Genomic DNA, 54796 nt, shown 5'->3' on the forward strand with positions numbered 1-54796 from the left:
TGCTCGGCGATGGACATGAACAGGTTGTTGAACACCTCCAGCATCACCGGATCGGCCTCGGTGCCAATGGCGCGGCGCTGCGGGCGTGCCTCCACGCGCTTGAGCACGAGGTGGTCCAGCGACGTGACTTCGGCCTGCCAGCCGGGTTCCACCACGGTGGTCTGGTTGGGTTCGGAGATGATGGCCGGCCCGGCCATCACGTCGCCCGGGACCAGGTCTTCGCGCACGTACAGGGGCGTGTCGCGCCACGCGCCGCCGCTGTACATCTGCACGGTGCGGCGCGGCGCCAGCGGGCCGCTGCGCGTGCGCGCCACGGGCGCCTCGACCGCCTGCTCGCCGCCGCCGGTGGCCTCCACCGAGATGGTTTCCACCACCAGTTCGCGGCCCGGCATCAGGAAGGAATAGCGCTGCCGATAGGCCGCCTCGAAATCGGCGCGCACCTGCTCCAGCGTGCCGAACGGCACCTCGAGCGCGGTGTCGGTGCCGCGGTATTTCATGTGCAGGCGGCGCTGCACCTTGATCTGCGCGGCAGGCACGTGCTGGCGCAGCAGCTCGCCCTCGGCCTGCCCCGCGAGTTCGTCCAGGCTGGCGACGAGTTCGTCCAGGAGCGCCGGCTCCAGCACTTTCTCCACCGTCTTCTGCCGCATGTCGGTCTGGTCGGCCAGGCCCATGCCGTAGGCGGAAAGCACACCGCCCAGCGGATGGGCGAACACGGTGCCCATGCCCAGCGCGTCTGCCACCAGGCAGGCATGCTGGCCGCCCGCCCCGCCGAATACGGTGAGCGCATAGCCAGTGACGTCGTGCCCGCGCTGCACCGAGATGCGCTTGATGGCCTCGGCCATGCTGCCCACGGCGATCTCCAGGAAGCCCTCGGCCAGCTGCTCGGGCGTCATCTCGCGGCCGGTGGCCTCGCGCACCTCGCGCGCCATCTCGGCGAAGCGCTGTTGCACCACCTCCCGATCCAGCGGCTGGTCGGCATGCGGGCCGAACACGCGCGGGAAGAAATCGGGCTGGATCTTGCCCAGCAGCACGTTGCAGTCGGTGACGGCCAGCGGGCCGCCGCGGCGATAGCAGGCCGGGCCCGGATTGGCGCCGGCCGAGTCCGGCCCCACGCGCAGGCGCGCGCCGTCGAAGTGCAGGATCGAGCCGCCGCCGGCCGCCACCGTATGGATGCTCATCATGGGCGCGCGCATGCGCACGCCGGCCACGCGGGTCTCGAATTCGCGCTCGAATTCGCCGGCGTAGTGCGACACGTCGGTGGACGTTCCGCCCATGTCGAAGCCGATGACGCGGTCGAAACCGGCAAGTTCGCTGGTGCGCACCATGCCCACGATGCCGCCTGCCGGGCCCGACAGGATGGCGTCCTTGCCGCGGAAGCGGTGGGCGTCGGTGAGGCCCCCGCTGGACTGCATGAACATGAGGCGTATGCCCGGCAGCTCGGCGGCCACCTGGTCGACATAGCGCTTCAGTATGGGCGACAGGTAGGCGTCCACCACGGTGGTGTCGCCGCGCGACACGTACTTGATCAGCGGGCTGACCTCGTGCGACACCGAAACCTGGGTATAGCCGATCTCGCGCGCCAGCTCGGCGGCGCGGACCTCGTGCGCGGGCTGCAGCCAGGCATGCATGAACACCACGGCCACGGCGCGCAGCCCCTGGTCGTAGGCGCGCTGCAGGTCGGCGCGCAGCGCGGCCTCGTCCAGCGGCCGCACCACCTGGCCCGCCGCATCCAGGCGTTCGTCGGCCTCGATCACCGATTCGTACAGCATTTCGGGCAGCACCACGTTGCGGTCGAACAGGCGCGGCCGGTTCTGGTAGGCAATGCGCAGCGCGTCGCGGAAGCCGCGCGTGGCCACGAGCAGCGTGCGCTCGCCCTTGCGCTCGAGCAGCGCATTGGTGGCCACGGTGGTGCCCATCTTCACGCATTCGACCTGCTCGGCCGGCACCGGCACGCCCGGCGCCAGGCCCAGCAGCCGGCGGATGCCCGCCACGGCCGCATCGCGGTACTGCTCGGGGTTCTCCGACAGCATCTTGGCCGTTGCCGTCGTGCCGTCGGGACGGCGCGCCACGATGTCGGTGAACGTACCCCCACGGTCAATCCAGAATTGCCACTTCATAACTTCCTCGGAAACAGGTCTCGGGCGTGGAACATGCAGGCGCAGCCGGGCCCAGGCCGGCGCGCCGTTCGAAAGCAGGAACTCAGAGCGAGGTGGCCGCGCGCGCGGCCTGGTCGTACAGCCCCGACAGGGCGCGCAGCGTCTGCGCCAGCTGGCGCGAGAACTCCAGCCCGCCGGCCGTGCCGCCCTCCAGGCCGCCGATCAGGCACTGCTCGCGGATCTCGGTATAGCGCTTGATATAGCTGGCGCCTTCCGGCGTGACGCTGTAGAACACCTCCTTGCCGCCGCGCTCGCCGCGCACGATGCCCTGGCGCTCGAGCTTCTTGAGCGCGTAGTTCACGATGTGCGTGTCTTCGACATTGAGCGTGAAGCAGATGTCGGCCAGTTTCTTGGGGCGCTGGCGGTGGTAAACATGGTGCAGCACCATGATGTCGGTGGCGGTGAGATCCGGCAGCCCGGCGGCGGCCATGCAGCGCACGGTCCAGCGGTTGAAGGCATGGCTGGCGATCATCAGCCCGAACTCGACCTCGGACAGGTCCGGTGCGCGGGCGCTGGCCAGGTGGGCGGAAGACGCGATGAGATCGGTGCTCATGAGGTGCTCGCAAAATTCTATGGACGAAATACTAATAATTTATCTATATTTCATCAACAAAAAACCGATAAAGTTTGTGCCGGGCGCTCCTGGGACTTTCCCCTAGCCCGGCTCACGCAGGGGAAACGCCGTGAACATCCGCTTCCTGGAAACCTTTGTATGGGCCGCCCGGCTGCGCAGCTTCAAGGCCGCCGCAGGCAAGCTCAACCTGACCCAGGCTGCCATCTCGGGCCGCATCGCCGCGCTGGAAGCCGATCTCGGCCAGCAATTGTTCGAACGCGCCAGCCGCGACACCCGGCTCACGCCGGCAGGCCGCACGCTGCTGGACTACGCCCAGCGCATGCTGGAAACCGACCAGTCCATGCGCCAGGCGCTGAAAGGCCCGGCCGCCCTGCGCGGCGCGGTGCGGGTCGGCGTGGTGGAATCCATCGTCCACACCTGGTTCCCGTCCTTCATCCGCCGGCTGCATGCCACGCACCCCGAACTCGACATCGAGCTCACCGCCGAATCCACGCGCCGTCTGCAGGACCTGCTCAAGCACGGCAACGTCGACGTCGCGCTGCAGACGGACCCGGTGGTGGCCGAGGACGTGCGCAACCGCGACATGGGACGATTGCGCATGGGCTGGATCTGCGCGCCGCACCTGCCGGTGTCGGCGCAGGCCGGCGCGGCCGAGCTGGCACAGTATCCGCTGGTGACCTTCCCGCGTTATTCCCAGCCGCACCTGCAACTGCTCGACGTGCTGGATCGCGCCGGCGTGCCGCCGGGCCGCTTCCATTTCGTCTCGTCGATCGCCGCTTCCACGCAATGCGTGGAAGCAGGACTGGGCATCGCCGCCCTGCCCCTGGCCGCCGTGAGTGGCGGGATCGCCGAAGGCCGCTACCGCCGCATCGCCTCGCCCGACGCATTGCCGGATCTGCGCCTGGTGGCCAGCTGGCGGCCGGACCCGGTTGCCGGCCTGGCCGAAGCGGTGGTGCGGCTGGCGCTGGACGAGGCCCGCCGCTACGCCGAGCAGACGGAACTCGCGCTGCCGCCCCTGGACAGCGGCGTGCTGGCCTGGTAGCGGCGGGGTTTTCCCGAGGCCGGGGCGCGGCGCGTGGCCGCGCCTGCCGCATCCTGCGCAGGGTGCCGCCACGATAAAGTTTTGCTTAATCCGCCGCACCGGAATTAACCGCTTGCCGCGCTGCCGCGGCGTTGCGCAGAATCTGCCCCCGATGACGCCCTTCCCGGGCCAAGCAATGGAGATTCCCGTGGTAGCCCCCATCCGACAGGACCGAGACGCCGCCGGCGAGCTGTTGATCTGGACAGACATCGACCCCGCGCACGAAGCCGACTTCAATCGCTGGTACGACCGCGAGCACATGGCCGAACGCGCGGCCATCGAAGGCTTCGCCTGGTCGCGCCGCTATCGCGCCTGCGGCGGCGCGCGCCCCTACCTCGCGCTGTACCGCACCGACAGCCTGCACGTGTTCGAAAGCGCCGCCTACCGGCAGGCGTTCGAGCACCAGACCCGATGGTCGCTCGACAACTTCGCCCGCATGCGCAACACCCGCCGGCGCGTGGCCGCGGTGTCGCTGCTGGGCGGGGCCGGCACAGGCGCGGCGCTGGGCCTGCTGCGGCTGGCCGACACCGCCATCGCACAGTGCGCAGCCGAACTGGCCCACGAGGCCCTGGCGCGCGACGGCATCCTGGCCCTGCGCGTGCTCACGCCCGACCCGGCGCTCTCCACGCCCCTGCCGTCGGAGGAATCCGGCGCCCGGCTGCTCGAGCCCATGCTGCTGCTGGAGGCCACGCACGAGGCTGCGGCGCATGCCGCGCTGGCGTGGCTGGCCGACGCACTGCAACGCCCGGCCGATGCCGCCCACACGTTCCAGCTGCTCTGGAACCTGGACGCCGCCGAGCTGCGCGCAGCCGCGCAGACGGCGTGAGGCGCGGCTTGCGCGCCAATGCCACACGGGCCTGCGCACGCATTAGGAATTACCCCTAAGCCGGCCCGCATCAGGGCTTGGGGGACTTGCAGGACCTTAGAATTCACGGTTTCGCGGCGGCCTGCGGCATCCGCGGCACTGTTCATCCTCCGGCCGGGCACGTCCCGTCCACATCACTGCACAGAAGGACCATCCCATGATCAAGAAGCTCTCCCTGCTTGCCGGCGGCCTGCTGCTGGCCTGCGGCGCCTCCGCCCAGGCCCAGACCAAATGGGACCTGCCCACGGCCTATCCGGCCAACAACTTCCACGTGGAGAACCTGGTCGCCTTCGCCAAGGACGTCGAGTCGCTGTCCGGCGGCAAGCTGCAGATCACCATCCACAACAATGCCTCGCTGTACAAGGCGCCCGAGATCAAGCGCGCCGTGCAGGGCAACCAGGCCCAGATCGGCGAGATCCTGCTCACCAACTTCGCCAACGAGGATCCGATCTACGCCGTCGACGGCCTGCCCTTCCTGGCCACGGGCTATGACGCCTCCTTCAAGCTGTACCAGGCGCAGAAGCCGCTGCTCGAGAAGAAGCTGGCCTCGCAGGGCATGATGCTGCTGTATGCGGTGGCATGGCCGCCGCAAGGCATCTTCGCGAACAAGGAGATCAAGCAGGTCTCCGACATGAAGGGCCTGAAATGGCGTGCCTACAGCCCGGTCACGGCGAAGATCGCCGAGCTGGTCGGCGCGCAGCCCATCACCGTGCAGCAGGCCGAACTGGCCCAGGCCATGGCCACCGGCGTGATCGATTCGTACATGTCGTCGGGCTCCACCGGCTACGACACCAAGACCTACGAATACATCAAGAAGTGGTACGACACGCAGGCCTGGCTGCCCAAGGACGCCGTGCTGGTCAACAAGCGGGCCTTCGACGCCCTCGATCCCGCCAGCCAGGAAGCGCTGAAGAAGGCAGCCGCCCAGGCGGAGGAGCGCGGCTGGAAGGTCTCGCGCGAGAAGAACGAGGAATACAAGAAGCTGCTGGCCCAGAACGGCATGGAGATCGTCACGCCGACGGTGGAACTGCAGGAAGGCCTGGCCGTGCTGGGCAAGCGCATGCTCGACGACTGGCTCAAGCAGGCCGGCCCCGACGGCCAGGCCCTGATCGACGCCTACCGCAAGTAAGGCCGCGATGCGACGCTTCCTCGATACGCTCTATGGCGCGGCCGGCGCGCTCGCCGGCCTGTGCACCGTGGGTGTGCTGCTGGCGGTGCTGGCCTCCATCCTGTCGCGGCCGCTTGCGCTCAACATCCCGGGCACCGACGCCTACGCCGGGTATTTCATGGCCGCGGCCGGCTTCCTGGCGCTGGCCAGCACCTTCAAGCACGGCGAGCACATCCGCGTGACGCTGCTGCTGAACTCGCTGCCGGCCGCCGGCAGCCGCCGGCTCGATATCTTCGCCCTGGCCGTGGGCACGGTGCTGGCTGCCGCGTTCGCCTTCTTCAGCATCAAGCTGGCCCACGATTCCTGGCTCTACAACGACGTGTCCACGTCGAACGACGCCACGCCGTTGTGGATACCGCAACTTGCCATGGGCGTGGGCACGGTGCTGTTCTTCGTGGCCCTGCTCGACGAGCTGGTCCGGCGCATACGCGGCCTGCCCGCCCCTACTTCGCAGCAAATCCATGAATGAACTATTCGTAATCACGATGCTGGTCGTGTCGATCTTCGCGCTGCTGGGCTGCGGCGTGTGGGTCGGCCTGACGCTGGCCGGCACGGCCTGGATCGGCATGGAGATCTTCTCCAGCCGTCCGGCCGGCGACGCCATGGCCGTCACCATCTGGGGCGCAGCATCGAGCTGGACCCTCACCGCCCTGCCCCTGTTCCTGTGGATGGGCGAGATCCTGTTCCGCACGCGCCTGTCCGAAGACCTGTTCAAGGGGCTGGCGCCGTGGCTCAACCGCCTGCCCGGCCGGCTGCTGCACACCAACGTGATCGGCTGCGCCATCTTCGCCGCCGTGTCCGGCTCTTCGGCCGCCACCTGCGCCACCGTGGGCAAGATGACCATACCCGAGCTCACCCGCCGCGGCTACCCCGAGAGCAAGATCCTCGGCACGCTGTCGGGCGCAGGCACGCTGGGCCTGCTGATCCCGCCGTCGATCATCATGATCGTCTACGGCGTGGCAGCCGACGTGTCGATCTCGCGGCTCTTCATCGCCGGGATCCTGCCGGGCATCCTGCTGGCGCTGCTCTTCATGGGGTACATCGTCTGGTGGGCGCTGCGCAACCCCGACGAAGTGCCCAGGGCCGACGCCGAGCTCAGCTTCAAGCAGAAGCTGCACCAGTCCCGCCACCTGATTCCGGTGCTGTTGCTGATCGGCGCGGTGCTGGGCTCCATCTACACCGGCGTGGCCACCGCCACCGAGGCGGCCGCGGTGGGGGTGGTCGGCGCGCTCATCCTGTCGGCGCTGCAGGGTTCGCTCAACTGGAACGGCCTGGTGCAGTCGCTGCTGGCCGCAACGCGGCTCTACTGCATGATCGCGCTGATCCTGGCCGGCGCGCAGTTCCTCACGCTGGCCATGGGCTACATCGGCCTGCCGCGTGCGCTGGCCGAATGGATCGGCGGACTGGGCCTGTCGCAGTTCTGGCTGATCATGGCGCTGATGGTGTTCTTCATCGTCCTGGGTTGCTTCCTCGACGGCATCTCCATCGTGGTGCTCACCATGGGCGTGCTGCTGCCCACCGTGCAGGCGGCCGGCATCGACCTGATCTGGTTCGGCATCTTCGTGGTGTTCGTGGTCGAGATGGCGCAGATCACCCCGCCCGTGGGCTTCAACCTGTTCGTGCTGTCGGGCATGAGCAAGCGTGAGCTGCCCTACGTGGCGCGCGCGTCGATGCCCATGTTCTTCCTCATGGTGCTGGCGGTGGTGCTGCTCTACTACGTGCCGGGGATCGCGACCTGGCTGCCGTTGCAGATGCGGTGAGTGTCGAGCGGTTCTTCAGGTCCGGAGCGGCACGGCGGCACGGCGCCGGGTCGCCGGCTGGCTCGGGCGCTGAACGCGCCCTCGGCCATCACCGGTGAAAGCCTGACGGGCCGAGGGGGCAAACTCGCCCCTGCGGGGCTCAGACAGCCCCCTCGGACTGCCCCCGCCAGGCGTTCACCGGTTCGGCGGCCGGCAAAGCCGGCGCCGTGCCGCCGTGCCGCTCCGGACTTGCAGGGCCTGCATGCGACGAGGGAAGGGAAAAACGGCGGCAGCGCCGGCCTCGAGCCGGTGGCTTGCCTGGCGAGCCTACAGCGCGGCGAGGCGGCTGTTGATGAGGTCGGTCACCAGCATGTGGCCGGGGGCATGGGTGATGCAGAATTCCGGGCGCGTGGCCGAGACGACCGATTGCGGGGTGACGCCGCAGGCCCAGAATACGGGCATCTCGCCTGCGCGGATTTCCACGGGGTCGCCATAGTCGGGCCGGTCGATGTCGGCGATGCCGATCAGGGCCGGGTCGCCCAGGTGCACGGGCGCGCCGTGCACGGACGGAAAGCGCGAGGTCACCTGGATGGCGCGGATGGCGTCCGCGGCCTTCAGGGGCCGCATGGAAACCACCAGCGGGCCGGCGAACGGCCCGGCTGCCAGCGTCGGGATGTTGGTGCGATACATGGGCACGTTGCAGCCCTGCTCGATGTGACGCACCGGCAGGCCGTTGTCGAGCATGGCCTCCTCGAACGAGAACGAACAGCCGATCAGGAACGACACCAGGTCGTCGCGCCAGAGATCGCGCACGTCGGTGGGCTCGGCCACCAGTTCTCCGTCGCGCCACACGCGGTAGCGCGGGAGGTCGGTGCGGATGTCGATGTCCAGCCCCAGTTCGGGCAGCGCGGGATCGCCCGGCTCGGACACCGCAAGCAAGGGGCACGGCTTGGGATTGCGCTGGCAGAAGCGCAGGAAGTCGCCGGCCAGTTCCCTGGGAAGGATGGCCAGGTTGGCCTGCACGTGGCCGGGGGCCAGATTGGCAGTCGGGCCGGTCAGCCGGCCGGCACGGGCCTCCAGGCGCGCCTGGCGGGCGGCCTGTACGGATGCGGGTGGATTCATGGGAACAACTCCGGGAGAAACATGGGCCGGCGCATCGCCGGCCCTGCCTGTCAGGCGCGCAGCAGGTCTTCCACTGCCATGCCGATGGCCAGGATGCGGCGGTCGGTGCCCGCCGCGCCGGCGATCATCAGGCCCGCGGGCGCGGTGCCGGCCTCGTGGCACGGCACCGACAGCGCGCAGCCGTCGAGGAAATTGATCAGCGTGGGGTTGCGCAGCACGAGCAGATTGGTGCTGCCGTACAACGCATCGGACGCCTCCAGGGGGGCGATCTCGGGCGCCACCACCGGCACCGTGGGCAGGATCAGGGCGTCGTAGCCGGCAATGCGGCGCTCCACCGCTGCGATCCAGGCCTGGCGGGCCGCCACCAGCTCGATCCAGTCGGCGGCGGACATGGCCTCGCCGCGGCGGATGCGCGAGACCACGCGCGGATCGTAGCGCTCGCCGGCGCGCGCGATGAGATCCCGGTGCCAGGCCCAGGCCTCGGCCGCCGTGAAGCCGCCCTTGGCATTGATGCCGGCCAGCTGCAGGAACTCGGGAACCTCGATCTCGTCGACCTGCGCACCGGCCGCGGAGAGCCGGGCCGCCGCCGCCGAGAACGACGCCGCCACATGCGGATCCAGGTCATCGAGCGCCAGCGTGGTGGGAATGGCCAGGCGCAGGCCGCGCAGCACGGCGGGCGCCACGGGCTGGCCTTCGCCCGAGAGCACCGCGTCGAGCGCCGCGCAGCAGCGCACCGAGGGCGCCAGCGGGCCGATGGAATCCAGGTTCACCGACAGCGGCAGCACGCCTTCCATGGAGACGCGGCGGGCCGTGGGCTTGAAGCCGGCCAGGCCGCACAGGGCTGCCGGAATGCGCACCGAGCCGCCGGTGTCCGAGCCGATGGCCGCGGCAGCCATGCCGTCGGCCACCGATACGGCAGCGCCCGAGGAGGAACCGCCCGGGATGCGGCCGGTGGCGCGATCCCAGGGATTGCGCGGCGTGCCGTAGTGCGGGTTGAGGCCCAGGCCCGAATAGGCGAACTCGGTCATGTTGGTGCGGCCCGTGATCACCGCGCCGGCGGCCATCAGGCGTTGCACCACCACGGCATGCGCCGTGGCCTCGGGCTCGCCCTGGCGCGCCACCGAGCCGGCCAGCGTGGTCTCGCCGGCCACGTCGAACAGATCCTTGATGGAAATGGGCAGCCCGTCGATGGCGGAGCGCGCCAGGCCGGCGGCGCGCAGCGTGTCGGAGGCCCGCGCAGCGGCCAGCGCCCGGTCGGCATACAACCTGGTGTAGACGCGGCTGCCCTCGCCGGCCGGGTCCGTGGCGCGCGCCAGCGCGGCCTCGGTCAGTTCGATGGAGGACGTACGGCCCTCGACCAGGGCCTGGCTTTGTTCATGCAGCGTGGCAGACATACCGGTTCCGTAACGGCAGTGCCAGGCACCGTGGTGCCCGACACTATTGGGGTTTGGGGGGATCGAGAAACGCGCGGGCCGCAGGCGGCGGCAGTGCGCTTCACGCCACTTCGGGAAGCACCTCGACTTCGTAGCGATGCGCAAGCGTACGCCCGCGGCGGGGGTCGTGCAATTCCATGATGAAGGTGGTGGATGGCCGGATGCCGCCGATGGCGGCCACCGTGCCGCAGGTCATGCCGGTGCCCTCGGGCAGCACGGAGCCGCCCTGGGTGTAGCCCGCGATGAGGTCCAGCGGGGTGCGCAGCGAGGCCAGCGTGCCTTCCTGGTACAACACCTGCTCGCCGTTCTCGACGATGTAGGCGCGCAGCACCAGCTCGTCCCAGTAGTCGGCCACGTCGGCGTAGCGCCAGGCGCGCGTGGCCACGGGCTTCACGCACAGCTGCTTGGAGAGCGCCACGCTGTAGGTCTCCAGCTTGCGGTCGGTATGGTCGGAGGCGATGCTCACGTAGAGTTCGCCGTCGATGGCGAACACGAAGGTCTCGGCCTCGCCGGAGGATTCGCTGCCCACGGCCTGCACCTGCTCTGCCTGGGTGAGCTGGTTGTAGGCGATGCGGTAGTACAGCGGCACGCTGCTGGGGCGGGGCACGCCCAGCGCGGCGAGCTCCTCGATGTGGTGTTCGATGGCGTTGCGGTCGCGTCCGGCCCAGCCGGCCACCACCAGGTTGCGGATGTCCACTTCCACGGTGCGCGGCGCGCCGTCGGATTCGATCTGGAATACGGTTTTCATGATTCAGGTCCTGCGTTCAAGTAGGGTTGCGGCGCGCCCGCGCCGCAACCATGTCAACCAAATGCCCGGGGCAGCCAGAGCGCCAGGTCCGGGAAGAATGCCAGCAGCGCGATCATCACGAACATCGCCACCACGAACGGCAGCGAGCCCACGATCACCGCAGTCATGGAGCCGCTCTTGCGCAGGCTCTGCACCACGAAGAGGTTCAGGCCCACGGGCGGCGTGATCAGCGCGGCCTCCACCAGGATGATGATGAGGATGCCCAGCCAGATCGGGTCGTAGCCCAGGCCGATCATGATGGGCGCCACGATGGGTATCGTGGTGATCATCATGGACAGGGTTTCCATGAAGCAGCCCAGCACCAGGTAGAACACCACCACGATCAGCAGCATCCACGCCGGAGACAGGCCCAGGCCGGTGATGGATTGCGTCAGCGCGTCGGTCAGGCCGGTGGCCGACATCACGAAGTTCAGGAAGCTCGCGGCAATCACGATCAGCATGATCATGGCGGTGGAGCGCATGGTGCCCTCGACGGCCTCGCGCAGCATGCCCAGCGTGAGCCGGCCGAAGCATGCGGCCAGGATCAGCGCGCCCAGCACGCCCAGCGCGGCGGCTTCCGTGGGCGTGGCCAGGCCCGCGTAGATGGAGCCCACCACCAGGAAGAAGATGCCCAGCGGCGGCGCCAGGTGAATGAGGCTGGCGAGGCGCTCGCCCCAGCTGGCCCGGATCTTGTGGCCGCCCCAGGCCGGCTTGACCACGCAGGCGACGATCACGGTCAGCATGAACAATGCCGCCATGGCGAAGCCGGGGATGATGCCGGCCAGGTAGAGCTTGGGCACCGAAGAGTTGGTCAGCACGCCGTAGATCACCAGGTTGATCGAGGGCGGGATCAGGATGCCGAGCGTGCCGCCCGCTGCCAAGCTGCCCAGGAACAGCGGCTCGTTGTAGCCGTACTTCCTGATCTGCGGGATGGACACCGTGCCCACCGTCGCGGCAGTGGCCACGCTGGAGCCCGACGTGGCGGAGAACAGCGTGGAAGCGCCGATGTTGGCATGCATCAGGCCGCCGGGCAGCCACGACAGCCACAGGCTCATGGCGCCGTACATGCGCTCGGCGAAGCCGGAACGCAACAGCACCTCGCCCAGCATGATGAACAGCGGAATGGCGACCAGCAGGAATTCGTTGTTGGCGCTCCAGGACATCTCGCCGATGGCGCGCGTCAGGGGCAGCATGGAATACAGCGGGTCCAGGATCAGGCCCAGCACGCCCAGCGCGGCGCCCACCGGGATGGAAATGCCGATCAGGACCAGCAGCAGAATGAGTGCGGTGGCGATCATGCCGTTTCTCCCTTGACCATGCGCTCGCCGGCGGCGGCTTCTTTCTCGGCTTCCTCCTGCGCGGAGCGCACGCCGCAGATTTCCTTGACCAGGGCGATGTCGCCGGTGACCAGCGCCAGCGAGGCGCGCAGCAGCATCAGCGCCACGGTGATGCACATCCATACCAGGCCGAGCAGCCAGAGGCCCTGCGGGATCCACAGCGGGGTGGCCAGCGGCGTGTTGGCGGCAGATTTCTGCGTCCAGGATGTCAGCACCATGTCGTAGGCATACCAGCTGAGGTACACCATGAACACGCCCAGCGCGACCAGCGCGATCCAGTCGAGCAGCGCCGACAGGCGCACCGGCAGGTATTGGTAGACCACGTCCACGCGCACGTTGGCGCGCTGCAGCGTGGCGAACGCCAGCGCCCAGGAAGTGCTGATGGCGAACGCGTAGCTCGAGAGCTCGTCGGCTCCGCCGGTGTTGAAGCCCAGGAACTTGCGGGCCAGGACGTCGAATGAGATCAGCAGCACGCTGGCGATGGTCAGCGCGCCTCCTACCCAGACGGCGATGCGCGACAGCAGTTCGGCCTTGCGCAGCAAGGCCCCCAGCAGCTGGAAGCGTTCGGTTCGGGTCATGTCATCCTCTGCGGCAGGACCGCAATCGATAAAACCCGCAAGGCGCGGCCCGGCAGGCGCGCGCCTTGCGTCGTGCATCCCGCCTGCAGGCGGGGCGGTTCAGGCAATCACTTCTTGGCGACCAGGCCGAGCGTCTTGCCGATGGTGGCGTTGAAGTCGGTCACGCACTGGGCCGAGCAGCGGGCGGCCCACTTGGGCAGCACGGCCTCGTCCATCACTTTCTTCAGCAGCGCCCGGTCGGCTTCCGTGGGCTCGACCAGCACCATCTTGCCCTTGACGGGGAAGGGGCAGCTGTCCTTGCCGGTGTTGCAGTCGTAGCCTTCCTGGGTCTGGCGCGCGGCCGCGTCCCAGATGTCATTGACCAGCTTGTCGATGTTGGTTTCGAGGAAGGTGCGCACCTTGGGGTCCAGCTTGTCCCAGGTCTTCTGGTTCACGGCATGGATCTGCTGGTTCCAGTTGATGGGCAGGGCGTACAGGTGGGTCGATACCTCGTACCACTTGGCCGAGTAGCCCGACAGCGAGCCGGTGATGGCGCAGTCCACCACCTTGTTCTGCAACGCCGGCACCACTTCGCCGAAGGCCATGGTCACGCTGCTGCCGCCCAGCGCCTCGACGAATTCGGCAGTCGTGCGGCTGCTGGTGCGGACCTTCTTGCCCTTGATGTCGGCCAGGCTCTTGATCTCGGCGTTGCAGAACAGCACCTGGGCCGGATAGGTGGAGATGCCCAGGATCTTCACGTTGGCGCCGTCGCCGTAGACCTTGGCGTACACCGGCTCGAAGGCTTCGGTGACCTTGCGGGCGGTCTGCACGTCGGGCGCCAGTCCGGCCAGGTCGATGGCCTCGTTGATCGGGTTGTCGCTGGCGAAGTACGACAGGGTCGCGGTGCCGAACTGGATCACGCCCTGGGACATCAGGCGCAGCAGTTCGGGGCCCTTCAGGCCCATTTCGTTGAAGCCCTTGATTTCCGCCGTGACCTGGCCCTTGGAAAGCTCGGGGATGGTCTTGGTCCAGAACGGCTGTTCGTAGTCCTGGTAGGCGGTCAGGTTGCTCAATCCGCCGACCACCTTGAGCTGGGTCTTGGGGAGGTCCTGGGCATGGGCGGCCGTGGCGAGCATGGCGGCCGACAGCGCGGCAAAGGCAAGAGGCTTCTTCATGGGCGAACTCCTAGCATGCGGGATGTGTCGGCAGCGTGCCGGGCCCCGTTGCCCTTGCGGCACGCTGGTTGGAATACCGTGGTGGGGCCGGCTTGGCCGCAGGGCGCGCGCTGGCGCCATTTCCCCGTATCTGGATTCGATTGCGGCACATTCCACAGCAGGGCCGCGGGCGCGTCCAATCGTATGTTCGGATATGGGGATATAAATATTTCTTAAGGGTATGAGGCGGCACTCCGGCGTCCGGCGCCGAAACCCAGCATCCATGCGGCTTTCCAGCCGGTTCCGGGTTTCGGGCCGGGCGCGCGCCGCACCGTTCCGCAAGCGCTTGCCCGTCCCCTGATCCGGGAAATCCCTAGGGCTTGTTAACGCAAAATCGCCCTAGGCGCGATCGGGAGGCTGAAGGCCGGCGTCGTGCCCCGCGGCCACCCGCTGCGCCAGCTGCGCAATGACCCGGGCCGCATGGCTGTCGGGCCCTTCCACCCAGGTGGCCGTGAACGAGAGTTCAGGCAGCGGGTCGGCCTGCACGGCCAGCAGCCGCAGCGTGCCGCTGGCGAGCTCCTTGTCCAGGAATACCGGGGCGATCACCGCCACGCCTATGCAATCCAGCGCCATGCGCACCACCATCGACAGCGAGGCGCTGCCATACATGCGCGGGGCCGCCACGCCCGCCTGGGCCAGCATCTGCTGTACTACTTTGTAGGGGGAACTGCTGGACGGATAGGTGATCACCGGCCATGCGCCGATGCGTTCCAGCGTGAGCGGCTCGGGCCCGAGATCCAGCCTCGGGCTGGCCACCCAGGCCAGCGGATACGAACACAGCGGCAGGTTGGCGATGCGCGCTTCCTCCATCGGGCCCATCAGGAACGCCAGGTCGATCTGGCGCGCCAGCAGCTGGTTCCGCAGCACATGGGTGGTGTCCACCTCGATCTGCAGCACCAGCGCCGGATACGCGGCGTGCACGTGCTCGATGAGCGCGGGCAGCCAGGTCTGCACGATGGTTTCCGCCACCCCCATGCGCAGCGTGCCGCTCATGACGTTCTGCTCGCGAGCCGCCTGCATCATGTCCTGGCGCATCTGCAGCATGCGCTCGGCATGCGAGAGCAGCTCGTGCCCCTTGCCGGTAAGCGTGACGCCGCGCGCATCCCGCTCGAACAGCCGCACCCCGAGGTCGCGCTCCAGCGACGCGATGCGCTGCGAGATCGCCGGCTGGGTCGTGTTGAGCTTGTCCGAGGCAGCCCGGAAGCTGCCGAGGGTGGCGACCCAGAAGAAGGTTTCGATGTGGCGGAGGTCTATCATGCGGCAGCCCGGGGATACCGGCGCAGCGTACCACGGGCCACCCGCCCTGCGCCCCCCGGATCCCATGCGGGCGCGCCGCCGCGCATCCTCGCGATGAGCGTATGATGTGCGCCGTGCCGGATCACGCCGGCACCCACTACGCAAGGAGACACCATGCATCGGGCGCAGCCCGGGCTGGCCGCGGCCGCCGGAGCGCCGCGTCCCGCCATGCCGATACCCTCTCGCCCCCTGGCGGGCATCGGCCTGCTCATATTGTCGATGTGGACGCTGTCCTGTCTGGATGCCAGCGGCAAGTGGATCATGGGCACGGGCCTGTCCGTCATGATGCTGTCGTGGGTGCGCTACGTGGTGCACCTGGTGCTGGTGCTGGCGCTGGTGGTCCCGCATCGCGGCTGGGGCATCGTGCGCACCCGGCGGCCCCGCGAACAGCTGCTGCGCGGCGGCGCCATGTTCTGCGCCACGCTGCTGTTCTTCACCACGCTGCGCTATCTGCCGCAGGCCGAAGCCACCTCCATCAACTTCCTCGCCCCCCTCATCGTGCTTTCCATCGCGCCCTGGGTGCTCAAGGAGCCGCCCCGCATGTCGCGCTGGGTGGCCGCCGGCATCGCGTTCCTCGGGGTGCTCATCGTGATCCGGCCGGGTGGCGGCCTGCATCCGGTAGGCGTGGCCTGCGGGCTGCTCACGGCCTGCTGCTTCGCCGCGCAATACCTCTACACGCGGCGCGTGGCCGGCGACGACCCCTATACCTCGCTGATCTGGAGCGGCGCGGTGGGCAGCGCCTGCCTGACCCTCGCCCTGCCCTTCATCCTGCCCGCCTCATTGCCCGTGCTGCGCGAGCTGGGCCTGGCCGAATGGCTGCTGCTGCTGTCCACCGGGCTGTGGGGCGCGCTGGGCCACCTGCTGCAGATCGGCGCCTACCGCAACGCCGCCGCGTCCACCCTGGCGCCCTTCACGTACCTGCAGATCGTCAGTGCGGCCACCGTGGGCTGGCTGGTGTGGGGGCATTTCCCCGACGCCATCACCTGGCTCGGGATCGCAGTGATCTGCGCCAGCGGCATCGGGATCGGCCTGATCGAATGGCACCGGGGCCGGACACGCCCCGCCTGAAGCTGCCGTTCAGTCTGCCAGGCGCCCTGCCTGCAGCACCAGCCTGCGGCCGCAACGCTGCGCCAGCTGGGGATCGTGCGTCACCAGGACCAGCGTGGTGCCGTGTTCGCGGTGCAGCGCGAACATCAGGTCTATCACTTTCTCGCCCGTGGCGGCGTCCAGGCTGCCGGTAGGCTCGTCCGCGAACAACAGGGCCGGCCGCACCACGAAGGCGCGCGCCAGGGACACCCGCTGCTGCTCGCCGCCCGACAGGGTGCGGGGATAATGATGCAGGCGGGCGCCCAGCCCCACCCGCTCCAGCATGGCCTGGGCCGGCTCGCGGGCCGGCTGGCCGGCGAGCTCGAGCGGCAGCATCACGTTCTCGAGCGCCGTCAGGTTGGGCAGCAGCTGGAACGACTGAAACACGAAACCCACATGATGGGCGCGCAGGCGGGCGCGGCCGTCCTCGTCGAGCGCGAAGAGGTCCTGGCCTGCCAGGCGCACGCGGCCCGACGAGGGAACATCCAGGCCGGCCAGCAGTCCGAGCAGGGTGGACTTCCCCGAGCCGGAACTGCCCGTGATGGCCACGGCGCTGCCAGCCTGCACGGTGAATTCGATACCATCCAGTATGGCGAGCTCTCCGCCGGCATCGGCCACCCGCTTGCACAGCCCTTCCACCTCGATCGAGTTGATGCTATTCATGCGCCTCTTCTTCCGTGTGTTGTTCGCCGCGGCGCTGGCCGCCCTGGCCGCCGGGCTGGTGCCCGCCGCCCACGCTCAGACCGCCCCGCCCCCTGCGGGTTCCGGAAAACCCGTCATCCTGGTGGTGGGCGACAGCCTGTCGGCCGAATACGGCATCGAGCGCGGCAGCGGCTGGGTGGCCCTGCTGGCGCGCCGGCTGCCTGAACGATACCCGAACTACCAGGTCGTCAATGCGAGCATCAGCGGCGACACCACCAGCGGCGGCCTGGCCCGCCTGCCGGCGCTGCTGTCGCGGCACCGGCCTGCCGTGGTGATACTGGAACTCGGCTCGAACGACGCGCTGCGCGGCCTGTCTCTCGACATGACGGAGCGCAACCTGCGCGCCATGGCCCAGGCGGCGCGCGAGGCGGGCGCCCGGGTGCTGGTGGTGGGCATGCAGATCCCGCCCAACTACGGGCGCGACTACACGCAGCGGTTCATGCGGCTGTTCCCGACGGTGGCCGAGGCCGAGGAAGCCGCGCTGGTGCCTTTCCTGATGGACGGCATCGCCACCGACCGCGCCATGTTCCAGCCCGATGGCATCCATCCCAACGAGCAGGCGCAGCAGGCCCTGCTGGAGAACGTGTGGCCGGCCCTCGAGCCCCTGCTCGAGGGCGCGTCCTGAGCGCGAGCGTGCCCGGCGGCACGCCGGACGATCAGCCGGCGTTGGCGGCGTCGTCGGCCGTCAGCACCGATTCGGCGGCCGGCAGCACCTTCACCTCGTATTGCTGGCGCAGCATCTGCACCACGGCGTCCTGTTCGGCGCTGCCCCAGGCCTGGCCCAGCTGGGCGGCGAGATCCTGGCTGGCATCGGGATCGGTCTTGCCGGCTGCGACGCGGTCCAGGCGCACCAGCACGTAGTCCTGGCCCACGGCCACACCCGCGTACGCAGGCCGGCCTTCGGCCCCGGGAGCCATGCGCATCACGGCATCGAGCAAGGGGCGCGGCAGGTTCTGGGGCTGCTGGCGCGACACGGTGAGCGGTTCGCCGAAGCCGTTGGCGGCATCGGGTGCAGCGGAAGGATCGGCCGGGGCCGCCTGGCCGGCCGGCGCAGCGGCCTGCAGCGCCTGGAGCTGCGCTTCGCCTGCGGCCCGGGCGGCTGCGGCGGCACGCTCGGCCACGAGGCGCTCGCGTATGCGCTCGCGCACCTGCTCCAGCGGCGGCACGTGGGCCGGCTGCACCGCCTGCACGCGCACGGCCACCATGGTGTCCGGAGCCAGCTCGATCAATCCGGAATTGAGCTTCTCCCGCAGCACCTCGGGCGAAAACAGCGTTTCGCGCACGCGCGGGTTGTCCAGCAGTTCGGCGTCTGCGCCGGCCGCAGCCGCGCCCTCGCCGGCCTGCTCGGACGGCAGCAGGCCGTTGCGCGTGATGCCGGACGCGCTGCGCAGGGTCAGGCCCAGCGCATCGGCTGCCGGCTGCAGGCTGTCGCGCTGGTCGTAGACCAGGCTGGTGAGCTGGGTGGCCATGTCGGCATAGCGGGCGGCAGCCTTCTGCTTGCGGATCTCGTCGACGATCTGCTGCCTGACCTCGGCCAGCGGCTTGACGGCGCCCGCCTGGAAATCGGTGACCTTGAGCACGTGCAGGCCGGCCGGGGACTCCACCACGCCGGAGACCTGGTCCTTGGACAGCGCGCCGGCGGCCTGTGCCAGCGAGGGGGGAATCACCCAGCCGAGGTCGCCCCCCTGGGCGGCAGAACCTGCGTCCTCGGAATGCTTGCGTGCGAGCTCCTCGAAGGCGGCCGGGCTGGACGACGCCTCGCGGGCGATTTCCTCGGCGCGCTGGCGGGCCTGCTTGCGCGCATCTTCGGAGGCGCCGGCCGGCACCTGGATCAGGATGTGGCTGAGCCGCCGGCGCTCGGGCTGGCCGAACAGGGTGGGATTCTGCTCGTAATAGCCCTGCACGTCTTCGTCGCTGACCTGCACGCCCTGCGTGGCGGCGGCCTCGTCGAGCACCAGGTACTGGGCCTGGACCTGTTCCGGGATCTCGAGCTGCTGCTTGTTCTGGTCGTACCAGGCCTGCACGTCCTGGTCGCCGACCTGCACCTGGTCGCGGAACGCGGCAGCGGTGAACGGGCGCAGCTGCACGGTGCGCTCCTGCGTGAGGGCCTGCTCGATGGCGGCCACCACGGCGGCCGGCGCCCGGGCCGTGGCGCCCACCGGCTCGAGCACGCGGGACACGGCCAGGTCGCGCCGCAGCCCGGCCTCGAAGGTGGCGGGCGTCAGGCCCTGGGCAGCCAGCACCTGGCGATAGCGCTCGGGCGAGAAGCGGCCGTTGTCCTGCACCTGGGGAATCGCGGCGATGGTGTTGCGCAGCGTGGCGTCGGAAACCGAGAAGCGGTTCTCGGCCGCCACGTGCGCCAGCAGGCGCTGGTCGATGAGCTGGTCGAGCAGCTGGCGCCGGGCGGCCGGCGTGTCGAACAGGGCCACGTCGAACTGGGCGCCCAGGCGCTGGCGCAGCTGCTCGAGCTGGTTGCGGTGCGCCATATCGAACTCCGCGCGCGACACCTGCTGTCCGGCCACCTCGGCCAGTTCCGGCTCGCGGTTGACGAAGCTGTCGTAGCCCTGTACGCCGACCAGCAGAAAGGACGGCACGATCAGCAGCAGCAGGATGAACTGCATCCAGCGACGATGGTTGCGTATGAAATCGAACATGGAACCTCTGTTGCCGCGCCGCCGCACGGAGTGCGCGCGCCGCAGGAAAACGCATAAAAAAAGGCGAACGCGATTCGCCTTGCTCCGGTGCCCGATCGTACCGGGTACGCGGGCGGAGTTTACCATTACCGGCCCCGGCGGACAGCCCCGCGGCCGGCGCCCGCCCGGGCTTCGCGGTATGCTTGCAATCCCCCGGCGTCCCTGCACGACACGAGACCATGACACTCCCGCTGGCCGACTGGCCCTACCCTTCCTGCATCGCCCATCGCGGCGGAGGCCGCCTGGCTCCCGAGAATACGCTGGCGGCCATGCGGGTCGGACGCCAGGCCGGTTTCGGCATGTTCGAATTCGACGTCAAGCTCAGCCGCGACGGCGTGGCGGTGCTGCTGCACGACGACGACGTGGACCGCACCACCGACGGCCACGGGCCGGCCGCCCGGCATACCTACGCCGAGCTGGCCCAGCTCGACGCCGGCGGCTGGCACGGTCCCGAGTACGCCGGCGAGCCCGTGCCCACCTTCGCCGCGGTCGCCCGCTATGCCCGCGCCAACGGCATCGCCTGCAATGTCGAGATCAAGCCCTGCCCCGGGCGCGAAGCCGAGACGGGCGCTGCGGTGGCCCGCCTGGCCGAGCAGTTCTGGCGCAGCGCGGCGCTGCCGCCGCTGCTGTCGTCCTTTTCCGAGGAAGCCCTGGCGGCGGCCCGGGCAGCCGCCCCGGCCCTGCCCCGCGCCCTGCTGGTAGCCTCGGTTCCGCAAGACTGGCAGGCGCGCCTGGCGCACCACGGCTGCGTGGGCCTGAACATCGACGAGCGCGACGCCAGCCCCGCACTGGTGGCGGCCGTGCACGCCGCAGGCTACCGCCTGGCCGCCTGGACGGTGAACCATCCCGAACGCGCCCGCCTGCTGCGGCAGTGGGGCGTGGACGCCCTCTTCACCGACGAGCTCGCGGCCGTCCGGCCCGGCTGAGCCGCCCCAAACTTCCGAGACCGCCTTGTTCAGTTATCGACACGCATTCCACGCGGGCAACCATGCCGACGTGCTCAAGCACGCCATCCTGGTCCACGTGCTCGACTATTTCAACCGCAAGGAAGCGCCCTATTGGGTGGTGGACACCCATGCCGGCGCCGGGCTCTACCGCCTGCAGAGCGACTGGTCCTCCAAGAATGCCGAGCACGCCGAGGGCATTGCGCTGCTCTGGGAGCGCGACGACCTGCCTGCGCTGCTGGCCGACTACGTGGCGCGCGTGCGCGAGCACAATCCCGACGGACAGTTGCGCAACTATCCGGGCTCGCCCTGGATCACGCTGCGGGCGCTGCGCAGCCGCGACCGCCTGCGGATGTTCGAGCTCCATCCCAGCGAGACCGACGTGCTGGCGCGCAATCTCGACAAATGCGATCGCGCCGCGCAGCGCCAGACCACGCTGTACGCGGCCGACGGCTTCGAGGGGCTGAAGGCGCTGCTGCCGCCGCCGACGCGCCGCGGCCTGGTGCTGATCGATCCTTCATACGAAGACAAGCGCGACTACCGCCGCGCCCTGCTCGCCGTCAAGGAAGGCATCCAGCGCTTCGCCACCGGCACCTATGCGGTCTGGTATCCGCTGGTGCAGCGGCGCGAGGCCGGCGAACTCGCGCGCCAATTGCAGCACCTGCAGGTCAAGAGCTGGCTGCATGCCACCCTGAGCGTGAAGAAGCCGTCCACGGACGGCTTCGGACTGCACGGCAGCGGCATGTTCCTGGTGAACCCGCCCTGGACCCTGCACGCGGCGCTGAAGGAGGCCCTGCCCTACCTGGCGCGCGAGCTGGCGCAGGACGAGCGGGCCGGCTACACCCTGCAGCAGCACGAGCAGCCCTGACGCGCCCGTCCCGGGCGTCTATGCCGCCTTGGGCTGTGCCAGGCTGCGGGCCTGCTCCAGCCGGGCCTGCGCGTCGCGTAGGGCGGTGCGCAGGCCCTCCTCCACCACCGGGTGATAGAACGGCATGTCGAGCATCTGCGCCACGGTGAGTTCCTGCTGCACCGCCCAGGCCAGCAGGTGGCCGATGTGCTCCGCGCTCGGGCCCAACATCTCGGCACCCAGGAAGCGGCCGCTTGCGACGTCGGCATACACGTGCAGCATGCCGCGGTTCTTCAGCATGACGCGCGAACGGCCCTGGTCGGAGAAGTCCACTTCGCCGGTCACGAAACGGCCCGGCTCCAGGCTGGCATGCGACGCGCCCACCAGCGCGATCTGCGGGTCGGAGAACACCACCCCCAGCGGCGCACGGCGCAGGCCCGCACGCACGTCCGGATAGCGCGCGGCGTTGTCGCCGGCGATGCGGCCCTCGTCGGCGGCCTCGTGCAGCAGCGGCGCATCGGCATTGGCGTCGCCCGCGATGAAGATCGGCGCGGTCCCCGCCTGCATGGTGTGGCGGTCGTATTGCGGCACGCCGCGGGCATCGCGCTGCAGCGACGTATGCTCCAGGCCCAGGCCCGCCACGTTGGGACGGCGGCCCGTGGCCACCAGCACGTAGTCGAAGCGTTCCGTGCGCTCGCTGTTGTCCAGCGCCACATAGCGCACCTCGACCTCGTCGTCCACGCGCTTGGTCTCGAGCACCCTGGCGTCCGGATCCAGGTAGAACTCTTCCTGGAACACGCGGCGGGCGCGCTGGCGCACCGCCGGATCGGTGATGCCGCCCAGGCTGCCGCTCACGCCGAAGACGCGCACCTCCACGCCGAGGCGGGCAAGCGCCTGGCCCAGCTCCAGGCCGATCACGCCGGGCCCGAACACGGCCACGCGGCGCGGCAGGGTATCCCATGAAAAGACATCGTCGTTCAGCACCATGCGGTCGCCGAGCGCCCGGAAAGGCGGCGGCACGCTGGGCGAGGAGCCGGTGGCGATCACCACCGAGGAGGCCCGGATCTCCGTGTGGTCGTCCACACGCAGCACGGTGTCCGACACGAAGCGCGCATAGCCATGCACCTTGTCCTCGGCCGGGATGTTCTCCACGCCTTGCAGCACGAAGCCCACGAAACGGTCGCGCTCGCGCTTCACCCGATCCATGACCTGCGCACCGTCCACCCGCACGGCGCCGTCCACGTGCACTCCGAACGGCGCGGTGTGGGCGGCCGCATGCGCGGCCTCCGCAGCCGCGATCAGCAGCTTGGAGGGCATGCAGCCCACGCGGGCGCAGGTGGTGCCGTACGGTCCGCCTTCGATCAGCAGGGCCTGCTTGCCGGCGGCCCGGGCGGCGCGGTAGGCAGCCAGCCCGGCCGTGCCGGCCCCGATGACCGCAACGTCGGTGTGCAATGTCTTCATGCTTCTATCCCTTGGAAATCGATATCAGAGACGCGGGCGCCGCCGCAGCGGCGCCCGGTCGGGTACAGCGGGTGCCGGACTCAGCCCAGGAAGGCCTTGAGGTCCTCGAGGCCGCCGATCAGCTTGCCGTTCATGAACACCTGCGGGGCAGTGCCCTTGCCCGACACTGCGCCGATCACCCGGCCGCGCACCTTGTGCTCCAGCGGGATCTCGAGCGGCGAGTAGCCGCGGGCCTCGAGCAGGGCCTTGGCTTCCACGCAGAACGGGCAGCCGGGCTTGGAGAACACCACGACCTGGTCAGGCTTCTTGGCGCCCGGAGCGATGTAGTCCAGCATCGTGTCGGCATCCGACACCTCGAACGGGTCGCCGTCCTTCTCGGGCTCGATGAACATCTTCTCGACCACACCGTTCTTCACCAGCATGGAATAGCGCCAGCTGCGCTTGCCGAAGCCGAGGTCGCGCTTGTCGACCAGCATGCCCATGCCTTCGGTGAAATCGCCGTTGCCATCGGGCAGCAGCATGATGTTTTCCGACTCCTGGTCCTTGGCCCACTCGTTCATCACGAACGTGTCGTTCACGGAAACGCACACGATGGCGTCCACGCCAGCGGCGCGGAAAGCCGGCGCCAGTTCGTTGTAGCGCGGCAGGTGCGACGACGAGCAGGTGGGCGTGAAGGCGCCCGGCAGCGAGAACACGACGACGGTCTTGTTCTTGAAAACATCGTCGGTCGTCAGTTGCTTCCAGTCGTTGCCCTCACGGACGGGAAAAGTCACATTGGGGACACGTTGGCCTTCGCGGTTTTGCAGCATTCAGAATCTCCTAGTGGTGAAAACGATGGCGGGATGCACAATCACCATGGAGGAGATAATAAACATGCACTATTGATGTGGCTAATTTAATATTCTTAATGCATCAATAGCCTATCTCATATGATGATTTAAACCACGATAGATTTTATTTAACTTCCTTGGACCCATGCGCCGTTCAGGCCGGGTCCTGCGCCGTGTAGCCGGCCTCCTCGATGGCCTGCCGTAGCGGTCCCGGCGTGGCCGCGCCGTCGATGCGCACGCGGTGCGTGCCCAGGTCGGCCTGCACCTGCGCCTGCGGCTCGACGGCCTGGACGGCAGCGGTGATGGTCTTTACGCAATGCCCGCAGCTCATGTCGGGCACCAGGAATTCGATGCTCATGGATTCCTCTGTCATTGGAAAGCGAGATTGCCAGGATAGGCCTTCCCATCATGGCAAGGTCAAGCCTAGAATGCACTTGACCTTGCCATGATGGGAAGGCTGATCATCCCAACATGACTTCCCTATCCGTCTCCCCGAAGGTCTCCATGGCCACCCCTGCACTGCACCGGCTCGAACTCGCCATCGAAGGCATGACCTGCGCTTCCTGCGTGCGTCGTGTGGAAAAAACGCTGGCCGCCGTGCCCGGCGTGGCCGAAGCCTCCGTCAACCTCGCCACCGAGCGTGCCCGGGTCGCCTACGACCCCTCGGCCGTGGAGGCCGGCGCGCTGGCCGCAGCGGTGCAGAAGGCCGGCTATGACGCGCGCCCGCTCGCACCCCGCGCAGACCACGCACAGCAGCTGGCGCAAGCGCGCGCGGCGCAGGCCCGCGGCCTGGCGCGCGACCTGGCGGTGGCGCTGGCGCTCACGTTGCCCGTATTCGTGCTGGAGATGGGGTCGCACCTGGTCCCGGCCATGCATCATGCCGTCGAGGCCACGCTGGGCCGGCAGAACAGCTGGCTGCTGCAGTTCGTGCTCGCCACGCTGGTGCTGGCATGGCCGGGCCGGCGCTTCTTCGCCGCCGGCCTGGCGGCGCTGTGGCGCCGGGCTCCGGAGATGAACTCGCTGGTGGCCCTGGGCGCCGGCGCGGCGTGGGCCTATTCCACGGTGGCCACCTTCGCACCCGGCTGGCTGCCCGCCGGCACCCGCAACGTGTACTTCGAGGCCGCGGCCGTCATCGTCACGCTGATCCTGCTGGGACGCATGCTCGAGGCCCGCGCCAAGGGCCGCACCGGGGCCGCCATACAGCGCCTGGCCGGGCTGCAGCCGCGCACCGCCAGCCTGCTGCGCGACGGCCGGGCCGTCGACGTGCCCATCGACGCCGTGCGCCCCGGCGACCTGCTGCGCGTGCGGCCGGGCGAACGCATCCCGCTGGACGGCCACGTGACGGAAGGACACTCCTACGTCGACGAGTCCATGCTCACGGGCGAGCCGGTGCCGGTGGAAAAAACGCCCGGCATGGCGGCAACCGGCGGCACCCTCAATACGTCGGGCAGCCTCACGCTGCGCGTCTCCCATACCGGCGCCGACAGCACGCTGGCGCGCATCATCCGCATGGTCGAGACGGCCCAGGGGGCCCGCCTGCCCATCCAGGCGCTGGTCGACCGCGTCACCGGCTGGTTCGTGCCGGCGGTGATGGGCCTGGCGCTGCTCACCTTCCTGGCCTGGCTCTGGTGGGCGCCGGCGCCCGCCCTGCCCCAGGCGCTGGTGAGCGCAGTGGCCGTGCTCATCATCGCGTGCCCCTGCGCCATGGGCCTGGCCACGCCCACCTCCATCATGGTGGGCACGGGGCGGGGAGCCGAACTGGGCATCCTGTTCCGCCAGGGCGACGCGCTGCAGGGCCTGCGCGACGTCTCGCTGGTGGCATTCGACAAGACCGGAACGCTCACGCTGGGCAGGCCCGTCCTCACCGACCTGCGCGCGGCTCCGGGCCAGGATCCGGATGCCCTGCTGCAGAGCCTGGCCTCGGCGCAGGCGCTTTCCGAGCATCCGATCGCGCGCGCCATCGTGGCGGCGGCGCGCGAGCGCGGGCTGGCCGAATTGCCCGTGGAGGATTTCGCCGCCATCACGGGCGCCGGCGTGCGTGCCCGCGTCCAGGGCCGCACGCTGCTGGCCGGCGCCGCGCGGCTGATGCGCGAGCATGGCGTGGACCTGGCTGTGTTCGAGAATCAGGCCGAGGCCTGGGGCCGCGAGGGCAAGACGCCCGTGTACGTGGCCCTGGACGGCAGCGCCGCGGCCATGGTGGCCGTATCCGACCCGCTGAAGCCCACGGCGGCGCAGGCCATCGCGGCCCTGCATGCCCAGGGCGTGCGCACCGCCATGATCACCGGCGACAACCGCGCCACCGCCCTGGCGGTGGCGCGCGCGCTGGGCATCGACGAAGTGCGTGCGGAAGTCCTGCCCGAGGGCAAGGTGCGGGCGCTGGACGAACTGCGCGGCGCAGGGCGCAAGCTGGCTTTCGTGGGCGACGGCATCAACGACGCGCCGGCGCTGGCCGCCGCCGACGTGGGCGTGGCCGTGGGCACCGGCACCGACGTGGCCATCGAGGCCGCGCCGGTGGTGCTCATGTCGGACGACCTGAGGGCCGTGCCCGACGCGATCGCGCTGAGCCGTGCCACGCTGGCCAACATCCGGCAGAACCTGTTCTGGGCCTTTGCCTACAATGCCGCGCTGATCCCGGTGGCGGCAGGCGCCTTCTACCCGGCCTTCGGCATCCGCCTCTCGCCCATGTTCGCCGCAGGCGCCATGGCCCTGTCCAGCGTGTTCGTGGTGGCCAACGCGCTGCGCCTGAAAGCCTTCCGGCCCGCCGCCCGGAGATCCGCATGAACATAGGCGAAGCGGCCCGCGCCACGGGCATCTCGGCCAAGATGATCCGCTACTACGAGACCATCGGGCTCATCGAACCGCCGCGCCGCACCGACGCGGGCTACCGCGTCTACGGCGAAAACGACCTGCACGCGCTGCGCTTCCTGCGCCGGGCGCGCGACCTGGGCTTCTCGGTGGCAGAGATGCAGGAACTGCTGACATTATGGCGCGACCGTGACCGCGCCAGCGCGGACGTCAAGCGCATCGCGCTCGCGCACGTGGCCGGGCTGGAGCGCAAGGCGGCCGAACTGCAGCAGATGGCTGCCACCCTGCGCCACCTGGCCCGCCACTGCCATGGCGACGACCGGCCCGATTGCCCCATCATCGAGGAACTGGGCGGCGCCGCGGAGCCGCCTCGCGAGCCCGCCGGCCGCGAATAGCCGCCGGGCCCCGCAGCGACCCCGATGGCGCACGCCGGCTATGCCGGCGTGGCGCCTGCCCCCTCCGGCTGCTGCGCGCGCGCTTGCGCCTCTGCCTGCGCCGCCCGCACCGCGGCTTCGTCCTGCGACTCGAACACCGCGATGGACTCGACATGGCCGGTGTGCGGGAACATGTTGATCACGCCGGCGCTCTTCAAGGCATAGCCGCCCTCGTGCACCATGATGGCGGCATCGCGGGCCAGCGTGGCCGGGTTGCAGGAAACATAGACGATGCGCACCGGCCGCTCTTCGGGCGCAAGCCGCGCCAGCGCCTGCGCCACGGCCTGCGCCCCTTCGCGCGGCGGATCGATCAGCATGCGGTCGAAGCGGCCCAGATCAAGCAGCCACTGCAGGTCCACCTCGAAGAGATTCAGCGTGGCGAAGCGGGTACGCCCTTCCAGGCCATGGCGGCGCGCAGCTTCCATGGCACGGTCGGTCAGCGTCTTGCTGCCCTCTATGCCCACCGCCTCGCGGGCGCGCGTGGCCAGCGGGAGCGTGAAATTGCCCAGTCCGCAGAACAGGTCGGCCACGCGGTCGCCGGGCTGCACCTCGAGCAGCGTGAGCGCGCGCGAGACCAGGCTGCGGTTGATGGCGTGGTTGACCTGCGTGAAGTCGGTGGGCCGGTATGGCATGCGCAGGCCGAACTCGGGCAGGCTGTAGGCCAGCGCATCCGCATGCTCCGGCTCGAGCGGATGCACGGTGTCCGGACCCTTGGGCTGCAGCCACCATTGCACCCCGTGGCGCGCCGCGAACGCGCGCAGGATGGCCAGGTCGCCTTCGGTGAGCGGCAGCAGGTGGCGCAGCACCAGCACCGTCACCGCATCGCCCAGCGCCACTTCGATCTGCGGCATGCGGTCGGGCGCCGACATGGCAGCGATCATGGCGCGCAACGGCATCAGCAGCGCACTGACCGGCGGCGGCAGCACGTGGCATTCGCGCATGTCGGCCACATAGCTGCTCTTGCGTTCGTGAAAGCCCACCAGCACCCCGCCCTTCTTGGGCACCACGCGCACCGACAGGCGCGCGCGATAGCGGTAGCCCCACGCGGGCCCCTGCATGGGCGCCAGCACGCGGGCAGGCTTGAGCTTGCCGATGTGCCAGAAAGTGTCTTCCAGGGCGCGCTGCTTGATGGCGACCTGGGCCGACGGCTCGAGGTGCTGCATGGCGCAGCCCCCGCACACGCCGAAATGCGGGCACCGCGGCGCCACGCGCTGCGACGAGGGCGCAAGCACGGACTCCACGCGGGCGATCTCGTACGAGGGCTTGCGCCGCACCGTCGACACCGTCACGCGCTCGCCCGGCAGGGCGCCCTCCACGAACACGACCTTGCCGTCGCGGCGGGCTATGCCCCTGGCTTCCAGGTCCAGGGACTCGATTTTCAGTACGTCGGACATCTCTTGCGGGCGATCTTGATTTCGGGTAACCCGCCATTGTAAGAGGTGCGCGCACGCCTGGAAAAACTCGCCGCATCGCCGCGGCCTGCCGCAGGCGGAGGCCGGCCGCGGCAACGCCGATCAGAACGTGCGCGACACCGAGGCCACCGCGCCCAGCCGGCCGGACGGATGGCCGTACTTGGTGGGCAGCCAGTTGTCCTTGTTGGCGCCGACGGCGGCCAGGCCCAACACCCAACCCTCCAGGTCCTTGGTGACGCCGAGCTTGTAGTCGACGTAGCCGCTGATGCGCTCGTCGTCGGCGGTGTAGGACACCGCGCCCTTGAGCCGCTGGTACCCTACGTGGCCCACCAGGCCCCAGCCGTCGCCCAGGTCGTAGGTGCCGCTGGCGTCCAGGTACCAGGTGCCCTTGGTATCGGCCACGCCGAAGAAGTCGCTGGGCGTGTACGAGTACTTCAGCGAGAAAGTCTGGTAGGTCAGGCCCAGGTAGATGTCGGTGTTGTTGATGTTTCCGCCGCTCTTGGCCGAGGACGAGCCGGGGTAGTAGTAATGCAGCGCGCCGATGTCCAGGCCCAGGTCGCCCGCCACCGGGCCGCGCCAGCCGCCGTAGAAGTCCATTTCCAGATTGCCCTCGTTGATCACGAAGTCCGAGACGTTGGAGTTCCAGTTGCCCAGGTAGAAGCCCGAGCTGTGGACCAGGTCGAAACCCAGCTGTACGGCCGGCCGGAAATCGGTCTGGGAATAGCCGCGAAAGCGGTAGTCGCTGACGACGGCGGCATTGCCGCTCAATGAAAAACCGCCGTCCAGGTCGGTCTCGGCCTGGGCGGTGGAAGCGAAGCATGCGGAAACGGCCAGGGGCAAAGCAAGCAACTTCTTATTGATCTTCATGGTGCGAGGTCCTGTGCGTAGGGATGAGCGCGGACGCCGCATGGGCGGTCGTCCGATCTGCCGCCCGGAATAACAGCCCCAACCGGGCGGACTCCGCTCACCAAGCACTTTCCATGCCACCTCGCCCCGCCAGGAACTGGCCCTCCAGGGGCAGATCCAGGCACCACAACGGCGTAATTCAATGATGCTTATTGTTATTTTTTGCATCATATGGGGGAGGAGAACCCCAACATGGCGCACCGCCTGCATGGCAGCGGCCCCAGGAGGCTCACCCCCGCGGGGCCGCTGCCGGTGGCCGTGTCAGGTTGCGTTGGCCGGCTGCGGGCTCTCGACGGCAGGCTCCGCCGGCTGCCCGCTCCGATCGCCGCGATCACCGCGCTTGGCGCGCTTCTCGAAATGCGCCTTCATGCGCGCCTGGTTCTCCTTGACGAACCCCGCGACCTGGCCGCGCTGCGTATCGTCCAGGCTGTCCCAGACGGCCAGCCATTGGTCGCGCACTGCGTCGGCCTGCTTTCGGAAGGCGTCCCGCCCCGACGCCTCCGCGGCCAGCAGCGCGCGGGGATCGAGCTTGCCGTCGGCCAGCTGCTTGTCGAGCAGTTCATGGCGCGACTTGCCGGACTCGCGATGGCCATCGAAAAGCTGGCGCTGTGCCTGGCGCGCCGCGTCCAGCTTGGCCTGCTGGTCGGCGTTGAGCTTGAGCGCCTCGAGCTGCTTCTTGGAAACGGGGCCCACACCAGGAATCATCAGGCCATCGCGCATCATCATCCTGGGACCGTGCCGGTGATCATGCTTGCCGTGATGGCCGCGCTCGCCCACCACGCGCTGCGAGGCGTCGCCCGCTTCGGTTGCGGCCATGCCGGGGGCGGCCAGCAAGCCGGTGCCCAGCACGAGGGCAAGGCCGGCCAGGGAACTACGGATCGCGTATCGGGACATTTGAATCTCCTGAAAGGTTTGAACGCGAGGCCATTGTGCGGGGCCCGCAGTTTCAGCCGGGTTTCGTACGAACCGGCCTATGTTTCAGTCGATTGCTCGGCGCCGCGCAGTGGCGCGGTGGCGTCAGGCCGCGTCCCAGGCGGCCAGGTATTCCTTCCAGTGCGGGGCCTCGCTGGCGGCCAGCGTGTCGCGCACCAGCGCGATCTCGGCATCGTAGGAAGCGGCGTCGAGTTCGCCGCGCAGGAAGCGGAAACGGCAGTACACGAGCCAGGTATTGACCACGTCGGTTTCGCAGTAGGCGCGCACCGCATCGGCCTGGCCCTGGCTCCACGCTTCCCAGACCTTGCTGCCGTCCATGCCCAGCTTGCCCGGAAAGCCGCACAGCTTGGCGAGTTCGTCGAGCGGCGCATTGGCGCGGCCGTTGTACTTGGCCAGCACGTCCATCAGGTCGAGATGGCGCGTATGGTAGCGGCTGATGTAGTTGTTGAACTTGAAATCGCGGTCTTCGTCGCCGAGGTCCCAGTAGCGCGGCGCCGGCACGCCATGGATCAGGCTGCGGTAGTGCAGCACGGGCAGGTCGAAGCCCGAGCCGTTCCAGCTGACCAGCCGCGGCGTATAGCGCTCGATGGTCTTGAAGAACCCTGCCAGCAGCACCGGCTCGGGATCGTCCGGCTGGCCGAGGGTCTTGACGCGAAAGCCGTTGTCGTCGCGGAACACGCAGCCGATCACGGCCACGCGATGCAGGTGCAGCGGCAGGAAATCGTGGCCCACCGCCTCGCGCCGCGCCGCAAACGCGCGTTCGACCACGTCGGCGTCGCTCAGGTCTGCGCCCCATCCGTTCAGGCGGCGCAGCCCCGTCACGTCGGGCAGGGTTTCGAGGTCGAATACCAGCGTGGGCGTCATCGCGACGGCAGGTACTGCAGCGGATCCACCGGCGTGCCCTGCCTGCGGATCTCGAAATGCAGGCGCGGCGACGCGGCGTCGCTCTGCCCCAGTTCGGCGATCTTGGCGCCGCGCTTGACGTCCTGGCCGGTCTTGACCAGCAGTGCGCGGTTGTGCGCGTACGCCGTGATGAAGCCGTTCTGGTGATTGATGATGATGAGGTTGCCCAGGCCGCGCACGCCGTTGCCGCTGTACATGACCTTGCCGTCGGCGGCGGCCACGACCGGATCGCCCGGCGTGCCGGCGATGTCGATGCCCTTGGTGGCGGCACTGAACTTCTGCATGACGGCGCCGGTGGCAGGCCAGCCCCAGTTGATCACGCCGGCGTCGGCGGCGCGCGACGGCGGCGGCTCGGCCGGCGCGGGCGGCGTGGCTGGCGGTGGCGTGGTGGCGGCCGGCGGCGTGGTCGTGGCCGGCGCCCCGGGCTCGCCCAGCGGCACGGGCTCGGGTTGCGGCGGCTTGGGAGCGGGCACCGCGCCGCTGGGCGCTGCCGGCGCCGAGGCCGAACCCGACAGCTTCAGCACCTGCCCCACCGAAATCTGGTTGGGATCGGTGAGGTTGTTCCAGCGCTTCAGGTTCTCGATATCGAGGTTGTAGGTGCGCGCAATCCGGTAGAGGCTGTCGCCCGGCTTCACGACGTAGGTGCCGCCCGGCTGCGCCGTGGCCGATTGTTGTCCGGGGGAGATATCGACGACCGGCGCGCGCGTGCCCCGCGAGGCGCAGCCGGCCAGCAGCAGCAGGCCCACGATGGCGACCGACGTCGCACAGCGAGAAAAACGTACCCCGCCGGCGGCGGGGTGAAGACGATCGGTCAGTGGCAACTGCCCGGTGAGCATTCGATTCTCCTGTTTGCTCGAGATTGATTCGCTCAAGATTGTATGCCGGCGCGCAAGGGCACGAAGCGCACAGTTTCAAGTTCTTGACGATTCCAGCTGGCGGGCCCCGTGCGCTCGATCAGCACCAGCTTCTGGCTGGAACCGCCTTCCGGCGCGATCAGGCGCCCGCCCTGCACCAGTTGCATCAGCAGCGCCTGAGGAATGCTCAGGCCCGCGGCAGCCACAACAATAGCATCGAACGGCGGCACGCCGGGCACGCCCAGCATGCCGTCCCCATGGATCAGCCGCACGCGCGTGGTGAGGCGCAGCGCGCGCAGGTGCGTGCGCGCCATCTCGTAGAGGCCGCGGATGCGTTCGATGGCATGCACCTCGCGCACGAATTGCGCCAGGACGGCGGCCTGGTAGCCGCAGCCCGCCCCCACTTCGAGCACGCGCGCAGGCTGGCGACCCTCGCAGGCGGCGGAAATCATGCGCGCGACCACCCAGGGCTGGGAGATGGTCTGGCCATGGCCGATGGGCAGCGCGGCATCTTCGTAGGCGCGGCTGGCCAGCGCCTCGTCGACGAACAGATGGCGCGGCACCGCCGCCATGGCCGACAGCACCCGTTCGTCGGTGATGCCCTGCTTGCGCAGGCGCTGCACCATGGCCTGGCGCATGCGATCCGAGTTCAGGCCGAGGTTGGATCCGGCGGCAGGCTGCTGGCGCACCGGCTCCGGCCGCGGCAAGGCCGCCGCCGAGATGCGCGTGTTGCTGTTGGCGGGCGTGATGCCGGGCACGGCGCCGGCTGCGCGCGTGCCCACGGGTGCAGGGCGCGGCGGCGTGCCCAGCGAGGACACCAGGCCGGGGATCAGGCGCTTGCGCATAGCGGCTCCGCCCAGGCCCGCACTTCGTCGAGCTGGCTGTGCTGGGTGAGGTCCAGGCGCAGCGGGGTGATGGACACCGCGCCCTGCGCCGCCGCATGGAAATCGGTGCCGGGCGCGGCATCGGCCGCCAGCCCCGCGGGGCCGATCCAGTACACGGTATCGCCGTAGGGCGTGGTGGTGCGCACCACGGGCTCGGACGGATGGCGCTTGCCGAGCCGCGTGACCTCGTAGCCCGTCAGGTCTTCGAAACGCCGGTTGGGGATGTTGACGTTGAGCAGCACCGGCGCGGCCAGCGGCTCGGCCAGGTGGCGCTCGACCACCTGGCGCGCCGCCCGGGCGGCACTGTCGAGGTGCTCCCAGCCCTTGTCGACCAGCGAGAAGGCGATCGAGGGAATGCCGAAGAGATAGCCCTCGCTCGCAGCGGCCACCGTGCCGGAGTAGAGCGTGTCATCGCCCATGTTGGCGCCGTTGTTGATGCCCGAGACGACGAGGTCGGGCCGGGCGTCCATCAGGCCGCCGGTGAGCGCCACGTGCACGCAGTCGGACGGCGTGCCGTTGACGTAGACGTAGCCGTTTGCGGCCGTGCGCACGGTGAGCGGCCGGTTCAAGGTCAGGGAATTCGAGGCTCCGCTGTGATTGGTTTCGGGCGCCACCACGGTGAGCTCGCCCAGGCCTGACAAGGCCTGCACCAGGGCTTCCAGCCCCGGCGCGGTATAGCCATCGTCATTCGAGACCAGGATACGCATCGACTCTTCCAAAAACGATTCGCGGCAAAACGCAACCGATTGTACGGCAGGTGCGCGGCGCGCGCGGGCTTCTCGCGGAGCCCCGGCTCCGGAGGTAGAATCCGCAGCCACGGCGCGCAGCCCGCGCGCCGCGCGCAGACACAACATAACGAGACTTGCATGGTCCTCACCGCCCCTTCCCTGACGTTCGGCCTGGCGCTGGTCCTGATGGCCTACCTGATCGGTTCCATCCCTTTCGCCGTCGTGGTCAGCAAGCTCATGGGGCTGCAGGATCCGCGCAGCTACGGCTCGAAGAACCCCGGCGCGACCAACGTCCTGCGCACCGGCAACAAGACGGCCGCAGCGCTCACCCTGCTGGGCGACGCGGCCAAGGGCTGGTTCGCGCTGTGGCTGGCGCAACGGCTGGCGCCGGGCATGTCGTGGGGCGTGTACGCCGCGGTTGCCCAGGCGGTGTTCGTCGGGCACCTGTATCCGGTGTTCCTGCGCTTCAGGGGCGGCAAGGGCGTGGCCACCGCCCTGGGGGTGCTGGTGGCCGTGCAGCCCTGGCTGGCGGTGGCCACCGCCGCCACCTGGCTGATCGTCGCCCTCTTCTTCCGCTACTCGTCGTTGGCCGCGCTGGTCGCGGCCTTTTTTGCGCCCGTCTACTACGTGTTCGGATCGGGCGTGGCCTGGACGGCGCGCCCGGCCGTGGCGCTGGCGCTGGCGCTGATCGGCGTGCTGCTCATCTACCGGCACCGCGCCAACATCGCGCGCCTGCTCCAGGGCACGGAAAGCCGCATCGGCAGCAAGAAGTCTTGAGCGCCGCGGCTGGTCAGGCCCCGGCCGGCACGCAGATGTCGGCGAGGTCCCAGCGCGGCCGGACCGTGAAGGCGTGGCTGCCCTCCTCCAGGGTGGCCAGGCCGTGGCGCACGCGCTCGGCGGCCGCGAACGCGATCATGGCGCCGTTGTCGGTGCACAGGGCCAGCGGCGGGAAATAAGCCTGCGCGCCCAGGCGCGGCAAGGCTTCGGCCAGGCGGCTGCGCAGCCGCGTATTGGCGCCCACCCCGCCGGCCACCACCAGGCGTCGCAATCCGGTCTGCTGCAGGGCGCGCGCGGCCTTGGCGGCCAGCACGTCGACGATGGCGGCCTGCGTGGCCGCCGCGAGATCCGCGCGCGTCTGCTCATCCAGGCCGCCTTGCGCCTGCGCCGCCTTCACCCGGGTGAGCACCGCCGTCTTGAGGCCGCTGAAGCTGAAGTCCAGGTCGCCGCTGTGCAGCATGGGCCGGGGCAGCGCGTGGCGCTCGGGATCGCCCTGTTCGGCCAGCCGCGACAGCGCGGGGCCGCCGGGATAGCCCAGGCCCAGCAGCTTGGCGGATTTGTCGAAGGCCTCGCCGGCCGCATCGTCCAGCGTCTCCCCCAGCAATGCATAGCGGCCCACGCCGTCGACCCGCATCAGCTGCGTATGCCCGCCCGAGACCAGCAAGGCCACGAACGGAAACGCCGGCCGCGGCTCGGCCAGCAAGGGCGAGAGCAGGTGCCCTTCCAGGTGGTGGATGCCGATGGCGGGGAGCCCGAGGGTCCAGGCCAGCGACTGCGCCATGCTGGCTCCCACCAGCAGCGCCCCGGCCAGGCCGGGGCCGGCCGTATAGGCGATGGCGCCGATGTCGGCAAAGCCCAGCCCGGCGTCGGCCAGCACCTGCCGGGTGAGCGGAACCACGCGCCGGATATGGTCGCGCGAGGCGAGTTCGGGTACCACGCCACCGTACTCCTGGTGCATGGCGATCTGGGTGTGGAGCGCGTGCGCCAGCAGGCCGCGTTCGGTACAGACCGCGGCCACGCCGGTTTCGTCGCAGGAGCTTTCGAAGCCGAGGATGATCATGGGCACGCAGTTTACAACTTGGTGCGAAAATACACGGCCCGCGCCGGCCATCCGGCGGCTTGCGCGTGGCCGCAACACAAGAACCACCAACCGTCACATCAATCACGCCGCTACCGGGGACCCGCATGCTGGAGAAGCTCTTTCACCTGCGCGAACACGCCACCAACGTCCGCACCGAACTGGTTGCCGGGCTGACGACCTTCCTGACGATGTCCTACATCATCTTCGTCAACCCCGACATCCTGTCCACCACCGGCATGGACCGCGACGCCGTGTTCGTCGCCACCTGCCTGGCGGCCGCGCTGGGCACGCTGATCATGGCGCTGGTCGCCAACTGGCCCATCGGCATGGCGCCGGGCATGGGCCTGAACGCCTTCTTCGCGTTCACGGTGGTCAAGGGCATGGGCTACACCTGGGAGCAGGCGCTGGGCGCCGTATTCATCTCGGGCGTCATCTTCCTGCTGCTCACGGTCACCGGCGTGCGCGCCTGGCTGATCAAGGGCATTCCGCCCTCGCTGCGCAGCGCCATCGCGGCCGGCATCGGGCTGTTCCTGGCCATCATCGCCCTCACCAGTTCCGGCATCGTGGTGGCGCACCCCGCCACCAAGGTCACGCTCGGCGATTTGCGCCAGGCGGGGCCCCTGCTCGCCATCCTGGGGTTCTTCATCATCGCCGTGCTCGATGCGCTGCGGGTGCGCGGGGCCATCCTGATCGGCATCCTGGCCGTCACGGTGCTGTCCATGCTGCTGGGCCACAACGAATTCCGCGGCATCTTCTCCGCCCCGCCCAGCCTGATGCCCACGCTCTTCAAGCTCGACATCGCGGGCGCCCTGCACACCGGCTTCGTGCATGTGATCCTGGTATTCGTCCTGGTCGAGGTCTTCGACGCCACGGGCACGCTCATGGGCGTTGCCAAGCGTGCCGGGCTGGTCGCCGACGGCCGCCCCAACCGGCTGGGCCGCGCGCTGTTCGCCGACAGCTCGGCCATCGTGGCCGGCTCCATGCTCGGCACCAGCAGCACCACGGCCTACGTCGAGAGCGCCTCGGGCGTGCAGGCCGGCGGCCGCACGGGCCTCACCGCGCTGGTGGTGGCGGTGCTCTTCCTGGCCGCGTTGTTCATCTCGCCGCTGGCCGGCTCGGTTCCCGCCTACGCCACCGCGCCGGCCCTGCTGTACGTTGCCGGCCTGATGATGCGCGAGCTGATCGAGATCGACTGGAACGACGTCGCCGAAGCCACGCCGGCCGCGCTCACCGCGCTGATCATGCCGTTCACCTACTCCATCGCCAACGGCCTGGCCTTCGGCTTCATCAGCTACGTGGTGCTCAAGACCTGCACCGGCCGCGTACGGGAGGTCCACGCCGCCACCTGGCTGGTTGCCGCGCTGTTCGTGCTGCGCTACGCATTCTTCCCGGACTGAGCCGGCGACCGGCGGGCGCAGTCGGGGAGCGCAGTAGAGGACGCAAAATAGAGGGCATGCAATAGGCCGCCCCTATCGACCCGATCGGCCATGGGGTTGCTCCGGCGAGCGCTTGAATTCGCCTATACACTCTCCATATGGATTACATGAGCCCGGGCCTGTCACAGGCCCGGATCGTCATTGGCGGCAGCGTGCCCCCGCGCGCCGGCCGCCGCGCATACGGAGTGTGTACATGAGCGTCCTGGCCAACGTGCCGTTTTCCGTGCTGGATCTCGCCCCCATCGTAGCGGGAGGCACGGCGGCGGACGCCTTTCGCAACACCGTCGACCTGGCCCGCCACGTGGAGGCGCTGGGTTATCGCCGCTTCTGGCTTGCCGAGCACCACAACATCACCGGCGTGGCCAGCAGCGCCACTGCCGTGCTGATCGGCCACGTGGCCGCGCATACGCGTACGCTGCGCGTGGGCTCGGGAGGCGTCATGCTGCCCAACCACGCGCCGCTGATCATCGCCGAGCAGTTCGGCACGCTCGAAACGCTGTTCCCCGGGCGCATCGACCTCGGCCTGGGCCGCGCGCCCGGCAGCGACGGCGCCACCCAGCATGCCCTGCGGCGCGGGCCGCGCAGCGGGCTGGAATTTCCGGCCCTGCTTGAAGAATTGCGCGCATTCCTCGCGCCCGAGCGGCCCGGACAGGCGGTGCGCGCCATTCCGGGCGCCGGGCTCGACATCCCCATCTGGCTGCTGGGCTCGAGCGACTTCAGCGCGCGCCTGGCGGCCGAACTGGGCCTGCCCTTCTCCTTCGCCGGCCATTTCTCGCCCGAAGGCATGGCGGCCATGCGGCTGTATCGCCACCTGTTCAAGCCCTCGGGCACGCTGCAGCGTCCGTACGCCATGATCGGCGTGCCCGTCGTGGCCGCGGATACCGACGAACGCGCGCAGTATCTGGCCACCACGCAGCAGCAGAAATTCCTCTCGCTGGTGCGCGGCCATCGCCTGCAGCTGCAGCCCCCCGTGGAAAGCATGGAGGGCCGCTGGACCGAATGGGAACAGCACGCCGTGCAGCAGAAGCTGGCCGCGGCCATCGTGGGCGGACCGGAAACCGTACGGCGCGAGCTCGAGGCCCTGGTCGCCGAAACCGAGGCCGATGAAGTCATGATCGTGTCCGATTTCTACCGGCACGAAGATCGCCTGCGCTCCTACGAGATCGTCGCCTCGCTCAAGCAGGCCAGCTCCGCCACGCCTGCGGCGGCCTGAGGCAGCGCAACGCATCGCGCCTGGCGGGCCAGGCGCGGCACTTGCGGCGCCCCCGGCGGCGCCGCGCCACAACCGGGCCCCATGCGGCCCATTACTCCGCGTCACGCACGCGGCAAGGATGACACCATGAGCATCGTAGAACTCACCAAGGACTCCTTCCAGGAAGCCATTACGCCCGACGGCACCCTGATCGTGGACTTCTGGGCTCCCTGGTGCGGTCCCTGCAAAGGCTTCGCACCGGTCTTCGAACAAGCCTCCGAAACCCACTCCGACATCACGTTCGCCAAGGTCAACACCGACGTGGAGCAGGAACTGGCGGGCGCGCTGGGCATCCGCTCGATCCCCACGGTGATGGTGTTCCGCGAGCAGGTGCTGTTGTTTTCGCAGCCGGGCGCGCTCAGCGCCGGCCAGCTCGAGGAGCTGCTGACCAAAGTGAAGGAAGTCGACATGGCCCAGGTACACCGCGACATTGCCGCGGCACGCGACCAAGCCGACGGCTCGGCGCAGGCCTGATCCGGGCTAGGCATCGACGCGCCAGTCGCCCTGCCCGCGGGTGATGTTCGCCACCAGCTGGCGAACCTGTTCGAGCTGCGCCTGCGGCACGGCCAGGATCAGTGCGGCTCCCTCGGCATCGAAGGCCTCGTCCAGGATGCCCACGCCCGCCTGCGCCAGGCGCGCCTGCAACAGCGGCAGTTCGGCGTAGCTGCAGCGGCAATGGGCCTGCACCGTCCGCACCAGCTCGATGCGCTCGCCCTGGCGCAGGCAGTTGGCGGCACATCCCCCGTAGGCCCGCACCAGCCCCCCTGCGCCGAGCTTCACGCCGCCGAACCAGCGCACCACCAGCACGGCCACGCGGTCCAGGCCCTGGCCCTCGATGGCCTGCAGGATGGGCCGGCCCGCGGTTCCTCCCGGCTCGCCGTCATCGTTGTAGCGGTATTCCTGGCCGATGCGATAGGCCCAGCAGTTGTGCGTGGCCGCAGGCTCTGCCTGCACGCCGAACCACGCCATGGCCTGCGCCACGCTGTCGACGGGCGCCGCCAGAGCCAGGAAGCGGCTCTTCTTGATCTCTTCCTCGTAAGTGCAGAAGCCGGCCAGGGTATGCGTCATAGCGGCGCATTGTAAGCGCCGGGGCGCCTCAGCCGTGGCAGTCCGGCACTTCCTGATCCAGGTAGACATCGAAGGCCACGTCGCGGGCCCATTGCCCGGCCATGGCCTCCCACACACCCTCGCGGCGCCACCTACGCATCTCCGCCTGCAGCCAGGCGGCGTCGGCCTCGGGCGCCAGCCACACGCGTTGCGCACGCGGGCCCTCGACGGGCAGCGTGGCGGCGAACTTCTTCCACTCGGGAAAGCGCATCAGCGGCGCCCATACCGTGTCGTCGACCAGGCCCACGTCGCACCGGCCTTCCCGCACCGCGACCAGCGCATCCGACGGCACCCGATGGACCTGCACCTGCGCCTGCCAGCGCTCGGCCCAGGCACGCGCCTGCTCGGCGTCCGCAGCCATGCAGACGCTGCGGCCGGCCACGTCCTGCCAGCGCCGCATCGGCGTATCGCTGCGAATGACGGCCTGCGGGCGCGTGGCATAGCCGGCGGGCACGACGGCCACGCCGGGTTCCTGCGATCCCGGCAATGACTGGCCTTCCAGCCGGTCGGCCAGCACCACGTCCACTTCGCCGGCGCGCAGCAGTCCGGCGGCCTGCGCTGCCTGCACTGCCTGCAGGCGCACGGGCAGGCCCAGCCTCTCGGCCAGGCGCTGGGCCGCGGCCGCGTCCAGCCGTCCCGGTGTGCGGATCTTGGCGCCCGGCGCGGGCTCGGGCGCGACATGCGGCACGCCCACTACCAGCACGCCGCGTACGTGCGCGCGAGCCGGACCCGGCTGTGCGGCCCCGGCGGGCGTGCCCGCCAGCGCCGCAAGCAGCAGCGGCGCCAGCCAGCGATGCCATCTGCGGCTCATGTGCGTCCCGTCCTTGCGCTACACGTACTGGTAGCGCAGCAGGCGATGCTTGAGGTTTTCGAGGATGAACTGGTCGATCAGCGCAGCCAGCACGGCGATCACCAGAATGTTCATCATCACGCCGGTCATGTCGGCGATCTCGCCGGAATAGGCCAGCGAACGGCCCAGGCCCTTGCCGAAGCCGATCAGCATCTCCGCGGAGATCAGGGCACGCCAGGCATTGCCGAATGCCAGTTGCGCGCCCGTGATGAGCTCGGGCATGACGGCCGGCAGGTAGACCCGCTTGACCAGGCCCCACGGCGTGGCACCCATGACCCGCGCCGCCGACACATGCACGCGCTGCACCGACTCGGTGGCGTTCATCACGCTGAGCGCCGCCGGGAAGAAGGCCGACAGGGCCACCACCACGATGATGGGCGTGCTGCCGAAACCCATCACGATCAGGAACAGCGGCACCCAGGCGATCGACGGGATGGACTGCAGGATGACGATCGCGCTGCGCAGCACCTCGCGGAAGAAGAACAGGACGGCCGCCACCAGGCCGAAGCCGATGCCGGCCGCCAGTGCCAGGCCGTAGCCCAATCCCAGGCGCCCGAGCGTGCCGAGCAGGCTCTGGTGGAAATCGGGATTGCCGATGTCCTCGACCAGGCGGCCCAGCACGGCGGGCACGCCGGGCATCAGGAAATCAGGCAGCAGCCATGCCGCGATCTGCCACAGCAGGAAAATGAAGGCCACGCCCAGCACCCCTGCAAGGTGCTTGCGCAGCCCGGTCACGCGGGTCGAGGCGCTCAAAGCTGACGAGCCTCCTGCCACGACAGGTCGACGATGCCCGAGACGTCATACGGTTTGCCGTCGCGCGTCTTGAGCGAACCCTGGGCCTGCAGGATGTCGGCGATCTCCTGCATGCGGGCCGTGTCCTTGTCGCTGAGCTTGGGCGTGAACACCTGGGTGCTGATGGCCTCGGCGATCACCGTCTCGCGCGGCAGCTCGCCGCGCTTGAGCGTCTTGAGCGTGGGCTCGGCGATGAAATACGAGGCGATCAGCTTGGCGGCATCCTGAGGCTGCTTCTGCAGCAGGTCGATGGCCTGCTTCTGGGCGTCCAGCGCCTTCCAGACGTCGTCCTTGCGCTTGGCCAGAGTCTCGCCGGAGGTGATCACCACCATGCAGGGGAACGGCCAGGCCTGGCCCACTTCGTAGATCTGCTTGACCGGCGCCACCAGCTGGGCGATGCGGTCGTAGGGTTCGAACAGGAAGGCCGCATCGACGCGCTTGCCGACCAGCGACTGCACCGCCACGGCGGGGCTCACGCCCATGACGTTGACGTCGTCGGGCTGCAGCTTGCCTTCCTTGAGCACCACGCCCTTGAGCACCACGTCCGCCGTGCTGCCCTCGGCCTGCGAGGCCAGCGTCTTGCCCTTCAGGCCGGCGATGTCCTGGATGCCGGTGTCCTCGCGCACCACCAGCGAGTGATAGCCCTGCTGGGCACCGCCCACCACCTTCAGGTCGGCGCCCTTGGAGGCCCAGGCCACGGCGTTGGTGAAGCCCAGCACGCCGATGTCGAGCTGGCCGCCGACGATGGCCTTGATCAGGTCCGTGCCCGACTTGAACTCGACCAGTTCCGAATCCAGGCCGGCCTTCTGGTAGTAGCCGCCCTCCTGCGCCACGATGGCCTGGGCGTCGTCCATGACGCGCAGATAGCCCACGCGGAACTTCTCGGCCGCCATGGCGGGCCCGGCCGCCAGCAAAGCCGCGGCCAGCGGCAGCGACAACCACTGCTTGATCTTCATCTTGGAAATCTCCGTACTCAATTGGGAATGCGGTGCGCCGCCGCGGCGGCGCACCATGGATCAGGCTGCCTGCGCCTCGGCGTGGGCGCCGACGCCGATGCCCAGCAGTTGCAGGATCTCGCGCTTTTCGGCAGCCAGGCCGGCGAGATCGTGCGTGCGCTCGCGGCCCCGCAGGTCGAATTCGCGCAATACCCGCGCGGGGCGGGGGCTGAACACCACCACGCGGTCGGCCAGGAACAGGGCCTCGTCGACGTCGTGGGTGACCAGCAGCACCGTGGGCTGTTCCTCGCGCAGCAGCTGGCGCAGCACGTCCTGCAGGCTGAGGCGGGTGAGCGCGTCGAGCGCGCCGAAGGGCTCGTCCATCAGCAGGGTCTGCGGCTGGGCGATGAAGGCACGGGCCAGCGCCGCGCGCTGGCGCATGCCGCCGGAAACCTGGTGCGGGTAGTAGTTCTCGAAGCCGCCCAGGGCCACGCGCCCCAGCCACGCCACCGCGCGCTCGCGCGCCTGGGCCTTGGACACGCCCTGGAACTCCAGCGCCAGGGCGACGTTGTCGCGCAGCGTGAGCCAGGGATAGAGGGCATGCTCCTGGAAGACCAGGGTGCGGCTGGGATGGGGGCCCGCCACCGCCTGGCCGTCGGCCAGCACCTGGCCTTCGCTGGGCCGCTCCAGCCCCGCAGCCAGGTGCAGCAGCGTGGACTTGCCGCAGCCCGATGGCCCGACCAGGGCGACCAGTTCGCCGGTCTGGAACTCGCTGGAAAAGTCGTCGACGACGTTGAGATCGCCGAACTGCTTGTGCACGTGGTTGAAGGTCAGATTCATGAGTGTCCCGGCCGCCCGGGGGCAGCGAAGATGGGCGGCAGATAACAGCGGTAATCTAACAATTCGTTATATGAATCCAAACTATATTTAGCTCATTTTTTAATAGCTTATAGGTATATATAGCTATCCCGACATGCCGAACTGGGTCTCCAGCCACCGCAGGAACGCCGCCACCGGCGGATGGCGCTCCCGGCCCGGCGAGCACAGCGCGGTATAGGTGGCGCCCGCCACCGTGACCTCGGGGCGGTACGGAACCAGCAGCCCCCGTGCCACGCTCTCGCCGGCCATGAGCGAGCTGGCCAGCACCAGGCCCTGGCCGGCGGCGGCGGCCTGCAAGGCGTAGCTTTCCTCGTCGTAGACGCGCCGCGGCGCGCATGCCGTCCACCAGGACTCCCCGGCCGCCGCGCACCAGGCCTGCCAGGCCTCCTCGTACAGGGTCGAGTCGCGCCAGCGCACCGTGATCAGCGTGGGCGCCGCTCCCGTGGCGCACGGCAGCGTGCCGGGCGCGGCGTAGACGCCGAACCACTCCCGGATCGAGGCAAACCGGCGCAGGCCGGCCTGCGGCTGGCCGCCATAGCGGATAGCCACGTCGATGCTGGCATCCTGCAGCAGGTCGATGGGCCGGGCGGTGGTGTCCAGCCGCAGCTGGTAGTCGGGATGGGCGTCGTAGAAGCGGCCCAGCCGCGGCACCAGCCACAGCGCGGCGAACGAGTGGGTGGTGGTGACGGTCAGCGCGCCCGCGCTCGGTGCCGGCCTGAGCCGCTCCAGCGTCTGCGCGATGTCGAGCAGCGAGCCGTGCACGCGTTCGAACAGCTGCGTGCCCTTTTCCGTGAGGCGCAGGCGGCGCGGCAGGCGCTCGAACAGCGCGAAACCGAGGCGCTGCTCGAGCGCACGGATCTGGTGCGAAATGGCCGTCGGGGTAACCGACAACTCCGCGGCGGCGTGCTTGAAGCTGCCCAGGCGGGCGGCGGCCTCGAACACCCGCAGACCGGGCAAGGGGATATGGGCGAACATCGTGGCTCCTGGGATCTCATGGATGAATTTAGCTCATCCAGAATGCGGATTTCTCAGTTGTCGCCGTCGATTCGAAGGAGGCATCATGCCTGCAGACACTTCTCACCTGGAGGCATACATGAACCCGGATCATCCCAAGACCCTGCTCGTCCTGGTCGGCAGCCCGCGCCGGGACGGCAATAGCGCGCTGCTGGGCCAGGCCGTGATCGACGGCGCGCGCGCCGCCGGCCACCGTGCGTCGCTCTGCTTCATCGACGATTACGTGGAGGGCATGCTGACCGACACGCGGCAGCGTCCGCCCGTCGCCGATCGCTATGGCGAACTGTTCCTGGAGCATTTCCTGCCGGCCGACGGCGTGGTGTTCGCGACCCCGGTCTATTGGTACGGCATGTCGGCGCAGACCAAGGCCTTTTTCGACCGCTCCTTCACCTACTATGCGGCAAGCTTCCCCGATTGGGAGGAAGTGCAGCGGCGCATGCGCGGCAAGCGGCTGGGGCTGACTATTGCGTCGGAAGAGGCCTATCCGGGCGCGGCGCTGGGCATCGTGCACCAGTTGCAGGAATATGCCCGCTATACGTATTCGTCTTTCGTGGGCTTCGTGCATGGCGCGGGCAATGCCCGCGGCGAAGTGGCGCGCGACCCGCGGCGGCCGCTGGAGGCGGCGCACGCGCTGGGCCGCGAGTTCTTCGCGCTGCCCTATTCCGACTACCGCATCGACACCCCGCGCAGCCATGTCGTGTGGGAGGCGCAGACGGACGGCCAGGCGGCCGCATAGCGCGGCCAGGCCGGAAGCAGCCGCCGCGGCCTCAGGCCTCGATGCCGCGCGAGGACAGGTAGTCTTCGTAGCCGCCGCGGTAGTCGACGATCTCGCCGCCGGGGAGGATCTCGAGGATGCGCGTGGCCAGGCCCGACACGAACTCCCGGTCGTGCGAGACGAAGACCAGCGTGCCCTGGTACTGCTCGAGCGCGAACTGCAGCGACTCGATGGATTCCATGTCCAGGTGGTTGGTGGGCTCGTCCAGCAACATGACGTTGTGGCGGCCCAGCATCAACCGGCCGAAAGTCATGCGGTTCTTCTCGCCGCCCGACAGCACCTTGGGCGCCTTGGGCAGGTCGTCTCCGGAGAACAGCAGCCGGCCCAGCGCCGAGCGGATCGCCTGGTCGTCGTCGCCCGGCTGGCGGAACTGGCTCATCCAGTCGAAGAGGTTGATGTCGTCCTGCTGGAACTGGTCGGAGACGTCCTGGGCCATGTAGCCGATGTCGGCGTTGTCCGACCATTTCACGGTGCCGGAGTCGGGCGCGAGGTCGTTGGCGAGCATGCGCAGCAGCGTGGTCTTGCCCACGCCGTTCGCGCCGATGATGGCAACCTTCTCGCCCGCATCGAGCATGATGGAGAAATCGCGGATCACCGGCGCATCGTAGGACTTGGACAGGTGCTCCACCGTGACCGCCAGGCGGTGCATCACCTTGGCCTGCTCGAAGCGGATGTACGGGTTCTGGCGCGACGAGGGCTTGACCTCCACCTGCTCGGCCTTGATCCGGTCGATCTGCTTCAGGCGCGACGTGGCCTGGCGCGACTTGGACTTGTTGGCGGCGAAGCGGCGCACGAAATCCTGCAGCTCGTTGATGCGTTCCTTGGCCTTGGCATTGCTGGCCACCAGGCGTTCGCGCGCCTGCGTCGAGGCTAGCATGTAGTCGTCGTAGTTGCCCGGGTAGACGCGGATCTCGCGGTAGTCGAGGTCTGCCATGTGGGTGCAGACCTGGTTCAGGAAGTGGCGGTCGTGGCTGATGATGATCATGGTGCTCTGGTAGCCGTTGAGCACGTTCTCCAGCCAGCGGATGGTGTTGATGTCGAGGTTGTTGGTGGGTTCGTCGAGCAGCAGCACGTCGGGATTGGAGAACAGCGCCTGCGCCAGCAGCACCCGCAGCTTCCAGCCCGGCGCCAGCTCGCGCATCGGCAGGTTGTGCTGTTCGGTGCCGATCTCCAGGCCCAGCAGCAGCTCGCCGGCGCGCGCCTCGGCGGTATAGCCGTCGTATTCGGCGAACTTGGCCTCGAGCTCGGCCGCACGCATGTAGTCGTCTTCGGACGCCTCGGGATTGGCATAGATGGCATCGCGCTCGGACATCGCGGCCCACATCTCGGTATGCCCCATCATCACGACGTCGAGCACGCGCACATCCTCGAAGGCGAACTGGTCCTGGCGCAGCTTGCCCAGTCGCACGCCCGGCTCGAGCGAGACGTTGCCGCTGGAGGGTTCGAGGTCGCCGCCGATGATCTTCATGAACGTCGACTTGCCCGAGCCGTTGGCGCCTATCAGTCCGTAGCGGTTGCCCTCCCCGAACTTGACGCTGACGTTTTCGAAGAGCGGCTTGGGGCCGAACTGGATGGTGAGATTGGCGGTGGAGATCACGGTAGCGGGAAAAGCGAGGAATGTCGCGTGGGATAAACGGCATAGTTTACCAAGCCCGTCTTGCGCGGCGCGTGGCCCCTGGCACGCGCCGCCTGAAACGGCAGCGAAGCACGCTACGGGTTTTTACGGACATTAGGCTGATTGTCAGCTTGGCTGCGGCACGGTTTAATCGCTTAGGCCTGCTCGCTCACGAGCCGGCTGCACTTCCCGCCCGGCGGCTGCAACGGCCGCAACTGCGCTGCACCACCCCGCGGTACCGATTCAGGCTGTAACAACAAGCTGGTCCATGTAGTCCAAAAAAGGAGACAACACACCATGCATCACGTTACGCAATCCCGCCGCGCGTTCATCGCCGGCGCCTCCACCGTGGCAGGCGCCGCGGCGCTGGGCTTTCCCAGCGTCACGCGGGCCCAGGGCTCGCCCGTCACGCTGCGGTTCCAGAGCACCTGGCCGGCCAACGACATCTTCCACGAGTTCGCGCAGGACTACGCCCGCAAGGTCAACGACATGGCCGCGGGGCAGCTCAAGATCGAAGTGCTGCCTGCCGGCGCGGTGGTGAAGGCCTTCGACCTGCTCGATGCCGTGTCGGCGGGCACGCTCGACGGCGGGCACGGCGTGGTGGCGTACTGGTACGGCAAGAACACCGCGGTGGCCCTGTGGGGCTCCGGCCCGTCGTTCGGCATGGACGCCAACATGCTGCTCGCCTGGCACGAGTACGGCGGCGGCAAGGAACTGCTCACCGAGATCCAGAAGGCCATGGGCGTGAACGTGGTGTCGCTCATGTACGGCCCCATGCCCACCCAGCCTTTCGGCTGGTTCAAGAAGCCCATCACCAAGGTCGAGGACATGCAGGGGGTGAAGTTCCGCACGGTGGGCCTGGCCATCGACATGTACAGCGCCATGGGCGCGGCGGTGAACGCCCTGCCCGGCGGCGAGATCGTGCCGGCACTCGACCGCGGCCTGCTCGACGGCGCCGAATTCAACAACGCCTCGTCGGATCTCTCGCTGGGCTTCGCCGACGTGTCCAAGATCTGCATGCTGCAGAGCTTCCACCAGAGCGCCGAACAGTTCGAGGTGCTGTTCAACAAGACCAAGTACGACGCCCTGCCCGACCATCTCAAGCACATCCTGCGCTACGCCGCCCAGGCCGCGAGCGCCGACATGTCCTGGAAGGCGGCGCACCGCTATTCCGAGGCGTACATCAAGCTGCAGAAGGAGAACGGCGTCAAGTTCTACAAGACCCCCGACGCGATCCTGCAGCAACAGCTCAAGATCTGGGACGACATGATCGCCAAGCGGTCCGCGGAGAACCCGCTGTTCAAGAAGGTGCTCGACTCCCAGCGCGCCTTCGCCGAACGCGCGGGCCGCTGGTACAACGACACCTCGGTCAACTACCGCATGGCGCACAACCACTACTTCGCGCGCAAGCAGGCGGGCTGACGCGAACCCGGCATTGCCGCGCTCCTGCGGCATCGCCCCGGCGGCACCTTGCGCCGCCGGGGCTCCCCCCGTGTTCCACGCCCGACTGGATCCGCGCAGATGATACGTCTCATACGCCTGATAGACCGGCTTTCGACCTTCGTGGGCCAGGCCTTCGCCTGGCTCATCGTGGTGCTCACCCTGCATGTGTGCTGGGAGGTGGCGGCCCGCTACCTGCTCAACAGGCCCAGCGCCTGGGCCTTCGACATGCAGCTGATGTACTACGGCATTCTTTTCATGATGGCCGGCGCCTACACGCTGGCCACCAACGGCCACGTGCGCGGCGACATCCTCTACGGCTTCCTGCCGCCGCGCGTGCAGGCGGGCCTGGACCTGCTGCTGTACGTCGTCTTCTTCTTCCCCGGGGTGATCGCGCTGGTATGGGCGGGCTGGCGCTATGCCGGCGAGTCCATCGCCATCCGCGAGCATTCGTCGCTCATGGCCGACGGGCCGCCCATCTATCCCTTCAAGAGCTTCATCCCCATCGCCGGCGCCTTCCTGCTGCTGCAGGGCGTGGCCGAGGTCTGCCGCTGCGGCCTGTGCCTGGCCCATGGCGCCTGGCCTTCGCGCGAGTACGACGTCGAGGAAGTCGACGTCGACAAACTCAAGCAGATGGTGCATGCCGGTGACGCCGGCACGGACAACCGGGATGGGCAACGATGAAAACCCACAAAGCGCTATGGTTCGGCCTGTCGTGCATCGGCATCGTGCTGGCCATGATCGTGTTCCTCACGCCCTGGGGCAACCTCAGCAGCGGCCACATCGGCCTGCTGATGCTGGCGCTCATCGTGGTCGCCATCATGCTGGGCTTTCCCACGGCCTTCACGCTGATGGGCATGGGCGTGCTGTTCACCTTCCTGGCCTACCTGTGGCAAAGCGGCGACGGGGCCGGCGCGATGCGCCAGACGCTGGACCTGATGGTGCAGCGGACCTACGCCGCCATGACCAACGACTCGCTGATATCGATCCCGCTGTTCGTGTTCATGGGATATCTGGTCGAACGCGCCAACCTCATCGAGAAGCTGTTCCGCTCGATGCACCTGGCGCTGGCTCGCCTGCCCGGCGCGCTGGCCGTGGCCACCCTGGCAACCTGCGCCATCTTCGCCACCGCCACGGGCATCGTGGGTGCGGTGGTCACGCTCATGGGCCTGCTCGCCATGCCCGCCATGCTCAAGGCCGGCTACAGCGTGCGCCTGACGGCCGGCTCCATCACCGCAGGCGGCTGCCTGGGCATCCTGCTGCCGCCCTCGGTCATGCTGATCGTCTATGGCGCCACCACCGGCGTGTCGGTCGTGCAGCTTTATGCCGGCGCGCTCTTTCCCGGCCTCATGCTGGCAACGCTCTATGCGCTCTACGTGATGCTGGTGGCCAAGCTGCGCCCCGACCTCGCCCCGCCGCTGCCGGCAGACCAGCGCCACATCCCCCTGCCCCCGCCGGCCGGCGAACTGCGCGGCCAGGGCTACACGCATGCCCTGGGCGGCATGCTGGCCGCCATGTTCAAGGGCCGCCGCAATCGCGACGTGCCCATGGGCTTCCTGGCGCGCAACATGCTGCTGGCGCTGGCGCCGCTGATGGTCGTGGGCGTGCTGGCCGGTTCGGTCTACATGATGGTCACCGAACCGCCCGTCACCTACGACATTCCCGAGGAGCTGCAACTGGGCGACGGCGGCTCATACAGCAGCGGCCTGGCCGAACCGCCCTCCGCCGACGGCGGACTGTCGGAGCCGCCTGCTGCCGGGGGGCTGTCCGAACCGCCCGGCGCGCCCGCGGCCGCCGGCGACGGCCACACCGCGGCCGAAGCGGCCCAGGCGGACGCAGCCGCGGAAGACGGCCCGCAGCGCCTGCCCGCTCCTGTCGGCTACTGGATCTTCCTCGGCGTGTGCGTGGCCCTGCTGGCGGTGTTCTACGGACTGCTCACGTGGTCGCGGCTGGAAGTCTTCAAGATGCTCATGGCGTCGTTCTTTCCGCTGGCCATCATGATCGCGGCCGTGCTGGGCTCCATCGCGTTCGGCCTGGCGACCCCGAGCGAGGCCGCCGCCATGGGCGCCATGGGCGGCGCCCTGCTGGCGCTGGCGTACCGGCACCTCAACATGCCGGTGCTGCGCGAGTCCGTCTTCCTCGCCGCCAAGACCAGCGCCATGGTGTGCTGGCTGTTCGTGGGTTCGTCCATCTTTTCGGCGGCGTTCGCGTTGCTGGGCGGGCAGCGCATCATCGAAGAATGGGTGCTGTCGCTGGGCCTCTCGCCGCTGCAGTTCCTGCTGCTGGCGCAGGCCATCATCTTCCTGCTCGGCTGGCCGCTGGAATGGACGGAGATCATCGTCATCTTCATGCCGATCTTCGTGCCGCTGCTCAATACCTTCGGCATCGACCCGCTGTTCTTCGGCCTGCTGGTGGCGCTCAACCTGCAGACGGCGTTCCTGTCGCCGCCGGTGGCCATGTCGGCGTTCTACCTGAAGGGCGTCGCTCCGCCGCATGTCACGCTGAACCAGATCTTCCTGGGCATGCTGCCGTTCATGGGCATCCAGGTGGTGGCGATCTTCCTGCTGTACCTGTTCCCCGCCATCGGCCTGTGGCTGCCCACCGTACTCTATCGCTGAATCAAGGATGATTGCCGATGCTGCAGACACTGGAAGTCGCCTACGGCCCGCAGACCGCCGTGGTGTGGCTCAACCGGCCGGAGGTGCGCAACGCGCTGGACACCCGCATGGTGGCCGAACTCACCGAGGTATTCGCCTCGCTGGCGGCAGACGACCAGGTGCGCGCCATCGTGCTGGCGGGCCGGGGCAAGGCCTTCTGCGCCGGCGCCGACCTCAACGCCATGCAGCGCGCTGCGCAGGCCGGCACCGCGGCCAACGAGGCGGACGCGCAGGCGCTGGCCTCGTTGCTGCACGCCATCCATGCCAGCCCCAAGCCCGTGATCGCGCGGGTGCACGGCGCCTGTGTGGCGGGCGGCATGGGGCTGGCCACCGCCTGCGACATCGCGGTGGCGTCGCGCGAGACCCGCTTCGGCCTCACCGAGACGCGCCTGGGCCTGATCCCTTCCGTAGTCTCGCCCTACGTGCTGCGCGCCATGGGCGCCCGCGCCGCCGGCCGCTGGTTCCTCACCGGCGAAACCTTCGACGCGGCCGAGGCGTGGCGCCTGGGCGTGATCCACGAACTGTGCGAGGCACAGTCTCTGGATGAGCACGTCAATGCCCTGCTCGGCGCGTTCCTGCTCGCCTCGCCGCAGGCCGTGGACGCGGCAAAGCAGTTGATCCGGCACGTGGCCGATGCGCCGCTCGACGCACCGCTGATGAGCGAGACGGCCCGGCGCATCGCCGCGCAGCGCGCCACGGATGATGGCCGCGAAGGTATCGCCGCGTTCCTGGAAAAGCGCGCGCCGTCCTGGGTTCCCCCACTTCCGGACCAGGACGACGCAGGCTGAGCGCCCGCACAGGCTTCCGGCTGCATGCGTTCCGCCCCCGGCGGCCGGGCTTCAGCCCAGCCGCCACGCCACCACCACGAATGCCCCGGCAGCCACCAGCGTGCCCAGCAGCACGACGGCCCCGTCGCGCCCGATCAGCCCCAGGCCGATGAGGGCGATGGCCGAGAACGGCACGGAGCTGACGAAGGGGAGCAATTCGAGCGGCACGACCGCCGCCGCGCACAACAGGCAGACCAGCGCGACCCCCTGCATCCAGGGCCGGCGGCCCATCCATTCGAGCCGGCAGCGCAGCAGCCGGTCCAGCCGCCGTACGACGGGACGCGCCCTGGCCAGGCCGGCATCGAGGCGGTTGCTGCCCACCGCGCAGCGTCGCAGGAAGCCGGGCAGCCAGAATTCATTGCGGCCCGCCAGCATCTGCAGCGCCGTCACGGCCACGATCAGCGCCATGAGCGAGGGTACGCCGGGTATGCCGCCTACCGGGCTGATCTCCACCAGCGCCGGCACGAACAGGAAGGGTCCGAATCCGCGGGCGCCCAGCTCGCGCTGGGCGTCCGCCACCGACACGCGCTCCTGGCGACGGGCCAGCGAGATCAACGCGTCCAGCACATGCTCCAGTGCGTGCGCTTCGCACGTTCCGGGCGCGGCCGCCATCAGCCGCGGCGCGGTACGCCCGGCGCAGCCAGCCCGCCCGACATGGGAAAGAGCCGCTCGGTCAGCTCGCGGCCGCTGGCATGCACCAGGTCCTTGTCCAGCTCCAGCGCCACCGTGTCGGCCACCTGGGGCGTCAGGGCCTTGCGCAGCAGGCCCAGGAAGCGCGGCGCCGCCACGATGCGCAGCGTGTCGAACCTGCCCTGCCGAAGCGCTTCGTCCAGGTGGCCCGCGACGCGACGCGCGAAGTCCCCGGCTTCCTTGTGCAGTTCGCCGGTGCCGGCCGAAGACGTGACGTTGGGCCCGGCGCGGGCGGCATCCTGCGCTCCCCCGCCGGCGCGCCGCCCGTAGGCATCGCGACGCAACTCCGCGCCGTCGGCGTGCGCGTCGGGGTCGGTCAGCTCTTCCACGGGCTCGAGCTCATCGCCCACTTCGGGCCACTGCAGGATGCGGGCAATGGCCTCGTCGGCCACCACCACCCAGTGCGTCTTGTTCATCGTGCGGTCCTCCTATGTTGCCCCGCCGGCTCGCAAGCTGCATGCCCGCATGCCGGCGGCCCTCGTGCGCCGTTCAGCGGCGCAGCTTCTGCCACATCAGCATGCCGAGAAAGCCGGCGCCGGCCAGCAGCCCCACCTCGCGCAGCGGCCCGCGGCCGGCGCGCCATCCCCCGTCGATGCGCCCCGGCTCGCCCGAAACGGGCGCATGGAGCGTCCCGTCGGTGATGGGCGCGGGTTCGGCTCGGCGGAAGTAGGCTTCGAAGGCCAGCGCCAGGGCCACACGCAGCAGGGGTGGCGCCACGCCGTTGGCCACGCGCGCCAGGCCAGCCACCGCCCCCACCGTGACGGCGCGCCGCCGCCGTGCCACGGCGTCATGGATGGCCCGTGCCACCTGCCGCGCGTCATACAGCGGGCCCGGCGGCCGCAATTGCCGTCCGGTGTAGTTGGCGCCGTGCGCAAAGCCCGGCGTGTCCACCACGGAAGGGAATACGTCGCAGATGTGGATATCGGGCCAGTCGTGCAATTCTCCGCGCAGCGCCTCGGAATAGCCCCGCAGGCCATACTTGCTGGCGGTGTACGCCACCGCATAGGGCGTGGGCGCCCATGCCCCCAGCGACAGCACGTTGACCAGCACGCCGCGCCCCTGTCTCTTGAAGTACGGCAGCACGGCGTGCGCGCCGTACAGGTAGCCCAGCAGGTTGACCTGCACCACCTGCCGGTGCGCCGCCACCGGCGTCTCGTCGAAGGGCCCCACGGCGCCCACGCCCGCGTTGTTGATCCATATGTCGATCCGGCCGTTGCCGAACTCCGCCGCCCGCGCCGCCAATGCCGCCACCTCGGCCGGGTCGGTGACGTCGGTGGGCACGGCGCACACCTGCGCACCGAACCGCCGGCACATCTGCGCGGCGCTCTCCAGCTTGTCGATGCCCCGGGCCGCCAGGACCAGGCGTGCCCCTTCGGCGGCGTAACGTTCCGCCGTGGCGCGGCCGATGCCGCTGGACGCGCCCGTGATGACGACGGTGATTTCTCGGGTGTGGCTCATGGCGGCGCTCTCCGGAAGACCAGGCCGGAAAGGCGCGCAAGCTGCGTGCCTGCAATGCCGGGAGACGCGCCGGACGCGCGGCCCGGCAAGAATTGCACGATGGTGTAGAGGCGATGCGGGAGCCGCCCCGCATCGCACCGGCCGGCCGCGCCCTGGCGCGCGGCGTAGACCTCAGCCGGCTACGCGGAAGCGCTCGGCGTCATCCATGAAGGCCTTCTCGCCGAAAGCCGCTTCATTCGAACCGAACGGCATCTGCGCACGCAGCTTCCACGACGCCGGAATGTTCCAGGTCTGCGCCACGACGCCGTCGATCAGCGGGTTGTAGTGCTGCAGGCTGGCCCCGACGCCGGCGTTGGCCAGCGTGCTCCAGACCGACAGTTGCGCCATGCCGCCGGCCTGCTCCGACCAGACGGGAAAATTGTCTGCATACAGCGCGAACTTCTCCTGCAGGCCCTTCACCACGTCCTGGTCTTCGAAGAACAGCACGGTGCCCACGCCGGCGGCGAAGCTCTTGAGCTTGGCCTCGGTCTTTTCGAAGCCCTCGGCGGGCGCCACCTTGCGCACTTCCTCCACGGCCAACTCCCAGAGCTTCTCGCTCTCGGCGCCGAAGAGCACCAGCGCCCGCGAGCTCTGGGAGTTGAACGAGGACGGCGAATGCTTGATCGCTTCCTGGATCAGGGTCGTGAGTTCCTCCTTGGAGAGAGGCACGTTGCGGCCCAGGGCGTATTGGGTGCGGCGCTTCTTCAGCGCGTCGAGATAGGCATTGCTCATGAATGTGACCTTCTGGCGAATGAACGGGTAAGGCGCGACGATTCTACCGCCGCCATCGTGCAGCGCACAATGGCGGCGGAAAGGTTTTCCTTTGCACATCCGTGGTTTATAGTCCAAGCACTCTTGATCGGGGCTCAAATATGCAGACCACGCTGGACGAACTCTGCACTTTCATCGTGGTCGTGGACGCCGGCTCGATCTCGCGCGCGGCGGAACACCTGGGCCAGACGGTGTCGGGCACCAGCCGCACGCTGGCGCGGCTGGAGGAAAAGCTGGGCACCACCCTGCTGCGGCGCACCACCCGGCGGCTGGAACTCACCGAGGAGGGCCGGGCCCTGCTGGAACGGGCGCGGCGCATCGTGGCCTCGGTGGAGGAAGCCGAGGAGTACATGGCGGCGCGCCGCGAACACCCGGCAGGCCGGCTGCGCGTGGACGCGGCGACGCCCTTCATGCTGCACGTCATCGTCCCGGTGGTGCCGGCCTATCGCGCGCGCTATCCCGACGTGGAGCTGGAGCTGGTCAGCAACGAGGGCTACACCGACCTGATCGAGCGCCGCACCGACGTGGCGCTGCGGATCGGCCGGCTCAAGGACTCCACCCTGCATGCCCGCCCCATGGGCAGCAGCCGTCGCCGCGTGCTGGCCAGCCCCGACTACCTGGCCGCCCACGGCAAGCCGCGCAGCGTCGAG

The 54796-nt window shown here is 69.1% G+C and carries 54 protein-coding genes (2 of these 54 running past the window's edge); 21 read left to right on the top strand and 33 right to left on the bottom strand.

Annotated features, from left to right (window positions below; all coding sequences use genetic code 11):
* Positions 1-2117 carry the 5' portion of a hydantoinase B/oxoprolinase family protein gene (locus ACYBYQ_RS10750; protein WP_459614157.1) on the bottom strand. The gene continues 1507 nt to the left of window position 1, outside the view, so 2117 of the gene's 3624 nt are visible here — the first part of the coding sequence; it begins with the start codon at positions 2115-2117; its stop codon lies off the left edge, out of view.
* Between the two features lie 82 nt (positions 2118-2199).
* Entirely contained in the window at positions 2200-2709 is a 510-nt protein-coding gene (locus tag ACYBYQ_RS10755; protein WP_459614159.1) for a winged helix DNA-binding protein, read from the bottom strand.
* A 130-nt stretch (positions 2710-2839) separates the two neighbouring features.
* On the opposite strand from ACYBYQ_RS10755, the gene ACYBYQ_RS10760 reads away from it, so the two are divergent.
* The 5 genes from ACYBYQ_RS10760 (at position 2840) to ACYBYQ_RS10780 (ending at position 7604) form a co-directional block, all read left to right on the top strand.
* Positions 2840-3772 carry a LysR family transcriptional regulator gene (locus ACYBYQ_RS10760; RefSeq protein ID WP_459614161.1) on the top strand — a complete coding sequence of 311 codons (933 nt, stop codon included), beginning with the start codon at positions 2840-2842 and terminating at the stop codon, positions 3770-3772.
* Positions 3773-3923: 151 nt separating this feature from the next.
* Positions 3924-4637 (top strand): hypothetical protein, encoded by a 714-nt coding sequence (locus tag ACYBYQ_RS10765; protein WP_459614162.1) that lies wholly within the window; start codon positions 3924-3926, stop codon positions 4635-4637.
* Between the two features lie 196 nt (positions 4638-4833).
* The gene (locus ACYBYQ_RS10770) at positions 4834-5805 is read left to right on the top strand and encodes a TRAP transporter substrate-binding protein (RefSeq protein WP_459614164.1); all 972 of its coding nucleotides are present in this window, start codon (positions 4834-4836) and stop codon (positions 5803-5805) included.
* 7 nt (positions 5806-5812) lie between these two features.
* Positions 5813-6313: a TRAP transporter small permease gene (locus tag ACYBYQ_RS10775; RefSeq protein ID WP_459614166.1), complete on the top strand. Its 501-nt coding sequence runs from the start codon at positions 5813-5815 to the stop codon at positions 6311-6313.
* The gene (locus tag ACYBYQ_RS10780) at positions 6306-7604 is read left to right on the top strand and encodes a TRAP transporter large permease (RefSeq protein WP_459614168.1); all 1299 of its coding nucleotides are present in this window, start codon (positions 6306-6308) and stop codon (positions 7602-7604) included. The genes ACYBYQ_RS10775 and ACYBYQ_RS10780 overlap by 8 nt, the downstream gene beginning before the upstream one ends.
* Before the next feature lie 306 nt (positions 7605-7910).
* Here ACYBYQ_RS10780 and ACYBYQ_RS10785 read toward each other — a convergent pair whose 3' ends face one another.
* The 7 genes from ACYBYQ_RS10785 to ACYBYQ_RS10815 form a co-directional block, all read right to left on the bottom strand.
* Positions 7911-8705 carry a putative hydro-lyase gene (locus ACYBYQ_RS10785; RefSeq protein WP_459614170.1) on the bottom strand — a complete coding sequence of 265 codons (795 nt, stop codon included), beginning with the start codon at positions 8703-8705 and terminating at the stop codon, positions 7911-7913.
* A gap of 50 nt (positions 8706-8755) precedes the next feature.
* Positions 8756-10099, bottom strand: a complete 1344-nt coding sequence (locus ACYBYQ_RS10790; protein ID WP_459614172.1) for an amidase — start codon at positions 10097-10099, stop codon at positions 8756-8758.
* Between the two features lie 100 nt (positions 10100-10199).
* On the bottom strand, positions 10200-10886 hold the full coding sequence (locus ACYBYQ_RS10795) for a DUF2848 domain-containing protein (protein WP_459614174.1): 687 nt from the start codon (positions 10884-10886) through the stop codon (positions 10200-10202).
* Between the two features lie 53 nt (positions 10887-10939).
* The gene (locus ACYBYQ_RS10800) at positions 10940-12223 is read right to left on the bottom strand and encodes a TRAP transporter large permease (RefSeq protein ID WP_459614175.1); all 1284 of its coding nucleotides are present in this window, start codon (positions 12221-12223) and stop codon (positions 10940-10942) included.
* Positions 12220-12840, bottom strand: coding sequence for a TRAP transporter small permease subunit (locus ACYBYQ_RS10805; protein WP_459614177.1), 621 nt, complete (start codon positions 12838-12840; stop codon positions 12220-12222). Before ACYBYQ_RS10805 ends, ACYBYQ_RS10800 begins: the two co-directional genes overlap by 4 nt.
* Before the next feature lie 107 nt (positions 12841-12947).
* Positions 12948-13994, bottom strand: a complete 1047-nt coding sequence (locus ACYBYQ_RS10810; RefSeq protein WP_459614179.1) for a TRAP transporter substrate-binding protein — start codon at positions 13992-13994, stop codon at positions 12948-12950.
* Positions 13995-14372: 378 nt separating this feature from the next.
* Positions 14373-15290 (bottom strand): LysR family transcriptional regulator, encoded by a 918-nt coding sequence (locus tag ACYBYQ_RS10815; protein WP_459614181.1) that lies wholly within the window; start codon positions 15288-15290, stop codon positions 14373-14375.
* A gap of 153 nt (positions 15291-15443) precedes the next feature.
* On the opposite strand from ACYBYQ_RS10815, the gene ACYBYQ_RS10820 reads away from it, so the two are divergent.
* Positions 15444-16397 carry a DMT family transporter gene (locus ACYBYQ_RS10820; RefSeq protein WP_459614183.1) on the top strand — a complete coding sequence of 318 codons (954 nt, stop codon included), beginning with the start codon at positions 15444-15446 and terminating at the stop codon, positions 16395-16397.
* Between the two features lie 9 nt (positions 16398-16406).
* On the opposite strand, the gene ACYBYQ_RS10825 is transcribed toward ACYBYQ_RS10820, so the two are convergent.
* Positions 16407-17078 (bottom strand): ABC transporter ATP-binding protein, encoded by a 672-nt coding sequence (locus ACYBYQ_RS10825; protein WP_459614185.1) that lies wholly within the window; start codon positions 17076-17078, stop codon positions 16407-16409.
* On the opposite strand from ACYBYQ_RS10825, the gene ACYBYQ_RS10830 reads away from it, so the two are divergent.
* Complete coding sequence (locus ACYBYQ_RS10830) at positions 17077-17742, top strand: arylesterase (RefSeq protein ID WP_459614187.1); 666 nt, start codon at positions 17077-17079, stop codon at positions 17740-17742. The genes ACYBYQ_RS10825 and ACYBYQ_RS10830 overlap by 2 nt on opposite strands.
* Positions 17743-17773: 31 nt before the next feature.
* Here ACYBYQ_RS10830 and ACYBYQ_RS10835 read toward each other — a convergent pair whose 3' ends face one another.
* Positions 17774-19771, bottom strand: a complete 1998-nt coding sequence (locus ACYBYQ_RS10835; RefSeq protein ID WP_459614189.1) for a SurA N-terminal domain-containing protein — start codon at positions 19769-19771, stop codon at positions 17774-17776.
* 218 nt (positions 19772-19989) lie between these two features.
* Here ACYBYQ_RS10835 and ugpQ point away from each other — a divergent pair, with 218 nt between their 5' ends.
* Both ugpQ and ACYBYQ_RS10845 read left to right on the top strand, forming a co-directional pair.
* Positions 19990-20736, top strand: coding sequence for a glycerophosphodiester phosphodiesterase (ugpQ, locus tag ACYBYQ_RS10840; protein ID WP_459614191.1), 747 nt, complete (start codon positions 19990-19992; stop codon positions 20734-20736).
* Positions 20737-20761: 25 nt separating this feature from the next.
* The gene (locus ACYBYQ_RS10845; RefSeq protein WP_459614192.1) at positions 20762-21622 is read left to right on the top strand and encodes a 23S rRNA (adenine(2030)-N(6))-methyltransferase RlmJ; all 861 of its coding nucleotides are present in this window, start codon (positions 20762-20764) and stop codon (positions 21620-21622) included.
* A gap of 18 nt (positions 21623-21640) precedes the next feature.
* On the opposite strand, the gene ACYBYQ_RS10850 is transcribed toward ACYBYQ_RS10845, so the two are convergent.
* The 3 genes from ACYBYQ_RS10850 to ACYBYQ_RS10860 all read right to left on the bottom strand — a co-directional run bounded on the left by ACYBYQ_RS10850 (position 21641) and on the right by ACYBYQ_RS10860 (position 24250).
* Positions 21641-23062 carry a dihydrolipoyl dehydrogenase gene (locus ACYBYQ_RS10850; protein ID WP_459614194.1) on the bottom strand — a complete coding sequence of 474 codons (1422 nt, stop codon included), beginning with the start codon at positions 23060-23062 and terminating at the stop codon, positions 21641-21643.
* Between the two features lie 80 nt (positions 23063-23142).
* Positions 23143-23871, bottom strand: a complete 729-nt coding sequence (locus ACYBYQ_RS10855) for a glutathione peroxidase (RefSeq protein WP_459614196.1) — start codon at positions 23869-23871, stop codon at positions 23143-23145.
* Positions 23872-24046: 175 nt separating this feature from the next.
* Complete coding sequence (locus ACYBYQ_RS10860; RefSeq protein WP_459614198.1) at positions 24047-24250, bottom strand: heavy-metal-associated domain-containing protein; 204 nt, start codon at positions 24248-24250, stop codon at positions 24047-24049.
* A gap of 146 nt (positions 24251-24396) precedes the next feature.
* On the opposite strand from ACYBYQ_RS10860, the gene ACYBYQ_RS10865 reads away from it, so the two are divergent.
* Entirely contained in the window at positions 24397-26673 is a 2277-nt protein-coding gene (locus ACYBYQ_RS10865; RefSeq protein ID WP_459618757.1) for a heavy metal translocating P-type ATPase, read from the top strand.
* Complete coding sequence (gene cueR / locus ACYBYQ_RS10870) at positions 26670-27092, top strand: Cu(I)-responsive transcriptional regulator (RefSeq protein WP_459614200.1); 423 nt, start codon at positions 26670-26672, stop codon at positions 27090-27092. The genes ACYBYQ_RS10865 and cueR overlap by 4 nt, the downstream gene beginning before the upstream one ends.
* Before the next feature lie 38 nt (positions 27093-27130).
* Here cueR and rlmD read toward each other — a convergent pair whose 3' ends face one another.
* From rlmD to surE, 7 genes are all read right to left on the bottom strand, one after another.
* Positions 27131-28525, bottom strand: coding sequence for a 23S rRNA (uracil(1939)-C(5))-methyltransferase RlmD (rlmD, locus tag ACYBYQ_RS10875; protein ID WP_459614202.1), 1395 nt, complete (start codon positions 28523-28525; stop codon positions 27131-27133).
* Between the two features lie 120 nt (positions 28526-28645).
* Positions 28646-29404 carry a TorF family putative porin gene (locus ACYBYQ_RS10880; protein WP_459618758.1) on the bottom strand — a complete coding sequence of 253 codons (759 nt, stop codon included), beginning with the start codon at positions 29402-29404 and terminating at the stop codon, positions 28646-28648.
* Between the two features lie 306 nt (positions 29405-29710).
* Positions 29711-30343 (bottom strand): hypothetical protein, encoded by a 633-nt coding sequence (locus ACYBYQ_RS10885; RefSeq protein WP_459614204.1) that lies wholly within the window; start codon positions 30341-30343, stop codon positions 29711-29713.
* Positions 30344-30466: 123 nt separating this feature from the next.
* Positions 30467-31246: a 3'-5' exonuclease gene (locus tag ACYBYQ_RS10890; protein WP_459614206.1), complete on the bottom strand. Its 780-nt coding sequence runs from the start codon at positions 31244-31246 to the stop codon at positions 30467-30469.
* Complete coding sequence (locus ACYBYQ_RS10895) at positions 31243-32121, bottom strand: peptidoglycan DD-metalloendopeptidase family protein (protein ID WP_459614208.1); 879 nt, start codon at positions 32119-32121, stop codon at positions 31243-31245. Before ACYBYQ_RS10895 ends, ACYBYQ_RS10890 begins: the two co-directional genes overlap by 4 nt.
* A 32-nt stretch (positions 32122-32153) precedes the next feature.
* Positions 32154-32984, bottom strand: coding sequence for a protein-L-isoaspartate(D-aspartate) O-methyltransferase (locus ACYBYQ_RS10900; RefSeq protein ID WP_459614210.1), 831 nt, complete (start codon positions 32982-32984; stop codon positions 32154-32156).
* Positions 32969-33730: a 5'/3'-nucleotidase SurE gene (gene surE / locus ACYBYQ_RS10905; protein WP_459614212.1), complete on the bottom strand. Its 762-nt coding sequence runs from the start codon at positions 33728-33730 to the stop codon at positions 32969-32971. The genes ACYBYQ_RS10900 and surE overlap by 16 nt, the downstream gene beginning before the upstream one ends.
* Before the next feature lie 159 nt (positions 33731-33889).
* Between surE and plsY the strand changes: the two genes are divergently transcribed.
* Positions 33890-34528 carry a glycerol-3-phosphate 1-O-acyltransferase PlsY gene (plsY, locus tag ACYBYQ_RS10910; protein ID WP_459614214.1) on the top strand — a complete coding sequence of 213 codons (639 nt, stop codon included), beginning with the start codon at positions 33890-33892 and terminating at the stop codon, positions 34526-34528.
* A 13-nt stretch (positions 34529-34541) separates the two neighbouring features.
* Here the strand turns inward: plsY and tsaD are convergent, their stop codons facing one another.
* On the bottom strand, positions 34542-35588 hold the full coding sequence (gene tsaD, locus ACYBYQ_RS10915; protein WP_459618759.1) for a tRNA (adenosine(37)-N6)-threonylcarbamoyltransferase complex transferase subunit TsaD: 1047 nt from the start codon (positions 35586-35588) through the stop codon (positions 34542-34544).
* Between the two features lie 125 nt (positions 35589-35713).
* Between tsaD and ACYBYQ_RS10920 the strand changes: the two genes are divergently transcribed.
* From ACYBYQ_RS10920 to trxA, 3 genes are all read left to right on the top strand, one after another.
* Complete coding sequence (locus ACYBYQ_RS10920) at positions 35714-37006, top strand: NCS2 family permease (RefSeq protein WP_459614216.1); 1293 nt, start codon at positions 35714-35716, stop codon at positions 37004-37006.
* A 232-nt stretch (positions 37007-37238) separates the two neighbouring features.
* Complete coding sequence (locus ACYBYQ_RS10925; RefSeq protein WP_459614217.1) at positions 37239-38258, top strand: LLM class flavin-dependent oxidoreductase; 1020 nt, start codon at positions 37239-37241, stop codon at positions 38256-38258.
* 126 nt (positions 38259-38384) lie between these two features.
* Entirely contained in the window at positions 38385-38771 is a 387-nt protein-coding gene (gene trxA / locus ACYBYQ_RS10930) for a thioredoxin (RefSeq protein WP_459614218.1), read from the top strand.
* Between the two features lie 6 nt (positions 38772-38777).
* Here trxA and ACYBYQ_RS10935 read toward each other — a convergent pair whose 3' ends face one another.
* From ACYBYQ_RS10935 to ACYBYQ_RS10960, 6 genes are all read right to left on the bottom strand, one after another.
* A complete protein-coding gene (locus tag ACYBYQ_RS10935; protein WP_459614219.1) occupies positions 38778-39365 on the bottom strand; it encodes an IMPACT family protein in 588 nt (195 codons plus the stop codon).
* 28 nt (positions 39366-39393) lie between these two features.
* Positions 39394-40215, bottom strand: a complete 822-nt coding sequence (locus ACYBYQ_RS10940; protein ID WP_459614220.1) for a type 2 periplasmic-binding domain-containing protein — start codon at positions 40213-40215, stop codon at positions 39394-39396.
* A gap of 18 nt (positions 40216-40233) precedes the next feature.
* Positions 40234-41007: an ABC transporter permease gene (locus ACYBYQ_RS10945; protein WP_459614221.1), complete on the bottom strand. Its 774-nt coding sequence runs from the start codon at positions 41005-41007 to the stop codon at positions 40234-40236.
* Positions 41004-42002 carry an ABC transporter substrate-binding protein gene (locus tag ACYBYQ_RS10950; protein WP_459614222.1) on the bottom strand — a complete coding sequence of 333 codons (999 nt, stop codon included), beginning with the start codon at positions 42000-42002 and terminating at the stop codon, positions 41004-41006. Before ACYBYQ_RS10950 ends, ACYBYQ_RS10945 begins: the two co-directional genes overlap by 4 nt.
* A 60-nt stretch (positions 42003-42062) precedes the next feature.
* Positions 42063-42821: an ABC transporter ATP-binding protein gene (locus ACYBYQ_RS10955; RefSeq protein WP_459614223.1), complete on the bottom strand. Its 759-nt coding sequence runs from the start codon at positions 42819-42821 to the stop codon at positions 42063-42065.
* 123 nt (positions 42822-42944) lie between these two features.
* Entirely contained in the window at positions 42945-43835 is an 891-nt protein-coding gene (locus ACYBYQ_RS10960) for a LysR substrate-binding domain-containing protein (protein WP_459614224.1), read from the bottom strand.
* A 118-nt stretch (positions 43836-43953) separates the two neighbouring features.
* Here ACYBYQ_RS10960 and ACYBYQ_RS10965 point away from each other — a divergent pair, with 118 nt between their 5' ends.
* Entirely contained in the window at positions 43954-44610 is a 657-nt protein-coding gene (locus ACYBYQ_RS10965) for a flavodoxin family protein (RefSeq protein WP_459618760.1), read from the top strand.
* A gap of 31 nt (positions 44611-44641) precedes the next feature.
* On the opposite strand, the gene ACYBYQ_RS10970 is transcribed toward ACYBYQ_RS10965, so the two are convergent.
* Positions 44642-46246 (bottom strand): ABC-F family ATPase, encoded by a 1605-nt coding sequence (locus ACYBYQ_RS10970; protein WP_459614225.1) that lies wholly within the window; start codon positions 46244-46246, stop codon positions 44642-44644.
* 315 nt (positions 46247-46561) lie between these two features.
* Here ACYBYQ_RS10970 and ACYBYQ_RS10975 point away from each other — a divergent pair, with 315 nt between their 5' ends.
* From ACYBYQ_RS10975 to ACYBYQ_RS10990, 4 genes are all read left to right on the top strand, one after another.
* Positions 46562-47686: a TRAP transporter substrate-binding protein gene (locus ACYBYQ_RS10975; protein WP_459614226.1), complete on the top strand. Its 1125-nt coding sequence runs from the start codon at positions 46562-46564 to the stop codon at positions 47684-47686.
* A 99-nt stretch (positions 47687-47785) separates the two neighbouring features.
* On the top strand, positions 47786-48388 hold the full coding sequence (locus ACYBYQ_RS10980; protein ID WP_459614227.1) for a TRAP transporter small permease subunit: 603 nt from the start codon (positions 47786-47788) through the stop codon (positions 48386-48388).
* Complete coding sequence (locus ACYBYQ_RS10985; RefSeq protein WP_459614228.1) at positions 48385-50322, top strand: TRAP transporter large permease; 1938 nt, start codon at positions 48385-48387, stop codon at positions 50320-50322. Before ACYBYQ_RS10980 ends, ACYBYQ_RS10985 begins: the two co-directional genes overlap by 4 nt.
* A gap of 17 nt (positions 50323-50339) precedes the next feature.
* Complete coding sequence (locus ACYBYQ_RS10990; protein ID WP_459614229.1) at positions 50340-51149, top strand: enoyl-CoA hydratase/isomerase family protein; 810 nt, start codon at positions 50340-50342, stop codon at positions 51147-51149.
* A 51-nt stretch (positions 51150-51200) separates the two neighbouring features.
* On the opposite strand, the gene ACYBYQ_RS10995 is transcribed toward ACYBYQ_RS10990, so the two are convergent.
* The 4 genes from ACYBYQ_RS10995 to ACYBYQ_RS11010 form a co-directional block, all read right to left on the bottom strand.
* The gene (locus tag ACYBYQ_RS10995) at positions 51201-51800 is read right to left on the bottom strand and encodes an exopolysaccharide biosynthesis protein (protein WP_459614230.1); all 600 of its coding nucleotides are present in this window, start codon (positions 51798-51800) and stop codon (positions 51201-51203) included.
* Entirely contained in the window at positions 51800-52294 is a 495-nt protein-coding gene (locus ACYBYQ_RS11000; protein ID WP_459614231.1) for a host attachment protein, read from the bottom strand. The genes ACYBYQ_RS10995 and ACYBYQ_RS11000 overlap by 1 nt, the downstream gene beginning before the upstream one ends.
* Before the next feature lie 73 nt (positions 52295-52367).
* A complete protein-coding gene (locus tag ACYBYQ_RS11005; RefSeq protein WP_459614232.1) occupies positions 52368-53336 on the bottom strand; it encodes an SDR family oxidoreductase in 969 nt (322 codons plus the stop codon).
* Positions 53337-53507: 171 nt separating this feature from the next.
* Complete coding sequence (locus tag ACYBYQ_RS11010) at positions 53508-54107, bottom strand: nitroreductase family protein (RefSeq protein WP_459614233.1); 600 nt, start codon at positions 54105-54107, stop codon at positions 53508-53510.
* A gap of 140 nt (positions 54108-54247) precedes the next feature.
* Between ACYBYQ_RS11010 and ACYBYQ_RS11015 the strand changes: the two genes are divergently transcribed.
* Positions 54248-54796: the 5' portion of a LysR substrate-binding domain-containing protein gene (locus tag ACYBYQ_RS11015; protein ID WP_459614234.1), read on the top strand. 351 nt of this gene lie beyond the right edge of the window; 549 of the gene's 900 nt are visible here — the first part of the coding sequence; the start codon lies at positions 54248-54250; the stop codon falls past the right edge of the window.

The sequence above is a fragment of the Bordetella sp. 2513F2 genome (assembly GCF_054642735.1).

Coding starts and splice junctions, on each gene's coding strand:
- ACYBYQ_RS10755 (WP_459614159.1), bottom strand. CDS start 2,709: ATGAGCACCGATCTCATCGCGTCTTCCGCCCACCTGGCCAGCGCCCGC.
- ACYBYQ_RS10765 (WP_459614162.1), top strand. CDS start 3,924: ATGACGCCCTTCCCGGGCCAAGCAATGGAGATTCCCGTGGTAGCCCCC.
- ACYBYQ_RS10770 (WP_459614164.1), top strand. CDS start 4,834: ATGATCAAGAAGCTCTCCCTGCTTGCCGGCGGCCTGCTGCTGGCCTGC.
- ACYBYQ_RS10775 (WP_459614166.1), top strand. CDS start 5,813: ATGCGACGCTTCCTCGATACGCTCTATGGCGCGGCCGGCGCGCTCGCC.
- ACYBYQ_RS10780 (WP_459614168.1), top strand. CDS start 6,306: ATGAATGAACTATTCGTAATCACGATGCTGGTCGTGTCGATCTTCGCG.
- ACYBYQ_RS10785 (WP_459614170.1), bottom strand. CDS start 8,705: ATGAATCCACCCGCATCCGTACAGGCCGCCCGCCAGGCGCGCCTGGAG.
- ACYBYQ_RS10790 (WP_459614172.1), bottom strand. CDS start 10,099: ATGTCTGCCACGCTGCATGAACAAAGCCAGGCCCTGGTCGAGGGCCGT.
- ACYBYQ_RS10795 (WP_459614174.1), bottom strand. CDS start 10,886: ATGAAAACCGTATTCCAGATCGAATCCGACGGCGCGCCGCGCACCGTG.
- ACYBYQ_RS10800 (WP_459614175.1), bottom strand. CDS start 12,223: ATGATCGCCACCGCACTCATTCTGCTGCTGGTCCTGATCGGCATTTCC.
- ACYBYQ_RS10805 (WP_459614177.1), bottom strand. CDS start 12,840: ATGACCCGAACCGAACGCTTCCAGCTGCTGGGGGCCTTGCTGCGCAAG.
- ACYBYQ_RS10810 (WP_459614179.1), bottom strand. CDS start 13,994: ATGAAGAAGCCTCTTGCCTTTGCCGCGCTGTCGGCCGCCATGCTCGCC.
- ACYBYQ_RS10815 (WP_459614181.1), bottom strand. CDS start 15,290: ATGATAGACCTCCGCCACATCGAAACCTTCTTCTGGGTCGCCACCCTC.
- ACYBYQ_RS10820 (WP_459614183.1), top strand. CDS start 15,444: ATGCATCGGGCGCAGCCCGGGCTGGCCGCGGCCGCCGGAGCGCCGCGT.
- ACYBYQ_RS10830 (WP_459614187.1), top strand. CDS start 17,077: ATGCGCCTCTTCTTCCGTGTGTTGTTCGCCGCGGCGCTGGCCGCCCTG.
- ACYBYQ_RS10825 (WP_459614185.1), bottom strand. CDS start 17,078: ATGAATAGCATCAACTCGATCGAGGTGGAAGGGCTGTGCAAGCGGGTG.
- ACYBYQ_RS10835 (WP_459614189.1), bottom strand. CDS start 19,771: ATGTTCGATTTCATACGCAACCATCGTCGCTGGATGCAGTTCATCCTG.
- ugpQ (WP_459614191.1), top strand. CDS start 19,990: ATGACACTCCCGCTGGCCGACTGGCCCTACCCTTCCTGCATCGCCCAT.
- ACYBYQ_RS10850 (WP_459614194.1), bottom strand. CDS start 23,062: ATGAAGACATTGCACACCGACGTTGCGGTCATCGGGGCCGGCACGGCC.
- ACYBYQ_RS10855 (WP_459614196.1), bottom strand. CDS start 23,871: ATGCTGCAAAACCGCGAAGGCCAACGTGTCCCCAATGTGACTTTTCCC.
- ACYBYQ_RS10860 (WP_459614198.1), bottom strand. CDS start 24,250: ATGAGCATCGAATTCCTGGTGCCCGACATGAGCTGCGGGCATTGCGTA.
- ACYBYQ_RS10865 (WP_459618757.1), top strand. CDS start 24,397: ATGGCCACCCCTGCACTGCACCGGCTCGAACTCGCCATCGAAGGCATG.
- cueR (WP_459614200.1), top strand. CDS start 26,670: ATGAACATAGGCGAAGCGGCCCGCGCCACGGGCATCTCGGCCAAGATG.
- rlmD (WP_459614202.1), bottom strand. CDS start 28,525: ATGTCCGACGTACTGAAAATCGAGTCCCTGGACCTGGAAGCCAGGGGC.
- ACYBYQ_RS10885 (WP_459614204.1), bottom strand. CDS start 30,343: ATGTCCCGATACGCGATCCGTAGTTCCCTGGCCGGCCTTGCCCTCGTG.
- ACYBYQ_RS10890 (WP_459614206.1), bottom strand. CDS start 31,246: ATGACGCCCACGCTGGTATTCGACCTCGAAACCCTGCCCGACGTGACG.
- ACYBYQ_RS10895 (WP_459614208.1), bottom strand. CDS start 32,121: ATGCTCACCGGGCAGTTGCCACTGACCGATCGTCTTCACCCCGCCGCC.
- ACYBYQ_RS10900 (WP_459614210.1), bottom strand. CDS start 32,984: ATGCGCAAGCGCCTGATCCCCGGCCTGGTGTCCTCGCTGGGCACGCCG.
- surE (WP_459614212.1), bottom strand. CDS start 33,730: ATGCGTATCCTGGTCTCGAATGACGATGGCTATACCGCGCCGGGGCTG.
- plsY (WP_459614214.1), top strand. CDS start 33,890: ATGGTCCTCACCGCCCCTTCCCTGACGTTCGGCCTGGCGCTGGTCCTG.
- tsaD (WP_459618759.1), bottom strand. CDS start 35,588: ATGATCATCCTCGGCTTCGAAAGCTCCTGCGACGAAACCGGCGTGGCC.
- ACYBYQ_RS10920 (WP_459614216.1), top strand. CDS start 35,714: ATGCTGGAGAAGCTCTTTCACCTGCGCGAACACGCCACCAACGTCCGC.
- ACYBYQ_RS10925 (WP_459614217.1), top strand. CDS start 37,239: ATGAGCGTCCTGGCCAACGTGCCGTTTTCCGTGCTGGATCTCGCCCCC.
- trxA (WP_459614218.1), top strand. CDS start 38,385: ATGAGCATCGTAGAACTCACCAAGGACTCCTTCCAGGAAGCCATTACG.
- ACYBYQ_RS10935 (WP_459614219.1), bottom strand. CDS start 39,365: ATGACGCATACCCTGGCCGGCTTCTGCACTTACGAGGAAGAGATCAAG.
- ACYBYQ_RS10940 (WP_459614220.1), bottom strand. CDS start 40,215: ATGAGCCGCAGATGGCATCGCTGGCTGGCGCCGCTGCTGCTTGCGGCG.
- ACYBYQ_RS10950 (WP_459614222.1), bottom strand. CDS start 42,002: ATGAAGATCAAGCAGTGGTTGTCGCTGCCGCTGGCCGCGGCTTTGCTG.
- ACYBYQ_RS10955 (WP_459614223.1), bottom strand. CDS start 42,821: ATGAATCTGACCTTCAACCACGTGCACAAGCAGTTCGGCGATCTCAAC.
- ACYBYQ_RS10960 (WP_459614224.1), bottom strand. CDS start 43,835: ATGTTCGCCCATATCCCCTTGCCCGGTCTGCGGGTGTTCGAGGCCGCC.
- ACYBYQ_RS10965 (WP_459618760.1), top strand. CDS start 43,954: ATGAACCCGGATCATCCCAAGACCCTGCTCGTCCTGGTCGGCAGCCCG.
- ACYBYQ_RS10975 (WP_459614226.1), top strand. CDS start 46,562: ATGCATCACGTTACGCAATCCCGCCGCGCGTTCATCGCCGGCGCCTCC.
- ACYBYQ_RS10980 (WP_459614227.1), top strand. CDS start 47,786: ATGATACGTCTCATACGCCTGATAGACCGGCTTTCGACCTTCGTGGGC.
- ACYBYQ_RS10985 (WP_459614228.1), top strand. CDS start 48,385: ATGAAAACCCACAAAGCGCTATGGTTCGGCCTGTCGTGCATCGGCATC.
- ACYBYQ_RS10990 (WP_459614229.1), top strand. CDS start 50,340: ATGCTGCAGACACTGGAAGTCGCCTACGGCCCGCAGACCGCCGTGGTG.
- ACYBYQ_RS10995 (WP_459614230.1), bottom strand. CDS start 51,800: ATGGCGGCCGCGCCCGGAACGTGCGAAGCGCACGCACTGGAGCATGTG.
- ACYBYQ_RS11000 (WP_459614231.1), bottom strand. CDS start 52,294: ATGAACAAGACGCACTGGGTGGTGGTGGCCGACGAGGCCATTGCCCGC.
- ACYBYQ_RS11005 (WP_459614232.1), bottom strand. CDS start 53,336: ATGAGCCACACCCGAGAAATCACCGTCGTCATCACGGGCGCGTCCAGC.
- ACYBYQ_RS11010 (WP_459614233.1), bottom strand. CDS start 54,107: ATGAGCAATGCCTATCTCGACGCGCTGAAGAAGCGCCGCACCCAATAC.